Origin of the sequence: Dubosiella muris, assembly GCF_004793885.1 — a bacterium.
Lineage (GTDB): Bacteria > Bacillota_I > Bacilli_A > Erysipelotrichales > Erysipelotrichaceae > Dubosiella > Dubosiella muris.
In genome coordinates, this window is record NZ_SRYG01000011.1 from 1 (window position 1) to 57,671 (window position 57,671).

General features: G+C 49.2%; 51 protein-coding genes, 1 rRNA gene, 1 other RNA gene and 1 other annotated feature (1 of these 54 running past the window's edge). Of the genes, 17 read left to right on the forward strand and 36 right to left on the reverse strand.

Translation table 11 applies throughout. The annotated features are described in order from the left end of the window. Positions 1-120: 120 nt before the first annotated feature. From E5336_RS06220 to E5336_RS06235, 4 genes are all read right to left on the reverse strand, one after another. Positions 121-1,785: a SpaA isopeptide-forming pilin-related protein gene (locus E5336_RS06220; RefSeq protein WP_135980241.1), complete on the reverse strand. Its 1,665-nt coding sequence runs from the start codon at positions 1,783-1,785 to the stop codon at positions 121-123. Positions 1,786-1,953: 168 nt separating this feature from the next. Then, a complete protein-coding gene (locus E5336_RS06225) occupies positions 1,954-5,670 on the reverse strand; it encodes a DUF7604 domain-containing protein (protein ID WP_135980242.1) in 3,717 nt (1,238 codons plus the stop codon). Between the two features lie 13 nt (positions 5,671-5,683). Beyond that, a complete protein-coding gene (gene lepB / locus E5336_RS06230) occupies positions 5,684-6,277 on the reverse strand; it encodes a signal peptidase I (RefSeq protein WP_135980243.1) in 594 nt (197 codons plus the stop codon). Beyond that, the gene (locus tag E5336_RS06235) at positions 6,189-7,187 is read right to left on the reverse strand and encodes an AP2/ERF family transcription factor (RefSeq protein ID WP_135980245.1); all 999 of its coding nucleotides are present in this window, start codon (positions 7,185-7,187) and stop codon (positions 6,189-6,191) included. The genes lepB and E5336_RS06235 overlap by 89 nt, the downstream gene beginning before the upstream one ends. Positions 7,188-7,414: 227 nt before the next feature. On the opposite strand from E5336_RS06235, the gene E5336_RS06240 reads away from it, so the two are divergent. Continuing rightward, entirely contained in the window at positions 7,415-7,753 is a 339-nt protein-coding gene (locus E5336_RS06240; RefSeq protein ID WP_135980246.1) for a helix-turn-helix domain-containing protein, read from the forward strand. A gap of 125 nt (positions 7,754-7,878) precedes the next feature. On the opposite strand, the gene rrf is transcribed toward E5336_RS06240, so the two are convergent. Beyond that, positions 7,879-7,992, reverse strand: a 5S ribosomal RNA gene (rrf, locus tag E5336_RS06245). 146 nt (positions 7,993-8,138) lie between these two features. On the opposite strand from rrf, the gene E5336_RS06250 reads away from it, so the two are divergent. Both E5336_RS06250 and E5336_RS06255 read left to right on the forward strand, forming a co-directional pair. After that, a complete protein-coding gene (locus tag E5336_RS06250; RefSeq protein WP_135980247.1) occupies positions 8,139-8,906 on the forward strand; it encodes a DeoR/GlpR family DNA-binding transcription regulator in 768 nt (255 codons plus the stop codon). 1 nt (position 8,907) lies between these two features. Beyond that, positions 8,908-9,558: an HAD family hydrolase gene (locus E5336_RS06255; protein WP_135980248.1), complete on the forward strand. Its 651-nt coding sequence runs from the start codon at positions 8,908-8,910 to the stop codon at positions 9,556-9,558. A 1,610-nt stretch (positions 9,559-11,168) separates the two neighbouring features. Here E5336_RS06255 and E5336_RS06260 read toward each other — a convergent pair. The 11 genes from E5336_RS06260 to tmk form a co-directional block, all read right to left on the reverse strand. Beyond that, entirely contained in the window at positions 11,169-11,486 is a 318-nt protein-coding gene (locus tag E5336_RS06260) for a hypothetical protein (protein ID WP_135980249.1), read from the reverse strand. Positions 11,487-11,526: 40 nt separating this feature from the next. Next, positions 11,527-13,059 carry a bifunctional phosphoribosylaminoimidazolecarboxamide formyltransferase/IMP cyclohydrolase gene (purH, locus tag E5336_RS06265; RefSeq protein ID WP_135980251.1) on the reverse strand — a complete coding sequence of 511 codons (1,533 nt, stop codon included), beginning with the start codon at positions 13,057-13,059 and terminating at the stop codon, positions 11,527-11,529. Further along, on the reverse strand, positions 13,056-13,640 hold the full coding sequence (purN, locus tag E5336_RS06270; protein WP_135980252.1) for a phosphoribosylglycinamide formyltransferase: 585 nt from the start codon (positions 13,638-13,640) through the stop codon (positions 13,056-13,058). Before purN ends, purH begins: the two co-directional genes overlap by 4 nt. Next, positions 13,634-14,665 (reverse strand): phosphoribosylformylglycinamidine cyclo-ligase, encoded by a 1,032-nt coding sequence (purM, locus tag E5336_RS06275; RefSeq protein WP_135980257.1) that lies wholly within the window; start codon positions 14,663-14,665, stop codon positions 13,634-13,636. The genes purN and purM overlap by 7 nt, the downstream gene beginning before the upstream one ends. A gap of 2 nt (positions 14,666-14,667) precedes the next feature. Next, entirely contained in the window at positions 14,668-16,035 is a 1,368-nt protein-coding gene (gene purF / locus E5336_RS06280) for an amidophosphoribosyltransferase (RefSeq protein WP_135980258.1), read from the reverse strand. Further along, positions 16,032-19,733 carry a phosphoribosylformylglycinamidine synthase gene (locus E5336_RS06285; RefSeq protein WP_135980259.1) on the reverse strand — a complete coding sequence of 1,234 codons (3,702 nt, stop codon included), beginning with the start codon at positions 19,731-19,733 and terminating at the stop codon, positions 16,032-16,034. The genes purF and E5336_RS06285 overlap by 4 nt, the downstream gene beginning before the upstream one ends. Before the next feature lie 15 nt (positions 19,734-19,748). Then, a complete protein-coding gene (gene purE / locus E5336_RS06290) occupies positions 19,749-20,237 on the reverse strand; it encodes a 5-(carboxyamino)imidazole ribonucleotide mutase (RefSeq protein ID WP_135980260.1) in 489 nt (162 codons plus the stop codon). Between the two features lie 254 nt (positions 20,238-20,491). Next, the gene (gene rsmI, locus E5336_RS06295; protein WP_135980316.1) at positions 20,492-21,352 is read right to left on the reverse strand and encodes a 16S rRNA (cytidine(1402)-2'-O)-methyltransferase; all 861 of its coding nucleotides are present in this window, start codon (positions 21,350-21,352) and stop codon (positions 20,492-20,494) included. After that, positions 21,330-22,397, reverse strand: coding sequence for a regulatory iron-sulfur-containing complex subunit RicT (gene ricT, locus E5336_RS06300; protein WP_135980261.1), 1,068 nt, complete (start codon positions 22,395-22,397; stop codon positions 21,330-21,332). The genes rsmI and ricT overlap by 23 nt, the downstream gene beginning before the upstream one ends. After that, a complete protein-coding gene (locus E5336_RS06305) occupies positions 22,394-23,323 on the reverse strand; it encodes a DNA polymerase III subunit delta (protein WP_135980262.1) in 930 nt (309 codons plus the stop codon). The genes ricT and E5336_RS06305 overlap by 4 nt, the downstream gene beginning before the upstream one ends. Further along, a complete protein-coding gene (gene tmk / locus E5336_RS06310; RefSeq protein WP_135980263.1) occupies positions 23,316-23,942 on the reverse strand; it encodes a dTMP kinase in 627 nt (208 codons plus the stop codon). The genes E5336_RS06305 and tmk overlap by 8 nt, the downstream gene beginning before the upstream one ends. A gap of 112 nt (positions 23,943-24,054) precedes the next feature. Here tmk and E5336_RS06315 point away from each other — a divergent pair, with 112 nt between their 5' ends. The 5 genes from E5336_RS06315 (at position 24,055) to E5336_RS06335 (ending at position 27,332) form a co-directional block, all read left to right on the forward strand. Further along, entirely contained in the window at positions 24,055-24,624 is a 570-nt protein-coding gene (locus tag E5336_RS06315) for an SOS response-associated peptidase (protein WP_168353581.1), read from the forward strand. 18 nt (positions 24,625-24,642) lie between these two features. Further along, the gene (locus E5336_RS06320) at positions 24,643-25,269 is read left to right on the forward strand and encodes a YggS family pyridoxal phosphate-dependent enzyme (protein ID WP_135980265.1); all 627 of its coding nucleotides are present in this window, start codon (positions 24,643-24,645) and stop codon (positions 25,267-25,269) included. A 75-nt stretch (positions 25,270-25,344) separates the two neighbouring features. Then, the gene (locus E5336_RS06325; RefSeq protein ID WP_135980266.1) at positions 25,345-25,734 is read left to right on the forward strand and encodes a Fur family transcriptional regulator; all 390 of its coding nucleotides are present in this window, start codon (positions 25,345-25,347) and stop codon (positions 25,732-25,734) included. A 40-nt stretch (positions 25,735-25,774) separates the two neighbouring features. Continuing rightward, on the forward strand, positions 25,775-26,314 hold the full coding sequence (rbr, locus tag E5336_RS06330) for a rubrerythrin (protein ID WP_135980267.1): 540 nt from the start codon (positions 25,775-25,777) through the stop codon (positions 26,312-26,314). Positions 26,315-26,399: 85 nt separating this feature from the next. Further along, the gene (locus tag E5336_RS06335; protein ID WP_135980268.1) at positions 26,400-27,332 is read left to right on the forward strand and encodes an N-acetylmuramoyl-L-alanine amidase; all 933 of its coding nucleotides are present in this window, start codon (positions 26,400-26,402) and stop codon (positions 27,330-27,332) included. 39 nt (positions 27,333-27,371) lie between these two features. Here E5336_RS06335 and E5336_RS06340 read toward each other — a convergent pair whose 3' ends face one another. The 7 genes from E5336_RS06340 to mutS are packed head-to-tail and all read right to left on the reverse strand — an operon-like array spanning position 27,372 to position 36,002. Continuing rightward, a complete protein-coding gene (locus tag E5336_RS06340; protein WP_135980269.1) occupies positions 27,372-27,776 on the reverse strand; it encodes a GNAT family N-acetyltransferase in 405 nt (134 codons plus the stop codon). Then, on the reverse strand, positions 27,777-29,153 hold the full coding sequence (locus E5336_RS06345) for an HlyC/CorC family transporter (RefSeq protein ID WP_277820806.1): 1,377 nt from the start codon (positions 29,151-29,153) through the stop codon (positions 27,777-27,779). Beyond that, on the reverse strand, positions 29,081-29,986 hold the full coding sequence (locus tag E5336_RS06350) for a diacylglycerol/lipid kinase family protein (protein WP_135980271.1): 906 nt from the start codon (positions 29,984-29,986) through the stop codon (positions 29,081-29,083). Before E5336_RS06350 ends, E5336_RS06345 begins: the two co-directional genes overlap by 73 nt. Beyond that, positions 29,983-30,678 (reverse strand): tRNA threonylcarbamoyladenosine dehydratase, encoded by a 696-nt coding sequence (locus tag E5336_RS06355; RefSeq protein ID WP_135980272.1) that lies wholly within the window; start codon positions 30,676-30,678, stop codon positions 29,983-29,985. Before E5336_RS06355 ends, E5336_RS06350 begins: the two co-directional genes overlap by 4 nt. After that, a complete protein-coding gene (gene miaA, locus E5336_RS06360) occupies positions 30,662-31,576 on the reverse strand; it encodes a tRNA (adenosine(37)-N6)-dimethylallyltransferase MiaA (RefSeq protein WP_135980273.1) in 915 nt (304 codons plus the stop codon). Before miaA ends, E5336_RS06355 begins: the two co-directional genes overlap by 17 nt. After that, positions 31,569-33,464: a DNA mismatch repair endonuclease MutL gene (mutL, locus tag E5336_RS06365; RefSeq protein ID WP_135980274.1), complete on the reverse strand. Its 1,896-nt coding sequence runs from the start codon at positions 33,462-33,464 to the stop codon at positions 31,569-31,571. The genes miaA and mutL overlap by 8 nt, the downstream gene beginning before the upstream one ends. A 3-nt stretch (positions 33,465-33,467) precedes the next feature. After that, positions 33,468-36,002 carry a DNA mismatch repair protein MutS gene (gene mutS, locus E5336_RS06370; RefSeq protein ID WP_135980275.1) on the reverse strand — a complete coding sequence of 845 codons (2,535 nt, stop codon included), beginning with the start codon at positions 36,000-36,002 and terminating at the stop codon, positions 33,468-33,470. Positions 36,003-36,102: 100 nt separating this feature from the next. On the opposite strand from mutS, the gene E5336_RS06375 reads away from it, so the two are divergent. Next, positions 36,103-37,353: an FtsW/RodA/SpoVE family cell cycle protein gene (locus tag E5336_RS06375; RefSeq protein ID WP_135980276.1), complete on the forward strand. Its 1,251-nt coding sequence runs from the start codon at positions 36,103-36,105 to the stop codon at positions 37,351-37,353. On the opposite strand, the gene E5336_RS06380 is transcribed toward E5336_RS06375, so the two are convergent. Further along, positions 37,328-38,182, reverse strand: a complete 855-nt coding sequence (locus E5336_RS06380; RefSeq protein WP_135980277.1) for an NAD(+)/NADH kinase — start codon at positions 38,180-38,182, stop codon at positions 37,328-37,330. The genes E5336_RS06375 and E5336_RS06380 overlap by 26 nt on opposite strands. A 55-nt stretch (positions 38,183-38,237) precedes the next feature. Between E5336_RS06380 and E5336_RS06385 the strand changes: the two genes are divergently transcribed. After that, complete coding sequence (locus tag E5336_RS06385; protein WP_135980278.1) at positions 38,238-38,786, forward strand: CYTH domain-containing protein; 549 nt, start codon at positions 38,238-38,240, stop codon at positions 38,784-38,786. Positions 38,787-38,792: 6 nt separating this feature from the next. Here the strand turns inward: E5336_RS06385 and E5336_RS06390 are convergent, their stop codons facing one another. The 3 genes from E5336_RS06390 to dnaX all read right to left on the reverse strand — a co-directional run bounded on the left by E5336_RS06390 (position 38,793) and on the right by dnaX (position 42,061). Further along, complete coding sequence (locus E5336_RS06390) at positions 38,793-39,341, reverse strand: hypothetical protein (RefSeq protein ID WP_135980279.1); 549 nt, start codon at positions 39,339-39,341, stop codon at positions 38,793-38,795. 354 nt (positions 39,342-39,695) lie between these two features. Continuing rightward, positions 39,696-40,286, reverse strand: coding sequence for a recombination mediator RecR (gene recR / locus E5336_RS06395; RefSeq protein ID WP_135980280.1), 591 nt, complete (start codon positions 40,284-40,286; stop codon positions 39,696-39,698). Positions 40,287-40,300: 14 nt separating this feature from the next. Beyond that, on the reverse strand, positions 40,301-42,061 hold the full coding sequence (gene dnaX, locus E5336_RS06400; RefSeq protein ID WP_135980281.1) for a DNA polymerase III subunit gamma/tau: 1,761 nt from the start codon (positions 42,059-42,061) through the stop codon (positions 40,301-40,303). 127 nt (positions 42,062-42,188) lie between these two features. On the opposite strand from dnaX, the gene E5336_RS06405 reads away from it, so the two are divergent. Further along, a complete protein-coding gene (locus tag E5336_RS06405; protein ID WP_135980282.1) occupies positions 42,189-42,845 on the forward strand; it encodes an HAD family hydrolase in 657 nt (218 codons plus the stop codon). Between the two features lie 13 nt (positions 42,846-42,858). Here E5336_RS06405 and tadA read toward each other — a convergent pair whose 3' ends face one another. The 9 genes from tadA to dnaA all read right to left on the reverse strand — a co-directional run bounded on the left by tadA (position 42,859) and on the right by dnaA (position 53,663). Continuing rightward, positions 42,859-43,347 (reverse strand): tRNA adenosine(34) deaminase TadA, encoded by a 489-nt coding sequence (gene tadA, locus E5336_RS06410; protein ID WP_135980283.1) that lies wholly within the window; start codon positions 43,345-43,347, stop codon positions 42,859-42,861. An 18-nt stretch (positions 43,348-43,365) separates the two neighbouring features. After that, positions 43,366-43,463: signal recognition particle sRNA small type (gene ffs / locus E5336_RS06415), an RNA gene on the reverse strand. A gap of 49 nt (positions 43,464-43,512) precedes the next feature. Further along, positions 43,513-44,802 (reverse strand): serine--tRNA ligase, encoded by a 1,290-nt coding sequence (gene serS / locus E5336_RS06420; RefSeq protein WP_135980284.1) that lies wholly within the window; start codon positions 44,800-44,802, stop codon positions 43,513-43,515. A gap of 28 nt (positions 44,803-44,830) precedes the next feature. After that, positions 44,831-45,046: a binding site (T-box leader), on the reverse strand. Positions 45,047-45,088: 42 nt separating this feature from the next. Next, a complete protein-coding gene (gene gyrA / locus E5336_RS06425) occupies positions 45,089-47,668 on the reverse strand; it encodes a DNA gyrase subunit A (RefSeq protein ID WP_277820807.1) in 2,580 nt (859 codons plus the stop codon). 10 nt (positions 47,669-47,678) lie between these two features. Then, a complete protein-coding gene (gene gyrB / locus E5336_RS06430) occupies positions 47,679-49,604 on the reverse strand; it encodes a DNA topoisomerase (ATP-hydrolyzing) subunit B (protein WP_370278663.1) in 1,926 nt (641 codons plus the stop codon). A gap of 34 nt (positions 49,605-49,638) precedes the next feature. After that, a complete protein-coding gene (recF, locus tag E5336_RS06435) occupies positions 49,639-50,739 on the reverse strand; it encodes a DNA replication/repair protein RecF (protein ID WP_135980286.1) in 1,101 nt (366 codons plus the stop codon). Then, positions 50,736-50,939 carry a S4 domain-containing protein YaaA gene (yaaA, locus tag E5336_RS06440; protein ID WP_135980287.1) on the reverse strand — a complete coding sequence of 68 codons (204 nt, stop codon included), beginning with the start codon at positions 50,937-50,939 and terminating at the stop codon, positions 50,736-50,738. The genes recF and yaaA overlap by 4 nt, the downstream gene beginning before the upstream one ends. Before the next feature lie 102 nt (positions 50,940-51,041). Further along, positions 51,042-52,163: a DNA polymerase III subunit beta gene (gene dnaN / locus E5336_RS06445; protein ID WP_135980288.1), complete on the reverse strand. Its 1,122-nt coding sequence runs from the start codon at positions 52,161-52,163 to the stop codon at positions 51,042-51,044. Between the two features lie 153 nt (positions 52,164-52,316). Further along, a complete protein-coding gene (dnaA, locus tag E5336_RS06450) occupies positions 52,317-53,663 on the reverse strand; it encodes a chromosomal replication initiator protein DnaA (protein WP_277820808.1) in 1,347 nt (448 codons plus the stop codon). Positions 53,664-54,153: 490 nt separating this feature from the next. Between dnaA and rpmH the strand changes: the two genes are divergently transcribed. The 6 genes in view from rpmH to mfd are tightly spaced (at most 45 nt apart) and all read left to right on the forward strand, a layout consistent with a single transcriptional unit that may run on beyond the window. Further along, a complete protein-coding gene (gene rpmH, locus E5336_RS06455) occupies positions 54,154-54,288 on the forward strand; it encodes a 50S ribosomal protein L34 (RefSeq protein WP_016319755.1) in 135 nt (44 codons plus the stop codon). Between the two features lie 42 nt (positions 54,289-54,330). Then, on the forward strand, positions 54,331-54,681 hold the full coding sequence (gene rnpA / locus E5336_RS06460) for a ribonuclease P protein component (RefSeq protein ID WP_135980289.1): 351 nt from the start codon (positions 54,331-54,333) through the stop codon (positions 54,679-54,681). After that, the gene (locus E5336_RS06465; protein ID WP_135980290.1) at positions 54,678-55,700 is read left to right on the forward strand and encodes a YidC/Oxa1 family membrane protein insertase; all 1,023 of its coding nucleotides are present in this window, start codon (positions 54,678-54,680) and stop codon (positions 55,698-55,700) included. The genes rnpA and E5336_RS06465 overlap by 4 nt, the downstream gene beginning before the upstream one ends. 10 nt (positions 55,701-55,710) lie before the next feature. Beyond that, complete coding sequence (locus E5336_RS06470; protein WP_135980291.1) at positions 55,711-56,340, forward strand: R3H domain-containing nucleic acid-binding protein; 630 nt, start codon at positions 55,711-55,713, stop codon at positions 56,338-56,340. Between the two features lie 45 nt (positions 56,341-56,385). Further along, complete coding sequence (gene pth / locus E5336_RS06475; RefSeq protein ID WP_135980292.1) at positions 56,386-56,946, forward strand: aminoacyl-tRNA hydrolase; 561 nt, start codon at positions 56,386-56,388, stop codon at positions 56,944-56,946. Between the two features lie 9 nt (positions 56,947-56,955). Beyond that, on the forward strand, positions 56,956-57,671 hold the start of the coding sequence (mfd, locus tag E5336_RS06480) for a transcription-repair coupling factor (RefSeq protein WP_135980293.1). It continues 2,674 nt past the right edge of the window; 716 of the gene's 3,390 nt are visible here — the first part of the coding sequence; its start codon is at positions 56,956-56,958; its stop codon lies off the right edge, out of view.

The following is a 57,671-nucleotide window of genomic DNA, read 5'->3' on the forward strand; positions in this document are numbered from 1 at the left end:
GACCAATTCTTTTTCATAAATTTTTTCATGTAGAGCTCTCCCTGCCGCTGAATCAGTGATTCAGCAGCATTCTTTCTTTTTTCAATGAGCAAAGCTCAATCTAAGAGTTGTTTCTTTCTCTTATTCGTGTTTCATTCTCTTGTTCGTTACGAAGATGACTGCGGCACCAACCATGAGGATCGCACCAGCTACGTAGAGCATCGTCGTACCCATACCACCTGTGGATGGGAGTTGAGCACCCTTTGTGTTGACAATCACTTGACCGGCTACATTTACCTTAAAATCAGTAGTTTGCTCATTGGTCGTCGATTCGGTAGTAACATTTCCATCCTTATCTTTATACCATTTAATCGTCGTGGTAGAGCTTGACAGTTCAGTTGCGGTCACAGTTTTTGATCCTTGAAGCAGGTTATATCCATTTGGAGCAACCGTCTCTTTTACGTCATAATTCAAATCTTTAGAATCTGTACCTTCATTGGCAATTCCTTTGATGATAACAATTCCGGTTGCTGGTGTAGTAATAGTTGCGGTTCCATTTGGATCATAAAGATAGACGTTATTTCCATCGTCATCTTGCGTTGGACCACTTACTTTAATCGGTGTAGTCGATCCTTGTGGGGTTACAGTAAATTGTGCACCTTGCAGAGGATTACCCTTTTCATCTGTTTTCACAATTCCTAATCCATACGTTTTTACAGTGGTAGAGTTTTCTCCACCTGTTGGATAAATTGGAGTATCCTTGCCAAATTCTGTGTATCCAAATTTACCAGTATTCTTTGTGTTCGTGTCACTGTTCAAATCAGCCGTGTTTTGAACAGTCGCCTTATAAGTAACTTTTACAATACTATTAGTTTCATAATAAAAAATTGGATTTTCTGCAGTTCCCGTTGCCCATGGAAGAGTCAAAGTAAAACTTTGATTATCACTACCCATTTTAACTGTAGCTTGAGCTGTAACATCTACCGAAGTTCCATTCGGATTAGATTCTGTAATTGTCGACTTCGGAGTCACTGTAACTGTAACGTCAACCGTATTGTTGTTATTCATTACATACTTCAAACCATTTCCCAAAGTATCTTCAAACTGATAACTTTTGATAGGTTTGTCATGATTATAGTTTGTTGCTACAATACTCATTTGATAATCAATAGTATCTCCAAAATTTGCTGAAACTTCTGTTTTCTCACCATTTTTAACAATAGTTTTCAAATTACCATCAGTTGTCGGTCCACCTTGGTTCTTATCAATAACTGTTGCGCTTGGATTGGCTGCATTGATAGTCACTGTTGCGCCTAAACTGCTTGAGACAAAATAGTATCCAAATTGTAATTGAGTAAATTTCATGCTCGTTGCAATTGCTGCTGTAGGAGAAACTGTGCTTTCGATTCCAGATGGGGCTGTCCAACCTTCCGAAGTAGGATCTCCGATTTTCTCTTTCAAGAAATCAATAATTTCTGAGCCAGTCTTTCCGTCTTTAATTTCTACTTGCCATTCGTCTCCTACTTTATTTGTAAATGTAAATGGGGAATCATCTCCACTAAGCAAGTTTTTAACTGCCGTGGTTGCTGTATAAGCCGTTGCATTGGTTCCGTTTGTACCATTAAAGATCTTATAAACTCCATACGATTGACCAATCGTAGTATTAGAAACAGTAATTTCTCCCGTTCCATCTTTTCCTGAAGGAACAGTTTGTAAAGTCTCCGCCGCTTTCACATTCGCCGCCGTCAATCCGACAACCATCATGAACGCCGCAAAGATAGATAAAAGTTTCTTTAAAGATTTCATAATTTATGTTTTCCTTTCTTATCTTTAAATCTTTTTGTTCGTTATCGGCTGGAAAGAAAGACTGGTTTTCTTTTTCCTCTTTCTTCCCATACAAACCGTGAAAGAATCATATGTATCACGAATACAACCCCTTGAAAGAGGTCTAGGATCAGAGGCTCCCCTTACTTGTTACTTTCCTCCTTTCCCAGTCTTGTTTCTTTTCGACCTCTTTTTGTATCCGTACATTAAGCTGGATGCAGCAATGATCGCTCCTCCGCTGAATGTAAATAATTTGGTTCCGGTTCCTCCGGTGTTTGGCAGGGATTGACCTGGTTCATTCACAATATTTACAGAATCTTTGTTGTAGTATTTCCAACGATCATGGGATATGCTTCCGCTTTTATTCTTATCTGTAAAACCAAGAAGTTTTCCCTCTTCAATCACTTCATTTCCTGTGCTATTCAAATCTTTTAGCGAATAGTACAGTTGAACCTTTTTTCCTCTATCTTCTCTTGCCTCAATTACAAGTTCCCAAGGCTTTTGCGCTTTTGTATATCCATCCGGACTTACGATTTCCACTAAGTAGTAAGTTCCCACCGATAAATCAGTCAAAGCTATTTTCCCGTTTGAATCGGATGTAATCGGATTATTATCTAGATTGATGCGAATGCCTTTGTATACTTCCGCCAAACCAGAAATCGGTTGTCCTTGTTCATCTTTTTTGTACAAGTCAAATTTCGCACCACTTAATGGTGTTTTGCCATTACCTATTTTGGTAAGAGTTAAATCTGTTCGAATAATTTGAATAACCGGTTTGTTGTACAGGAGATTATAATTCTGGTTTTTAAAGGTAAAACTGAAAGCCCCTGAAGTATTCGAATACAGTCCCTTTTTATTTTCTGAGGTAGCTCCTGTTTCATCCTCTCCAATATTTTCATATCCTTTATTACCCTCGGTATTATAAGCATTTTTATTCGCATAAACATTGAACGAGAGTTCATACAAGAAACTAGCATCCATCTTCCAATTCGGGTTAAAGGAAAGCGTAATTGTTTTTCCTTCTATTTTCACAGATGGTTTAATCGTATCTCTGACTGAAATTTTTCCTCCGACTCCATCCAGCTCAACATCTTTTCCAGCTCCTCCCCACCAGTCTCCTGCTGAAACCAAAGAATTAGTAAATTCTCCAGAAGTATTTAAAGAATTTGATTTAAAAATTTCTACTCCAGTAGAATCTTGCTTTTTACCTCCTTTATAAGCTTTCAAAACAATTCCATAATCACTCGAATCAAAATCAACATAATCAGATAATGTATCCATCATTTTTCCATTAGTACAAGTAGGACCTTGAGAAAGAATAATTAAATCCTCTTTTAAAGACTCTGTATTTTGAGAACTAATGAATTTTCCAGAACTCGATAATGTATCTAAGAATTGATTGTTAGTATTCGATCCATAATAAATTGTATTGATAGTTACTAACTTTTCTTTAGCAAACTCCTTGAATGTATTGATTCCAGTCATAGTCGCTGTGGTTGGATATTTATATTCTTTATCCTTACGATCATAATAGTCCTCTGTTGTATTTCCATTCCCTTCTCTTCCCTTCCATGACGAGATCTGGCCTTCATAATTGTTCATATAATATGTTGGCTTGCCATCACTAATAAAAATCATCACTTGTTTATGAGTCGGGTCACTATTGTTTAAAATCATATAATAAGCTTGTTGTAAACCAGCCATATAATTGGTTCCCCCACCAGCACTCAAACTAAAATCTGATAAAGTATGAGTATATGAGAATTTTTGTTCTGCACTAGTGGCGAACGATACCATTGCCACTCGATTATTTGTATTGCAAGCCAAAAACTGATTAGAAATATTTTTTATTACCGTTTTTACTCCAGATATACTTCCGCTCATACTTCTAGAAGTGTCTACTACAAATAGAAGATCAACTGGATTTTCACCAGAAATTGGTCCTGATGATATCGAAATCCGATAATCATCTCTCTTTTGCTGTGCCTTTGTTCCCATATATTCAATAGATTTTGAATGTAGTACTTTATTAGGATCTTGATTGCTATCTAATTCTATGCCTTCTACCGTTTTGAGTTTCAAATTTGGCTTTTCATACTCAGAAACTATCAAACCATTAGAATCTTCCTCATTTTCACCATCTTTTTGATATAAATTGGTTAAACTAATATTAATCTTTCTCTTTTGCAAATCTCCAGAAGGTGCTATATTCGGTTTATTTTGCGTCTCAGCTTTAATCACATCTTTCTCACCGATGATTACTCGGTAAGAATAAAATCCATTAGTATAATTTACTTCAAATTCATATTCTGAATCGTTCGCATTAGGTAAATTAAACCAATACTCCTCGTTTTCAGGATCTTCTTCGTTGTATTGCCACTGGTAAGAAAGCTCATCTAAATTCGCAATATTTTTAGTTACCGCTTTTAAAGTGACTTCATCGCCAATTTCATATTCTTCATCCAAGCCTTCAATTTCGACTTTCTTTACCCCGACAATGATCTCCGCTTCAAATACGGAGAAAGAATCGGTTTTAAATGTGGTTTCAACCGAACCGTCTTCTAACGCTTTGACATCTGAACTGATCGTTTCCGTTGAGCCGTCTTTCTTATAGTGGATATAATCGACGATTTCAGAACCATCCAGCTTTTCATCCAAATATTTGATAGAAATTTCCACTTCGGCGTTTGGTTCCACTTCTTCCTGTCCTAAATAAAATCCAATATCAAATCGTGGATTTCCATTTTCGGCATCTTCCAGTTTGGTGACAGTCAACTGCGCGCCTTCCGGAATGTTCGCTTTTTCCGTATACGTAGCCGTCACTTCCACCGTTTCCGCTTCGTCTTTGGCAGTCTGGGTGATTTTATTTTCTTCTTTCTTTTCCAGTTCTTCACCTGCCAGTGGTGTATCCTCTTCTATGATCTCAATTTGGTCGTTTAGATAGGCGATCACCTTGTCCTTGTTGACTCGCTCCTCTTTTACTTCGCCTTCCACATCGCCTTCGATAACTCGGATTTCCTTTTTTAAGTCGTCGATACTGGTGACGATACCGGTTCTTAGTTCTCCTTTGTCATTTCTGAAGAATACAACGTTTCCTTCCTCGCCTTCTTCTTTCTGGTCGTGGATCGTTTTGTTTTGCCATTTGCTTGCGTCTTTGTCATAGCTCATTTGCACGTTGGCATATTTCAAAACGTAACCTGTAAAATAGTTGTTCCAGTCGCCGTATTTGTCTTCATAAAGATGGCCGTATCTTGTGTAGTAGTGCTCTTTTTCTTCTTCGTCGATTTCGAAGTTGTTTTTATTTTCCTTGGTTCCCAACTCGTTCTTAGCGACGGTCAGGATTCTTGTTTTGGCATCCTCTTCATTGTTGATGTCTTGATATGCCTTTTCCCAATCGGCTGGATCTTCCACGTCTTCTTTGTTGGACTCGCAAATTCTTGTGTGTTCATGCTCTTCCTTGCCGCATTGGAGTTCTTCGCTCTTGTAGCACTCGTCGCTATGTGTATGGCCTTCGGTCGGTTCGGATTCCTCCTTGCCGCATGTTTGGGTTGTTGTCGTTTCATAGCATTCGTCCGTGTGGACGTGGGTTTCGCTTTCTTCCAAACCGCAAATGAGGTTTCTTACTTCCTCGTAGCACGTTTCATCGTGTACATGGCCTTCGCTGGCTTCGGATTCCTCTTTGCCGCAAAGCGGGGTTTCGCTTACATAACAGTTTTCCGTATGGGTATGCTCTTCCTTGCCGCAATACGTTTCCTTGCTCATGGTTACGGCGGGCAAAATGAGGGCGTACGTTGTGCAGAAGACAACGATACAGCTTAAAATGGACACGATCTGTTTCCATGACCGTTTCTTGTTTGTTTTCTTCATAATCTTTTCCTTTCTAGATCTTTCCGATTTTATTCAACGGCCATATGCGGCCTTCCAGTTTTCCGACAATCATTTCTTCGGCAATCGGCCCGATGGCTCTCGTTCTGGAATCGAGCGATACGCTGCGATGGTCGCCCATGACGAACCAGCGCTTTTCAGGCACTTGATACGGGTATTCCAAATCGGTTTCGCCTAGCGCTTTTTCCTGCACGTATGGCTCGTCGATTTCTTCGCCGTTGACGAACACGTTGCCGTCGTCGTCGATATATACCCAATCGCCTGGCCCGGCGATAACACGTTTGACTAGAATCTTGTTATTGTAATAGAAGGCTATAACATCCCCCGTTTTGAAATCGCTTCCCTTGACGGATAAAACGATGTCGCCGGCTGTCAGGTTTGGCGTCATGCTGGTGCCGTAAATTCGAAGCACGGGCAGCCAGAGCGTGGCGGCCAAAATCGCGAGGGCGGCCACGACGACGAGCACGCCCATCGTGCTGCGCAACGTTTGGCGATACTGCCTATTGTGCCGGACTCGATCTCTTTCTTTCTCCAACTCGGCCCGGGTGGGCATGTCCAGCCGTTTGTTTTCTCTTTCTTTTTTTCTCATGGTTTCCCCTGTCACTTTCTTCAACTTCCAGTTCGAAGTCGTCGATATTCGTTCCTTTCACGACGATCTTTAATGGATGTTCTTGTTTCCACGTTTCATCTTTCTTGTTCCAGCTTTCATAGGCTTGCACGAATTGATCGTGGAGCAGCTGCTCGGCGCGTTGCCGGACAAACACGGCGTCTTCGAATCGTTCGTACGTTCCTAAGTAGTAGCGGTGCTTCTTTAAGGAAATGAGCGCGACCCATTTGCCTCGTTGTTTTTGAACTCCCGTATATCCGCTCGTGTTGTTTTTGTGGAGCGCCTTGCTTTTGAGGGACTCAATGCACGTCTGGTCGACGTACGACAAACCGGGACGGCCTTTTTCATGGATCAGACAGCCGCAGCTGCGCGTGTTGCCACTCACTAAATCGTTGTAGGACGCTTCGGTCGTCCGCCCGCAATCGCACAAGCACGTCCAGACGACGCTGCCTCCCTTTCTTTTGGTGGTTGGCCGCAATGCCGTCAGTTTTCCAAACCGTTGTTTTGCGATGTTTTTTATGGCGCCAGCGCGGACGCAGCCGCAACTGGAAACCGGCTTCTTTTTTGTCAAATCGTTCGTGGCCACTTTGATCGTGGTGCCGCAATCGCATTGACAAAGCCACAAGTAACACGACCCTTTCTTTTCTTCCAGCCGTTTTAAAACGGTCAGCCGGCCGATCTTCTTTCCTTTCAAATCTTTCGTGTTTTTTCCTTTTCTCGAACAGCCGCAGCTTTTTACAAGCTCGCGCCGGATCTTATAGCTTTCAAGCAAAATCGTCTGTCCGCATTCGCATTGACAAAGCCAAAGATAGCTGCCCTTTCTTTTTTTGTCCGTCTTTTGAATGACGGTCAGCTTTCCAAACTTTTTGCCACTCAAATCCACAGACTTCATGGTTGTATTCCTTTCTGCAGGACGCTCCACTTTCGTCGCGCCCTCGCTCTTTTTGAAAAACAAATGGTTCGCTTTTTTTCACGAATCGAGCTAAATCTTTCTTTTTTCTCCCTTTTATTTCCCAATAGCAAAACACTTAGAAAACTCTGAAAAATTAAATCGTTTAGCATTATAAGTAAAACTCGGGCTTGATTATTTCAGGAGGAGCGAGTTTATAAAATCAAATTATGAAAGAAAAGAAAAAAATAAACGTTGAAATTGGAAAGTGTATTAAAAAATCACGGGAAGGCAGAGGATTGACGCAGGAACGGCTGGCGGAAGAAATTGATGTTTCCATCCAGTACATTTCCGACTTGGAGCGGGGCGTTGTCGGCGCGTCGACTTCGACGTTGATCAACATTTGCCGCATTTTGGACGCGAGCGCCGATTACATTTTATTTGGCAAAGATCCAAACACCATTTCCGATGTTTCCGATCGTTTGAAAGAGTACACCCCAAAACAAGTCGAATCTATGTATCGCATTATGGACATTATCGACGACTTTTATAGAACCGATAATGAATGAAAAAGCATTGCCCAAAACGGCAATGTCTTTTTCGTTGTAAGAGAGAAAATATTTTAAGAAAAAAGAATGGAACAAGATAAAAAAAAAGATGCCCCAAGGCATCGGTTCCAAGTATAAAAAAAAAGACTTAGCAACGTCCTATTTTCGCAGGCGCAAAGCCAACTATCGTCGGCGCAGAAGAGCTTGACTTCTGTGTTCGGTACGAGAACAGGTATTTCCTCTTCGCTATCATCACTAAATCCTCTATTAATCTACACGAAGAAAAGACAAAACGCAAGCTTTTTTTGAAAAAAATAAAAATGTTCTCTATTTTTTGGAAATGTTCGTTTGTGTTGACGTTCCTACGCCACCATGCTATAACCGAAACGAAAGAAGAGGGTTTCGAATGCTTAAAAGAGAACGGCTTCAATATATTCGCCAAATGGTGAATCAAAAGGGAATTGTCACGGCGGCGGAAATCATGCGCGACTTGAACGTGTCGGATATGACGGTGCGTCGCGACTTGGACGAGCTTGAAAAAAGCGGAAAACTGATCCGCATCCATGGTGGCGCGCAATCTCTGGGCTACAACTTGGATTGCGAGCTGTCGCTTCAAGAAAAATCGGCAGTCAATATGGCTGAAAAACAGGAGATCGCGCGGGAAGCGGCAAAACTGATCAAGGAAAACGACACGGTTTTTCTTGGTCCGGGCACGACGATCGAGCAGCTTGCCAAAGAAATCGCGGGACGAAACGTGCACGTTGTCACGAACTCGCTGCCTGTCTTTGATATTATCCGGCAATACGATCCAAAACGCGTGCTTTTGATTGGCGGAACATTCCGCAACCATACGGGCGTTTTTGTCGGCCCGTTGTGTACCGACACGTTAAGCCGGCTTCGCTTTTCCGCCACGTTCATTTCCTGCAACGCCTTGGCGGAAGATCAAATTACCACTTCTTCGATCGAGGAGGGACAAACGCAGGAAATCGCTCTTAACAACGCGCGATACCGCTATTTGCTAGTCGACGAACACAAATTCAACCGGGAAGATTTTTACGCTTACTATAAGCTTTACAACATGGATGGCATGATCACAGATTCCAAAACGAGTCCGGATATCATTGCGCATTACAGTCAATACATTCAAATCATCCAAGCGGGAAAGGGGAAATAACATGGAAGGCGTGATTTTTGATTTTAACGGGACGTTGTTTCTCGACAACGACAAACACATCAAGGCGTGGAATAAAATTTCAAAAGAACTTCGCGGTTATGGCATTACCGAGGAAGAGCTGCATACGAAAATGAACGGGGTCAACAACAAATACATCCTTCGTTATTTAAACGGAGGAAAAGAAGACGACGACTTAGAGCTGGCCTATTCTTTGCGCAAGGAGCAATACTATCGCGAATTTTGTCAGGCGGATACGGCCAGCTTTCATTTGATCGCGGGAGCCGAAGCGCTCTTCGACAATTTGAAAAAACGAGGCATTCCTTTTACGATTGCTTCCGCGTCTATCAAGGAAAATATCGACTTTTTTGTCGAAAGCTTTCATTTAGACCGCTGGATCGACCCAAACACAATCGTTTTCGACAACGGGGACTATAAAGACAAAGAAGCGATGTTTGTACAAGCGGCCAAAAACATTCAAGTGCCGATTGAAAAAGTTTGCGTGATCGAAGATTCGCTGGCCGGGGTGCGTACGAGCGTAAAAGCCGGGGTACAGGATATTCGCATCATCAATTCCGGACATATCGCCAGCCAGGTCGAAAACTTAAAACAAGTGAAACAAATTTGCGATACGATGGAAGACATTCAAATATAAAAGCGAGGTTTTCGCCTCGCTTTTATATTTTCTCCAAATCGCTTCGTAGGTTGCCTATGATTTAAATCCGAGCCAGTCCCTTTGATCCTTCACTCTTCCAACTAAAAGTATAAGTATATCTAAGAAAAATCATGAAAAAAGAATGAGAAGTCCTATTTTCTCTGGTAAAATAAAGATGCCTGTCCTTTGAGCGTGGTCGGTTCGGTCGGTTTGTATGCCGGAGTTCCGAAAAAACTCCGTTTCGATAGATGGAAACTGGATTTGCCGTTTCCGGAAGCGGAGGTGAGAGTATGACACCCTATGAAATCATATCCATTGTTTTGGATTTTCTCGGAGTTCTTACTCCTGTTTTCATCGCCTTCATTTTGTTGGCGCATGAAAAAAGCAACCACGAAAAGTGAATCTTTGGACGGATGAGCATTTCGTAGGTTGCCTATGATTTGAATCCGAGCCAGCCGCTTTGACAAAGGGCAGGTTCTTTTTACATTCTCATTATAGCACACATTTCTTTCCTATCAATCGTTTGCCTTTTTTCTTTCCTGTTCGCCTATCCTCTATAAAAAAAAACAACCACGAAAAGTGAATCTTGCCGGATGAGCATTTCGTAAGTTGCTTATGAAATAATAAATCCGAGCCAGCCGCTTTGACAAAGGGCAGGTTCTTTTTACATTCTTATTATAGCACACATTTCTTTCCCTTCAATCGTTTTTACCCTTTGATCCTTCACGCTTCCAATCAAAAGTATAAGTATATCTAAGAAAAATCATGAAAAAAGAATGAGAAGTCCTATTTTCTCTGGTAAAATAGTTATGCCTGTCCTTTGAGCGTGGTCGGTTCGGTCGGTTTGTATGCCGGAGTTCCGAAAAAACTCCGTTTCGATAGATGGAAACTGGTTTTGCCGTTTCCAGAAGCGGAGGTGAGAGTATGACACCATTCGAAATTCTTTCGATTGTTCTAGATTTTCTAGGAATCATTACTCCTGTTTTCATCGCCTTCATTTTGTTGGCGCATGAAAAAAGCGACCACGAAAAGTGAATCTTGCCCGAGATTGCTTCGTAGATCGCTTATGAAGTAATAAATCCGAGCCGGCCGCTTTGACAAAGGGCAGGTTCTTTTTACATTTACAGTATAGCACACATTTCTTTCCTATCAATCGTTTGCCTTTTTTTCTTTCCTGTTCGCCTATCCTCTATAAAAAAAACAACCACGAAAAGTGATCTTTGGCAGGATTGTTTCGTAAGTTGCTTATGAAATAATAAATCCGAGCCAGCCGCTTTGACAAAGGGCAGGTTCTTTTTACATTTACAGTATAGCACACGTTTTTACACTTTGATTCTTTACTTTTCAACCAAAAATATAAGTATATCTAAGCGTGGTTGGTTCGGTCGGTTTGTATGCCGGAGTTCTGAAAAAACTCCGTTTCGATAGATGGAAACTGGATTTGCCGTTTCCGGAAACGGAGGTGAGAGTATGACACCCTATGAAATCATATCCATTGTTTTGGATTTTCTCGGAGTTCTTACTCCTGTTTTCATCGCCTTTATTTTGTTGGCGCATGAAAAAAGTGACCACGAGAAGTGAATCTTGGCAGAGATTTGCTCGTAGGTCACCTATGAAGTAAATAAATCCGAGCCGGCCACTTTGACAAAGGGCAGGTTCTTTTTACATTTACAGTATAGCACACTTTTTTTATCCTTCAATCCCTTGCGCTTTTCTTTTCTTCCAGTCTTCATAGTACGAAAATCATAAAATCTCTTTATATAAATTTCTCTTCGAACTGTGCTCTTGTTTTCATCGCCTTTATTTTGCTGGCGCATGAAAAAAGCGACCACGAGAAGTGAATCTTGGCGGAGATTTGCTCGTAGGTCACCTATGAAGTAAATAAATCCGAGCCAGCCGTTTTGATCTGGCCGGTTCTTCTTTTCCATTATAACGCAAAAAAGAAGGAGCAGAACTCCTTCGTGGTTGTTAGTGTTTAAAATGACGCACGCCCGTGAATACCATCGCGATGCCATGTTCGTTGCACTCGTCAATCGACAACTGGTCTTTAATGGATCCACCTGGCTGAATGATCGCCGTCACGCCGGCCTTGATGGCTTCCTGCACCGTATCCGGCATCGGGAAGAAGGCGTCGCTGGCCATGACCGAGCCTTGCGCTTTTTCGCCAGCTTGCTCGATCGCGATTTTCGCCGCGCCGACCCGGTTCATTTGTCCGGCGCCCACGCCAATCGTCATGTTGTCTTTGACTAAAACGATCGCGTTCGATTTCACGTGCTTCACGACGTTCCATCCAAACAGCAGCTGCTTCATTTCCTCGTCCGTCGGCTTGCGGTTCGTCACGCAGCGCAAGTCGTCCTCGCTGACATGATGCGTGTCCATTTCCTGCACAAGCAAGCCGTCGTTGACGTTCGTGTATTTCAACGCCGTGTTCGTGTTCAACGTCGTATCCAGTTCCATGAGCCGGATGTTCTTTTTCCGCGTCAGGATTTCCAGCGCGTCCTCGTCGAATTTCGGAGCGATGACGATCTCCAAAAAGATCTTCGACAATTTCTCCGCCAGCTCCACGTCCACCGGCGCGTTCAACGCCACGATGCCGCCAAAAATCGAAACCGGATCCGCCTCGTACGCCTTGTCCCACGCCTCATTGATCGACGCGCCAATGCCTACGCCGCACGGATTCATATGTTTCAATCCAACCGCCGCGAACTGGCCTTCGAAATCTTTCAAAATCTCGATCGCCGCGTTGCCATCCTGAATGTTGTTGTAGGAAAGCTCCTTGCCATGCAGCTGCTTCGCGTTCGCCAGCGAGTATAACGGCCGCATGCCTTTGTAAAACGCTGCCTTTTGATGCGGGTTCTCGCCATAACGCAAGTCCTGCACCTTGTCGAACGTGATCGTCAGGCTTTCCGGGAACTGCTCGTCGGTCTTCTTCGTCAAGTAATCCGCGATCATCGCGTCGTAACGCGCCGTGTGGCGGAACACTTTTGCCGCCAGCTTCTCACGCGTTTCCAGCGTCGTGCCGCCCAGCTCTTTGATCTCGTTTAAAACGAGGTCATAGTCGGCCGGATCGCACAAAACCGGAATAAACTTGTAGTTTTTCGACGCCGAACGCAGCATGCTCGGTCCGCCAATGTCGATGTTCTCGATGATTTCCTCGTGACTGACGCCTTCTTTTTGCACCGTCTCCTTGAACGGGTACAAGTTGACGCACACCAGGTCGATCATGTCGATGCCAAGCTCTTCTACCTGCGCCACGTGATCCGGGTTGTCCCGCACGCAAAGCAAGGCGCCATGGACATTGGGATGTAGCGTCTTCACACGACCATCCATGATTTCCGGAAAGTTCGTGATCTCGCTAATACCAATAACCGAAAGACCCGCGTCCTCCAGCGCTTTCTTCGTTCCCCCCGTGGAAATGATTTCATAGCCTTCGTCGATCAGTCCTTTGACAAAATCGACAAGACCGGTTTTATTCGATACGCTCACCAAAGCTCTTTTCATTTTTCTTCCTCCTTGATCGTTTCACTTACCTGCCGGATGACTTGCCAAAACAAGTCGTATTCCAGCGCGTGCACATGCGATTCCAGCGTTTCCAAATCCCAGGCCGGGTCGATCGCCAGCCGCTCCTGCCGGATGATCGGGCCGCTATCCACGCCCTCGTCCACGAAATGCACCGTCACGCCCGTTTGCGGCACGCCCGCCTCGAATGCGTCCTGAATGCTGTGGGCGCCTGGAAATTCCGGCAAATACGCCGGATGCAAATTCATGATCCGGTTCGGATACGCCTCCAGCAGCACCTTCCCGATAAAGCGCATATAGCCGCTCAACACGATCAAATCGACATCATGCTGGTTCAAGACATCCAAAATCGCCGTTTCGTACGCCTCTTTTCCCGAAAACGCCTTCGGATTGAAATAGTATTCCGGCACGCCATGATTGCGCGCCCGGACCCTTGCGAACGCCTGTTCCTTGTCCACGATCACGCATGCCGCCTCGACCGGAAGCGATCCATCCTCCACATGGCGAAGGATCTCCTCCAGATTCGTTCCCGAACCGCTGGCGAATACCGCGATTTTTACCATTGCACGTCAACCTCGCCGCGATCCGTCACGCGGCCAATCACATACGAATCCTGGCCCGCTTCGCGCAGCAGCGCCTGCGTCTTTTCGACATCGGCCGGATCGACCGCCACAATGAATCCGATTCCCATGTTGAACACATTGTACATTTCCTTTAGATCAATGTTGCCTTTTTCCTGAATGAAATCAAAGATCTTTGGCCGCGGGAACGCCTTCGTGTCGATTTCGACCCCCATGCCTTCCTTTAGCATCCGCGGCACGTTTTCATAAAAGCCACCGCCGGTAATGTGCGACATCGCGTGAATGTCGACCTGGTCAAAAAGCGCCTCGATCGGACGGACATAGATTTTTGTCGGCGTCAACAGCACGTTCCCCAGCTTTTCGCCATCCAGCTCCTCGTACGCCGCGTGCGGGTCGAGCTGGTTGTCTTTGAACAGCACTTTCCGCACCAGCGAAAAGCCATTCGAATGCACACCCGTGCTCGGCAAGCCAATCAAAACATCCCCCACATGCAAATTCGACGAGTCTTTCAGCTTCGCCTTGTCGACCGCGCCGACGCAAAAGCCAGCCAAATCGTAATGATCCACGTCGTACATGTCCGGCATTTCGGCCGTTTCGCCGCCAATCAGCGCGCAGTTGGCATCCACGCAGCCATCCGCGACCCCCTTGACGATTTGCTCGATGACTTCCGGTTTGTTTTTGCCGACCGCGATATAATCGAGGAAGAAAATCGGCGCCGCGCCTTGCACAAGCACATCGTTGACGCACATCGCGACCGCGTCGATCCCGATCGTGTCGTGCTTGTCCATCTCGAACGCCAGCATGAGCTTCGTTCCGACTCCATCCGTTCCCGAAACGAGAACCGGCTCTTTCATTCCATACGCGCTCAAGTCAAACATGCCGCCAAACGCGCCAATCGAGTCGATCGCCCCTTTGACTTTCGTTCTCGCCACATGCGACTTGATGCGACGAACCGATTCGTAACCGGCTTCGAGATCGACACCGGCTTCTTTATATTTTTCTGCCATTTTTATTTCCTCCCATTTTTTGGATCGACATCGACATATCGACCATTCATGCAAGCCATACAGCTCGCAGGCCCTACACACAACCGAAACGCGTCCTCGTCCAAAAACCGAATCGAATCCGCGCCAAACAACTGGCACATTTCCTCGTCTGTGTACCGGGCCGCCGCCAGCTGCCCGGCTCGCGCCTCTTCATAGCCATACACGCAAGGATGGGCAATCCGCGGCGAGGCGATCCGCAAATGCACCTCGGAAGCGCCCGCCTCCTTCATCAGCTGGCAAAGCCGTTTCGCCGTGAACCCTTTGACAAGCGAATCGTCCACCAAATACACCCGCTTTCCACGCACGATGGAAGAAATCGCGTTCAGCCGCGTGCGAATGCCTTGTTCGCGCTGCTGCGCGGAAGGGCGAATGTACGTCGAGCCAATGTAGCGGTTTTTAATCAACCCGATCTCGTACGGCTTGTTCAAAGCGCGCGCGAACGCCGCCGCCGCGCTCATCGCCGTATCGGGCACCCCAACCACGATATCCGCATCCACCGTTTCTTCTTCCGCCAGCAAAATGCCGCAATCTTCCCGCACGGCGTGCACGTTCCGGTTTTCAAGCATGCTGTCCGGTCTGGCGTAGTACACGTACTCCATCGCGCAAGGGCGCGCCGGCTCTCCGTCCCCGGTTTCAAAGCTTTGCGCCCCTTCCAGGCCCAGCCGGATCAGCTCGCCCGGCCGCACTTCCCGCATCGAGTCGATATCGAGCATCGTAAACGCCGCGCTTTCGCTGGCGACCACCGTGGACGCGCCGCTTTGGGCGATCCAAAGCGGATGGATACCGTCGGGCGAGCGCATCGCGTACATCGTGTTTTTCGTCATGACGACAAACGTGTACGAGCCTTCCAGCTTCGAGCACGCTTGCATGATCTTCTCAAACAAATGACCCGGATAAAACTGGATCAAATGCGCGATCAGCTCCGCGTCGCTTACGCCTTGGAAAATCAATCCATCCGCTTCCATCGCGTCCCGCAGCGCCGCCGCGTTTTGAATCGTGCCCGTTGTCGCGATCGCGAAATGCCCCTGGTGGGCCCGCACGACGATTGGCTGCACATTTTCCAAATCCCGATCCTGCGCCGACGCAAGACGCACATGCCCCAGCGCGCTGCATCCATTCAGTTCCGCCAAAACGCCCTCTTGGAAAATCTCGCTCAGCATCCCGTTGTTTTTTTCGCACACGACCCGCTCGCCATCCGTGCACGCCATGCCTGCCGCGTCCTGGCCGCGATGCTGCAAGGAATGAAGCACGTAATACAAGGCGCGCGCCGCGTCGTTCATGTGGTAAATCGCGCCCAGCGCGGACAGGCTTTGCGGTTCAAACCGGTTCATCCGTTTTTCTTGTGCGTGAAGAACCGCACGCCGTTCGCGAAAATATTTTGGTCTTTGTCGCCGGAAATGTTTTGGAACAAGCCCGGCTCGTACCGCTCGCTATGCCCCATCTTTCCGAAAATATGTCCATCTTCGCTGACGATGCCTTCGATCGCCCACGAAGAACCATTTAAATTATCCAAGCCATCCATCGTCGGCGCGCCTTCCTCGTTGACATACTGCGTCGCGATTTGTCCATGACGCGCCAGCTTGCGCAGCACGGCTTCGTCCGCCACGAATTTTCCCTCGCCATGCGATACGGCCACGCTATGCACGGCGCCTGGAACAAAGCTGGACAGCCAAGGCGAGTGCACGGACGTCACGCGGGTTCTGGCGATATGGGAAATATGCCGGTTGATGTCATTTCGGAACAACGTCGGCGATTTTTGATCGAGCGCCTCAATGTCGCCATAAGGAAGCAAACCCGATTTAATCAAAGCCTGGAATCCGTTGCAGATGCCAAGAATGAGTCCCTCGTTTTCCCGCATCGTCTGGATGGCGCGCCAGATTTTTGGATTGCGCAGCACGCTGGCGATAAATTTTCCGGATCCGTCCGGCTCGTCGCCGCTGCTGAATCCACCCACGATCATCAGGATTTGCGCCGATTCGATCGCCCTGGCCAGCTTGTCGATGCTTTCCTCGATATCGGCAACCGTCAAGTTGTTGAAAACGACCATCTCTACCTCGGCGCCGGCCCGCTCAAACTGCTGCGCCGTGTCGAATTCACAGTTTTGTCCCGGGAACACCGGAATGACGACTTTCGGCACATCGACCACTTTCCGCGACAACGGACACGTTTTTTCGTAAAGCGGCGTGTCGATGACCGCCTCGCTTCGCTCGTTGACGATGCGCGGATACAAATCGCGGTAGCGTCGTTCCCACGCTTCGATGGCCTTGTCGATCGAAATCGTCTCGTCGTTGATCGTAATCTCGTTCGTATCGTTGACAATGCCCATAAGCGAGAACGCCGGATCCTGAATCGTTTCCGTCGTTTCGACAAGCAGCGAGCCGATCTTTGGTGCGAACACGTCTTCGGATGTGCGCAGTGCAACGCCAAGCTTGTTGCCAAACGCCATTTCGCATACCGTCGCGGCGATGCCGCCATCCTTGATCGACTTGGCCGCCACGATTTGGCCTTTTTTCATTCGATTCAGCACATTGTCGAAGTTTCTTTTCAGCTGCTCGTAGTTCGGAACGTGTCCCGCTTTCGGCTCGTGCCGCACCAGATACACGTAATTTCCCGCTTTTTTCAAAGGCGCGGACACGATATCCTGGGTTTTGGCGGTTTTCACCGCGAACGTGATCAACGTCGGCGGCACATGCAAGTCGTTGAACGTGCCCGACATGCTGTCCTTGCCGCCAATGGCCGGCGTCTCGAACGCGAGCTGGGCGTCAATCAGTCCCAGCAGAGCCTGGAACGGATTCCCCCATTTCTTCGGATCCGCGCCAAGCCGCTCAAAGTATTCCTGATTGGACAGACGCGCCCCTTTGTAGTCGACTCCCATCGCGACCAGACGGGCGAGCGCCTCGACAACCGAGTAGCTCGCGCCCAAATAAGGCGAATACTTCGAAAGCGCCGGATCGTATCCGTACGTCATCGCGGAGCACGTGTCGGTCCATCCCAGCACCGGAAGCTTTTGAACGGATCCTTCTTCCGGCGTGAGCTGGTACTTGCCGCCAAACGGCATGAGAACCGTCGACTTTCCAATCGTGGCGTCGAACATTTCCGCCAAACCGATTTGGGAAGCGACATTCGGCAATCCGAGCACTTCGGCAATCGAAGCCGCCTGCGGGCCAAATGGATCGCTTTCGTATTCCGATGGCGCCACGTCAACGTCCTGATGCTGGCGCACGCCATTCGTGTCAAGAAACGCGCGCGACATGTCGACAATCGTCTTTCCTCTCCATGTCATGACGAGGCGGTTCGTGTCGGTCACCGTCGCCACCTGCACGCCGCCTAGGTTTTCCTTGTGGCACTCTTCCAAAAACCGGTCGAGATCCGCGGCCCGGATGCACACCGCCATCCGCTCCTGGCTTTCGGAAATCGCCAGCTCGGTTCCATCGAGCCCCTCGTATTTCACCGGCACGACATCCAGGTCGATATCGAGTCCGTCGGCCAGTTCCCCGACCGCGACGCTGACGCCGCCGGCGCCAAAGTCGTTCGCTTTTTTAATGAGCGTCGTCGCTTTGGGATTGCGGAACAAGCGCTGAAGTTTGCGCTCGATGAGCGCATTGCCTTTTTGCACTTCGCTGCTGCATTTTTCCAGCGACGTGTCGTTGTGTTCCTTGCTCGAACCGGTCGCCCCGCCAATGCCATCCCGGCCCGTCGCCCCGCCAATGAGCACGATGATGTCGCCTGGTTCCGGTTTTTCGCGCTTGACGTGGCTTTTTGGAGCGGCGCCTACGACGCCGCCGACTTCCATGCGTTTGGCAACATAGCCGTCGTCGTAAATTTCCTCGACGAACGTCGTCGCCAGTCCAATTTGATTTCCATACGAGGAATACCCATGGGCGGCCTGCTTCGAAATCTTGGATTGCGGCAGCTTGTGGGCGAGCGTTTCGGCAATCGGTTTGGTGATGTCGCCCGCGCCCGTGATACGCATCGCCTGGTAGACGTAGCTTCGTCCGGAGAGCGGATCGCGGATGGCGCCGCCGATGCACGTGCTCGCGCCGCCAAACGGCTCGATTTCGGTTGGATGGTTGTGCGTCTCGTTTTTGAACATGAGCAGCCAGTCTTCGTCTTTTCCGTCGACGTCGACTTTGATTTCAATGGAGCAGGCGTTGATCTCGTCGCTAACTTCCATGTCGTCGAGCTTGCCTTCCTGGCGCAAGTGCTTGCCCGCGATCGTCGCCATATCCATCAGCGTGGACGGTTTTTTGTTTTGGTGCACCTTTTCGCGCAAGGCGACGTAGTTGTCGTACGATTTTTGCAGTTCCTCCTGCAGTTTGTTTTCGTGGAACGTCACGTTTTCCAAAACGGTTTCAAACGTCGTGTGGCGGCAGTGATCGGACCAGTACGTGTCCAGCACGCGGATCTCGGTCATGGTCGGATCGCGTCGTTCCTCGTTTTTAAAGTAGTTTTGCACGAAGGCGATGTCTTCGTGGGACATGGCCAAACCAAGCGTCTGGCGCAATTTTTCGAGCGCGTCGTCGTCCATCGCCGTAAAGCCCTCGATGACCGGCACATCCTCGATTGCCACATCCTGGTCGTCTTCCAAAACGGAAAGGTCCTTTTCGCGCGCTTCCACCGGGTTGATCATGTACGTTTTGATCGCTTCGACTTGCTCGTCGTCCACGTTGTCGAACACAAGCAGCGTTCCGGAATGTATCGTGACCGCCGGCTTGCTGTTGAGGAGCATCAGACACTGGGTCGCGGAATCGGCCCGCTGGTCGTACTGGCCCGGCAAAAATTCGTACGCCAGAAACTTGCGTCCATCCAGATCGACATGGTCGAGCACTTTGTCGGTGACGATTTCCGAGCAAACCTGCGACTTGAGCAGCTCGATATCTTCCGGATCGGCGCCGAACACATCGTAAATGTTGTAGCGTTCCACCTTGAAGTCGTCGCGTAAGCCAAACGACTGCTTCAACTCCGCGGTCAGCGACTCGCTTTCCACTTGAAACCGGTCTTTTTTACAAACAAATATTCTTTGATCCATTTTTTTCTCCTCGTTTTACTCCACAATCGAATCGGCAAGCACCTTTTTTGCCTGCGCCTCTTTAAACGCCTCGACTTCTTTTTGCACGGCCGGATCCGCCAGCCCAATCATCTGACAAGCCAGAATCGCCGCGTTTTTCGCGCCCGCTTTTCCGATCGCGACTGTCGCCACCGGCACGCCGGCTGGCATTTGCACGGTCGACAGCAGCGAATCCATGCCGCCCAGCGCGCTGGTCTGGATCGGGATCCCGATCACCGGCAATGGCGTGGAGCTGGCCAAAACGCCGGCCAGATGGGCGGCGCCGCCCGCCGCGGCGATGATCACCTGGATTCCGCGTTCTTTCGCGTTTCTCGACAACTCCAACACCGCGTCCGGCGTCCGGTGGGCGCTCAGCACCCGCACTTCATAGCCGACATGCATTTCGTCAAGCTGCGCCATGCATCCTTCCATGGCTGGCATATCCGAACGCGATCCCATCACAATTAGAACTCTTGGTTTTTCCATACACTCTACCTTTCCTTCCGCAAAAAAAGCGCACCTATATTAGGCACGCTTCAAATGACCAGTTCATCTTCACTTGTTGCTTTAATCTTGTTAAGACCATAATCAAGACCCTCCAACAACTTTCTGCGAAATCATTCTACATGATTTTTGCACTTTTGACAATTTTTTTCCGCGATTTCTCCATTTTTCGAAATACGAAACCGCTTTCTCTTCCGCCTTCAAAAAAACCTGGAAAACAAATCCAGGCTCTTCTTCTATTCTTCTTCCTTTTTCGCGCGCATCACGCGCTGGTACAATTCGTTTTTCGAAAGATTCAAATCCTTGGCGGTTTGCTGGATCGCTTTTTTCGTCGTCATTCCCTCGCTTTGATAGCGCGCCACGACGTCCAGCGCCTCGTCCATCGACACACTCGTGTCCTGTTTTGGCGCCCCTTCGACGACGACGACCATCTCGCCCTTCAACCCGTCGCAGCTCTGGCGGATCTCGTCCACACGACCTCGCAAAAACTCCTCATGAAGCTTCGTGATTTCGCGTCCCAGGCACATCGCCCGATTGCCAAACACGGCATACAAATCGTCCAGCATCGCCTGAATGCGGTGCGGCGCCTCGTAAAAGACGATCGTGTACGGAAAGTCACGCAGCGCTTCGAGCTGCTTCACCCGTTTTGTCGTCTTGGCGTCCAGAAAGCCGTAAAACAAGTAGTGGCGCGCGTCCAGTCCGCTGGCGACTAGCGCGTCCAACGCCGCGTTGGGCCCGGAAACCGGAATCACGGCGATGTCGTGCTCAACGCAGGTGCGCACAAGTTTTTGCCCGGGATCCGATACGAGCGGATAGCCGGCGTCCGAAATGACCGCCACGCTTTCGCCCGCCTCCAGACGGTCCAGGATTTTCGGAATGCTGACGTCCTGGTTGTGCTCGTGGTGGGAAAGAAGCGGCTTTGAAATTTCAAAGTGCTTGAGCAGCTTTCCGGAATTGCGCGTGTCTTCGCAGGCGATCCAGTCAACGGCTTTCAATGTCTCGATGGCGCGCGGGCTCATTTCGGAAAGGTTGCCAATCGGCGTCGGCACTAAATAAAGGGCGCTTTTTTGTTCGCTAAAGCTTTTTTGCTTGTTCATGCCGTTGTCGTTTTTCATGTTTCGCCTGTCTTTCTTTGCCGGCAGCCCGGTTTGGCTTGTCGCCTTTTCCGCCACGTTCGGTTCGTCCGGCTTTCGCGGATCGGTTTGGTCGCTCGTGTTTTGCCGGTTTTTCCCTAACGGATTCCGGTTCCCTTTCCTTTCGAGCTTCCTTTTTCGGCTCTTTTTTTGGTTCCTTTTTGACCGGCTTTTCCGCTACGCCTTCCATATCCGGCCAAAGCTCGGCGAAGGAAACGAATTTCACTTCCTCCTTGTTTTCGAGTTTCGCCTGTTTTTGGAGCACGTTCATGCTGGAAATGCGGTACTTGTTCCCTTCGTATGTGATGTGGGAGTTTATTTTTGGCAGTCCTTTGCGCAATTCCGTGTACTCGTCGTTTTCATAGCGCAAGCAGCACATAAGCTTGCCGCACTGTCCCGACAACTTGGAAATGTTCAGCGCGAGCAGCTGGTTTTTCGCCATGTTAATTGACACCGTGTCGAAATCGGAGAGGAACCGGCTGCAGCAGCATTCCATGCCGCAGTTGCCGATGCCGCCGACCATTTTCGCCTTGTTGCGCGGACCGACTTGCCGCAATTCGATGCGGCAATGCAGCTGGTGCGCCAAATCTTTGAGCAGCTGGCGGAAATCGACGCGCTCGTCGGAAATGTACGTGAAAATGACTTTCGCGCAGTCCAGCGTGTACTCGCAGCTGATCAGGTGCATGTCCAAATCGAGTTTGCGAATGCATTCGTGGCAGACGACCATCGCCTTTTTCGCTTTCTCTTTGTTGCGTTCCTTTTGATCGAGATCGTCTTGCGTCGCCTTGCGCAAGATGGGCTTGCATTCGCCTTTGACTTTTTTCTCGTCGTACGCCAAGGTCGGCACGCAAACTTTCCCGATTTCCTGTCCCCGTACCGTTTCCACGATGACGTAGTCGTTCACATGGTATTTTTCATGCGAGCCGAACGAATACGGTTTTTTGCTTTCTTCAAATTGTATATAAACCAAATAAGGGAATTTCGATTCCACCTTTTCGTTTTCTTTCATTTCCTCACAACCTTTCTGACGCGCGCGTACACTTTGTCCAGACACAAAGCCAGATCCACCGGCCGGTTCAGCACGTCGAGCGTTTCGATCAAAATCGCCGTCACGCCGATTTTTTGCTCAAAATCGAGCGGCGCGATGTCGGCGCGCTTTATATAATAGAGCAGCCACAGTAGCCAGAGCCGAACCCACTCCTTTGTCGTGTTCGGCCCCTTTGCCGGAAACACTTCTTTTTGCATATGATAAACGGCGACGACGGAATGGATGTTTTCCAAAAACTCGCGCGCGCCTTCATGAATCGTTTCAAACGCTTCCTGCTCGAGCCACGTTTTCGCGTCCTCCAGCGAATAGCCGGCCGAAGCGAGCATCTTCGCGTTCTCCTCGGATGTGATCGCAAGCAAGCCTTCCTTGACGTAGCGCGCCGCGCCGGGACGAAATTGAATGAGCTGGCAGCGGGACTGAATCGTCGTCAACGTGTTGCCGGGATTTTCAACGAGCAAAATGCCGAACAAATTGTCGCCGGGTTCTTCAAGAAACTTGAGCAGCGCGTTGGAGGCGTCCGGCGTCGCCTTGTCGAATCCGTCGAGCACGTACACCCGTTTTCCGCCTTTTTCCATGGCGGTGACGGAAAATTTTTGCTGCAGGGCCAAAATGTCCTTTTTCTTGATTCGATCCAGCTCGACCCATTCCACGTCGATGGATTCCCGCGCGGCGTATCGGCGGCACGACGGACATGTCATGCACGCGAATCCGTCCTCGTCGGGGTGCGGGCAAAACAAGCTTTGCACAAACAGCAGGGCCGTTTCTTTCGTTTCCGCGCTTTTCGGCCCGGCAAACATGTACGCGTGGGCGATGCGCGCCTGCTTCAACGCCCGGGACAACGTGCGGTATACGACGGGCTGGTTTTTTTTGAACGTGGCTTTATCCATAAATGACCGACTCGATGACTTTCATGGCCGCGTCCGTCACTTCCTCGATCGAACCGGAGGCGTCAATTTTGACAATGCGGTCCGGATCGCGTAAAACAAGCTTCTCATACCCTTCCCGCACACGTTGATGAAACGCGTCATCTTCCCGATCAAGACGGTTTTTTTCTCCTCGCCGGCCCATCCGCGCCATGGCGGTTTCATTGTCGATGGCTAAAAAAATCGTCCGGTCCGGCATAAAATCGTCGATCGCGAACCGGTTGAGTCGTTCGACTTCTTCGATTCCCAATCCGCGCCCGATGCCCTGGTACGCCAGCGAGGAATCGAGAAAACGGTCGCACAACACGATTTTTCCTTGTTCGAGCGCCGGCGCGACGATATCGACAAGATGCTGCCGGCGCGCCGCCGCGTACAAGATGGCTTCGGTGCGCGCGTCCATATCGGTGTTGCCGGGATCCAGAAGCAAGTCGCGAATGCGCTCGGCGATCCGGCTTCCGCCTGGTTCGCGCGTGTAGACGACTTCGTGTCCAAGCGCCTTCAACCGCTCGACGCACGCTTGGGCGATTGTCGTTTTTCCGGCGCCGTCGTTGCCTTCCAATGTAATAAAAAAACCTTGCTTCATGCTCTCATCTCCTTCGTTTTACTGTATCATATTTTTTCTTTTTGTGTCATCTTTTGTGTGTTCCAATTCAAAAACAACTATAATAGAAAAAGAGAGGAGAAACGAACCAGCAATGTGTGGACAATTTTCAATTTTACCGGACGCGCTGCGTGCCTTGGAGACGTACGCTCCGCTTCCTTTCCCGCTTGTTGACGAGCGAAAAAACGAAACGATTTTTCCAGGTTCCTCGGTGCCTTGTCTTATCGGGCAGGACGGCCGTTTCCAAATCGTCGCGATGCGTTTTGGGATCGACTATCCGGGTTTCAAACGGCGGATGATCAACGCCCGCGCGGAAACCGTGCTGGACAAACCGATGTTTCGCGACGATTTTTTGCATCGCCGGCTGTGCGTGCCGGCCAGCTCGTTTTACGAATGGACGGCCAGCAAGGAAAAAGTCGCCTTTTTCGATCCGGACGAGCAAACGATGTTTTTAGCCGGTTTCTTCCAAAACGGGCAGTTTATTTTGCTGACGCATCCGGCCAACGCGTCGATGCGCCCGTTCCATCACCGCATGCCGCTGCTTTTGCGCGCCGATCAAGTCAAAGACTGGCTGTTTGACACGCAAAAGGCGATTGCTTTGCTTGAGCAGGAAAACGGGGATTTGCGTCATTGGATGAGCCATCAGCAAGGCACTTTATTTTAGAAAGGATTTGATTTTCATATGAACAAGCCATTAATTGACCAACTGCTTGCCAAGCCGAACGTGACTTTGGTGGGCGTGACGAAAAAACATACAAAAGCCGAGGTGGACGAACTGGCCGCCCTGGGCGTCCAGGTGTTTGGCGAAAACCGCGTGCAGGAGTTTTTAGAAAAATACGATCCGGCGTACACCTGGCATTTGATTGGCCATCTGCAAACGAACAAGGTGAAATACGTCGTCGGCAAAGTCGACGTCATTGAGAGTGTGGACTCGCTCAAGCTGGCGCAGGAAATCGACAAGCAGGCGCGCAAGCTGGGCATTCGCCAAAAAATTTTGATTGAGGTCAAAATCAGCGACGATCCAAACAAAACCGGTTTGCCGCTTTCGCAGCTTGAGGATCTCGTTCAAGCTGTGCAGACGATGGACCATTTGGTGTGGAAAGGATTGATGTGCATCGCTTCCCATACCGACGATGAGCAAAAAGTCGCCCAGGAATTTGACGAAATGAAAAAGCTATTCGACGCGTACCAAAAACAATATCCGCAAATCGACACGTTGTCTATGGGGATGTCGCAGGATTACGCGCTGGCCATCGAGCATGGTTCCAATATGGTACGCATTGGCACGGCGCTGTTTGAAAAAAAATAATCTTTTTGATTGAATTTTTAGAAAAGTTTGTTAAAATACAATTAAGAATGATTCTCATTTTAAGGAGGTAGCCATATGTCGAAACAGAAGGATACTCTCCTGCGCTTGATTGCGGCGAATAAAGGCCATCCAAGCGCCGAAGAATTGTTTCTTGAGTGCAAAGAGAAAAATGTAAAAATTTCGATCGCGACGATTTATCGAAATTTGAATCTTCTCGTTCAGGAAGGAAAGATCGCCAAGATCAGTCTTCCCAACGAGCCGGACCGGTACGATTCCAGAACGGATACCCATATCCATGGCGTCTGCGACCGGTGCCACGCGATCGAGGATTTTGAAATCGCGGAACTGGACGCGTTTTTAGCCAAACAAACCGGTCTTGCGATTCATTCTTATGATTTGACGCTTCATTACACGTGCGCGAAATGCCGTAAAAAAGAGGCGTTGAACATTTATTCTTGGTTATGATCCACGGATCTAACATAAATAAAAAAAATAGGAGGCTACAATGGAAAAATCACTAAAAGGTACAAAAACTGAAAAGAACTTGTGGGAAGCGTTTGCCGGTGAAAGCCAGGCACGTAATAAATATACGTATTTCGCAAGTGTTGCGAAAAAAGCCGGTTACGAGCAAATCGCCGCTTTGTTCCTGAAAACAGCGGACAATGAAAAAGAACACGCGAAAATGTGGTTCAAGGCGCTCGGCGAACTGGGAAACACGGAAGAAAACTTGCTAGCTGCCGCAAAAGGCGAAAACGGCGAGTGGACAGACATGTACAAGAGAATGGCTGAGGAAGCCGACGAGGAAGGATTCCCTGAACTCGCCCGCAAATTCCGCGGCGTTGCGATGATTGAAAAAGCGCACGAAGAGCGCTACATCGCCCTGCTGAACAACTTGAAAGAAGAAAAAGTCTTCAACAAAGACGAAAAAACGATGTGGGAATGCCGCAACTGCGGATTCATCGTATTCGCTGAAAAAGCGCCGGAAGTATGCCCGGTATGCGATCATCCACGTTCTTTCTTCGAAGTTCGCGCTGAAAACTACTAAAATATTAAAAGTCCGCAAATGCGGACTTTTATTTTTTGGATTGTTTCCCATAATCCCCCGATATATCGTGTGCTATAATCTTCCCATGAATCAAAAAAAGAGAAAGAAAAGAAAACTGCGGACGTGGGTCAAAGTCGTTTTGACGCTGCTTGGCATCACGATCGCATGGAGTGTCCTGCGTCCTCTTCTTTCCAAAGAGGAACATGAAGCGAATCGAAACGATCCGGATCAGACGGCTTACAAAGTCGACACCAACGCCGTTGTCCTGATCGACCCCGGACATGGCGGGATGGATGGTGGCGCCATCTCGACTTCAAACAAAGCCGAAAAGCAATACAGCCTCGAATACGCGCTGAAAATCGGCGAGTACATCCAGCAGTACAATCCGAACATCGAAGTCATTTACACGCACAACAGCGACGAGATCCCGTGGGAAAACGTCAATTCCTACAATTACGCGCTGGACGATCTCAATGGCCGAACTAATTTAATTTACGAAAAGGATCCGGATTACGTCTTATCCGTCCACTTCAACTCGCGGGAAGACAACAGCGAATACGGCTATGAATCGTATGTACGTAAAGACGACGTCGCCAGCGATACGATTTACTCGTACATCGTGAAAAATCTGGAGGCGATTCCCTGGAGCAAAAACAACGGTGGCTGGTCGACCGAGGGTTATCCGCTTCAAATCGTCGACATGGTCAAATCCCCTTCCATGCTCATCGAGCTTGGCTACTTGACCAACGCCAACGAAGTCAACGAGCTCAACACCGAAGCCACCAAGGACAAAATCTGCAAGGCGATCGCCAAGGCGTATTGCCAATACATCGCCGACAATCCAGGGCCGACCGAACGGCAGGATCTGGCGAAAAATCCGAACGTGATCGCGGAAAACCTGCCGGAAGAAGAACGAAAAAAAGTGGAGGAAGCCCGAGCGAAAGAAAAGGCCGAACAGGAAGCCGCGCAAGCCGCCGCCAATTCATCCTCGGCTGAGCAAGTTCCGAACACGAACTGATCCTACAAAAAAATCTGAATTCGATAGGAATTCAGATTTTTATTTTGTAAAGGCGCAGCCGTTCCAGTCCCGGTCTTTAACCAAACCGTTTTTTTGATAAAAACGAATCATTTTTCTGTTATGGTCCGTCACCAGATGAATTTGATAGACATCCTGATAATCCTGAAGGATCGTTTGCAGCAAAGCGCTGCCAATCCCTTTGCCTTGCGCTGCCGGATCGACGAGCAAGTCTTGAATGAAGACGACCGAAACGCCATCTCCAACGACCCGGATCAGGCCTGCCAGTTTCTTTTTCTGGTATGCGCCGTAAATTTTCAGAGAACGGGAAAACGCCCGTTTCAGACGTTCCGGCTCTTTCGTGTATGCCCGCCATCCGACTCGCTCGTATAGCGATACGATTTCCTGCTCGTCGTACGTCGTATATTCCCGAATCACGAACTCCATTTATTTTTTCGCTTTCTCGGTTTCTACGATTTCCGCGTCTTCCGCGCACACCGGCAAAATAAGCCGGACTTCCTCGATGCGGTTTTTGTCGATTTTTTTCACTTGCAGGATAATGCCGTTTTCCAGCGTCACCTGGTCGTTGAGCTGCGGCAGACGACCAAGCCGGTCGATAATCAAACCGCCAATCGAATCAAAGTCCTCGCTGTCCAAATGAAGATGAAGCTCGTCGTTCAAATCATGCAAATTGATAAAGCCTTTTATATCGTAGGTGTGATCGTCGATTTTTTGAATGTTCTCCATTTCATGCGCGTCGTATTCGTCCTGCACTTCCCCGACGATTTCCTCTACGATATCTTCCACCGTGACGATGCCGGCCACTTCGCCGTATTCATCGAGCACAATCGCCAAATTGAATGTCGATTGCTTCATTTCCATCAGCAAGTCCGAAACGTTTTTGTTTTCAACCGTAAAATACGGTTTTCGCAAAATCTTGCGAATGTCGAAGTGCTCCAGATCTTCATACAAAAGCAAATCTTTCATATTGATCAAGCCGATAATATTGTCCACATTGCCTTCGTAAATCGGGATCCGGGTAAACTGCTCTTCCCGGAAAAGACGGATCAAATCGTCGTAGCTGCTTTCCACATCCGCCATCACGACGTACACCCGCGGCACCATGACGTCTTTGGCCACCGCGTCGCCCAAATCGAACACGTTGTTGATCATTTCCTTCTCGTCTTCCTCAATCACGCCCTCCTCGTGGGACACGTCGACGATCGTGCGCAGTTCCGACTCGGTCATGCTCGGTCTGGAATCTTTGCCAACGCCAAGAATCTTTAAGATGCAGGCGCTAAACAAGTTGATGAACCAAATGACCGGCGTCAGGATGCGCATCAAAAACAAAATGACCGGACCGTACGCCAGCGCCAGCTTTTCGGCGTTTTGGGTGGCGATCGTCTTTGGCGTGATTTCACCAAAGACCAAAATCAAAAACGTGATAATGAACGTCGCGACGCTGACCGCCGCGCTGCCGCCAAACGACAACGCGATCATCGAAGCGATACTAGCCGCGTACGTATTGACCAGGTTGTTTCCAATCAAAATAGCGCTTAGCATTTTCGCGTCGTTTTCAAAAATCTTCATCAACGTCTGCGCGCGTTTCACCCCGGATTCCGCCATGCTGCGAATCTTGATTTTGCTCACGGCGACCAGCGACGTTTCGGCTGAAGAGAAAAAGCCCGACAACAGCAATAAAATCAGCAGTACAACGATTTGTTTCCATATGTCTTCATTCATGAATTGTTTCACTCCTTTGTCCTTGCGGGTAAAGCCAGCCGCACCGCGCCGGGAACGATCCCGATCCATGGATCCCGGCATTTGCGCACTTCCCCATCCATATTCGCATAAACGACGCGGCCATTCGTATCGACATGCACCAAAGACGCGGTTTTCATCGTCACGATTTTCTCAAACGCCACATGCTCGCCGCGCGCGTACGCTTTGGAAAACCGGACGATTTGATATTTTTGAATGTCGTGAATCAAACACACATCCATTTTTCCGTCGTCGACTTGTCCATCCGGACAAGGCTGGTATCCGCCACCATAAAACCTTCCGTTGCCCAGCACGACAAACGCGTAGTCCTTTTTTAGACTGTCCACGCCGTCGATTGCCAGCGACAACGACACGTTCAGCGGCTTGAGCAAGCTTTTCGCCATGCCAAACGTGTAGGGAACGATCCCGGTTCCCGGAAATTTTTTCCGGCATTCGTTGACCGCCTTCGCCACATGGACATCGAAACCAAACGAAATCGTGTTGATCGCGTACTCGCCATGCATACACAACACGTCGCACTCCATATGCCGGGGCCGCTCGTAACGGGTCAAATCCAAAAAATCCGTCAGCTCGTATTCCGGAAACGACTTGACGAAATCGTTTCCCGTTCCAATCGGGCAAATCGAAAGCAGCACATGCCCGGCGTGCACGATTCCGTTCACGATTTCATGCAGCAAGCCGTCCCCGCCACACGAAAACAAGTGAACCGGCTTTTTTTGCAAGGCGTAATGACGGGCGATATGGGTCGCGTGTTCCGGATAGCGGGTCCATTCCACTTTGACATCTCGCCCGATCCGCCATTGCTCGACTTGCGCCAGAAGCGCGGCCCGACGCGACGCGTCCGCCAGGCCATTGACAATCAAAACGGTTTTCATTGACCGGATCCTTTCAGCTGCTCGACGCAATAGTGCGCAAGCGCGAGTCCGGCCGCCGCCGGAACGAACATCATGCTTGGCAGCGGCTCGCCCGCCTCGACTTTGACTGGAATCTCGCTGGAAGCCGCCACCATGATTTTTTTCCGGATCCGCTCTTTCCGCTTCCAGACGCGCAGCCGTTTCGCCATCGGATCGTAACTCGTCTTTTCTAGCTCCATCACTTGAATTTTACACGGGTCCTTTCGGCGCGCCATCCCCATGCTGCAAATAAACGGAATGTTTCGATCCAGGGCGTAGCGAATCAAATCCTGCTTGGAAGAAATCGAGTCGATGCAGTCGACCACAAAGTCGATCGGGTATTGATCCAGTACCTCGTTCATATGACCATCATACGTTCCATGAATGGCGACGACTTGCGTTTTTGGCGCGAGCGAAGCGATTCGCTCTTTCCATACCTCTACCTTTTTCCGGCCCACGCTTTCAAACGTCGCGACAAGCTGGCGGTTGATATTGGACGCTTCGACAATGTCCCGATCCACCAAAACAAGATGGCCGATTCCGCTGCGTGCCAACGCTTCGATGCACATGCCGCCCACACCGCCGACGCCCACGACCAAAACCCATTTCGTTTGCAGGTTTTGGATCGAGTCGCGCCCCAGCAGCAACTCGCTGCGTTCATTCGCCTTTGTCATCGTACCACTCCTTCACCGTTTTCAAGATCGAATCCTGATCCGTTTTTTCAAACCAGCGCACCGGGATCTGGTGATTGAACCACGTCATTTGCCGTTTCGCGTACTGGCGGGTGTGGATCTTGATTTTTTCCTTCACCATTTCCTCGGACCATTCCTTTAAAAAATATGGTTTGAACTCCTTGTAGCCAATGCCTTGAAAACTCGTGTATTCCCACGTCTTGGGATCCGAAAACAAACGGCTCGCCTCCTCGACCAGTCCCTGGGCGAACATTTGCTCGACCCGCTCGTCGATTCGCTCCATGAGCCGGCTTCGCTCCAAATCCAGGCCAATCCATAAAATGTCGTACAGCGGCTCGTGCCGCTGCGCCGCCTCGCGTTCGCTCTTCGTCGTTCCCGAACGGGCGATTTGCAGCGCCCGGATAATTCGCTTCCGGTTGTTTGGATGGATTGTCTTAGTCGAAGCGGGATCTTCTTGTTTCAAACGCTCGTACAGCGCGCTCGTTTCCATCCCCTCTAGCTCCTTTTCGTACGCCTTGTCACCAGGCTGCTCTTCAAACTCGTAATCATACAGCGCCGCTTTCAAATACAGCCCGGTCCCGCCGCACACGATAGGCAGCTTGTGGTGGCTGGCGGCCGACTCGATCGCCGCCCGGCATTTTTCCTGAAACGCCATCACATGAAACGGCTGATCATACGATTGGATATCCAGCAAATAATGCCGGATGCCTTGTTTTTCCTCGTCTTTGATTTTCGCGGTCCCGATATCCATTCCCCGATACACCTGCATGCTGTCGCCGGAAATGACTTCCCCGTCAAACAGCCGGGCACACGTGATGGACAAACTCGTTTTGCCGACACCCGTTGGACCGACGATTGCCAGCACTTTTTGTTTAGCCACGTTCAAATTCCTTTCTAAGGTCGCCGTCGCTTAAAGTGATGACGGTCGGCCTGCCATGCGGACAATGATACGGCTGTTCGCATTTTTGCAAGTCGGCGATGACTTGCCGCATCTCGTCCATCGAAAGATTCCGGTTGAATCGAATCGAGGAGTGACACGCCATCGTCGCGATCATATGCTTTTGGATTTTCGCCAGGTCGACGTGCAAATCCCGCATAAAGAACGCGATCAAGTCGTCCAAAAACGCCTGCTCGTCCACCTGTTTGAGCCAAACCGGCACTTCCCGGACGAGAAGCCGGTCCTGCCCGAACGGTTCGAACCGCAGTCCGAAGTACGCGATCTTTTCATTGATCGTTTCCACATGGGCCATCACCGACGCGCTCACATGCACCTGCATCGGCAGCATAAGGGTTTGCGTTTTCGTCGTTGGCGTCAAAAACCGCGCGCGCAGCTGCTCATAGTGGTAACGCTCCTGCGCCGCGTGCTGGTCGATAATGACGAGCCCTTCTTCGTTTTCACACAAAATATACGACGACTTCAACTGGCCGATAATGCGAAGATGGCCAAAGAAATCGTGACCGAGCGCGTGGTTCTCGACGTGTTTTTCCTTCGTCGAGGCAATCGACGCCATCACGGTTTCCGTGGATTCCGACACGACCGGCGGCTCTTGTGCGGGCGCAGCCGGAGGAACCGGCTCCTCCTCCACCATGCTCATAAAGTTTTTCTTATGATATTCATACGATTGAGCCGATGGCGCCGGCGTGTCGTTGAAAACAGGTTCCCTCTTGACTTTTTCCAGTCGGGGCGATTCCGGATCCAGGGCGAGCGCCGGCTGTTCCACCACGGGCTCGTCCTGCGACGTGCGCGACACGACGACCCGTTTCGGATCGACTTCCACCGTTTTCAGTTTTTCTTCAAACAAGCCGGCAATCGTTTGTCGAATTAATTCGACGAGATCGTTTTGTTTCGTGAGCCGGATTTCCCATTTGTTGGGATGCACGTTGACGTCGACGAGCTGCGGATCGACTTCGATGTCGATCAAAAAAATCGGGTAACGGTTGGGCGGCATGAATTCATGGTACGCGTCGATGATCGCGTTTTGCAGCGGAAGACTGCGAACGAGCCGGTGGTTGACGCTAATAAACATGAAATATTTCGTCGCGCGGTTGATTTTGGGCTGGATCGCGTACCCGTGGATATGAAAATCCAAAGTCCGGGAATCGAAGGCTTCGGCGGCGGACGCCACCTCTTTCCCGTACATTTGGTAAATGATTTCCAAAATGTTGCCTTTTCCGCTCGTTTGAAAAACAAGCCGTCCATTGTGGGAAAGCGAAAAACGAATGTGAGGGTACGACAGCGCGAGCTTGTTGACGAGTTCCGCGATAACCGAAAACTCGTAATTCGACTTTCGCAAGTATTTGAATCGGGCCGGCGTCTTGTAAAAAAGACCCGTCACCTCGATTCGCGTACCCGCCGGACAGCTTGTCGCCTCTTCTTTGATTTTCTCGCCATAATCGTAGACGACTTCCGTCGCCTCCTGGCCGTTGTTCGTTTTCAATTCCACATGCGCGACCGCCGCGATGGAAGGAAGCGCCTCCCCGCGAAAGCCCATCGTCTGGATGTTGAACAAGTCGTCTTCGTCCAAAATCTTGCTCGTGGCGTGCCGCACAAATGCCAGCGCCGTGTCTTCGGCCGCCATGCCCAGCCCGTCGTCCGTGATGACGAGCTTGTCGATGCCGCCTTCCCACGCCTCGATCGAAATCGAAGTCGCCTGAGCGTCGATGCTGTTTTCAACGCATTCTTTGACAATGTTGGCGGGCCGCTCCACGACTTCGCCCGCCGCAATCATGTTGGATAAATGTTCACTCAATACGTGTATTTTCGCCATGGTTTATTCCTCGATTTCCTCTTGCAGCTTTTTCAGCTCGTACAAGCAAGCCAGCGCCTCCCGGGGAGTCAGCTCGTCGACGTCGATCGTTTGCAATTTTTGGATCAGCTTCGATTTTTCCGGCTTGACTTCGTCCATGATAAACAAATTAGGCTGGTATCCGCTTGTGTTGTCTTGCGACTCGAATCCTTTCAGCAAGCTGGAAGCGCGCTCCAGCACGACTTTGGGCAGTTTAGCGAGCCGGGCCACGTTGATGCCATACGACTTGTCCGCCTTGCCTTTGACGATGCGGTAGCGAAACTCGATTTCGCCTTTCTTTTCCTGCACGTCGACGTGGACGTTTTTCATCGTGGCGTGCTCTTCTTCCAAATTCGTCAGTTCGTGGTAATGAGTGGAAAACAGTGTCTTGGCTTGGAGGGCCGCGTCAATGTATTCAAGCATCGCCTGGGCGATCGCCATACCGTCGTATGTCGCCGTTCCGCGGCCAATTTCGTCAAAAATAATGAGCGAGTCGGCCGTGGCGTACTGGAGGGCCGCGTTGGCTTCCATCATTTCCATCATAAAAGTCGATTTGCCCGTCAGCAAATCGTCGCTCGCCCCGATCCGGGTAAAGATCCGGTCGAACAACGGCAGGTTCGCGCTGCGCGCCGGGATGAAACTTCCCATTTGCGCCATAATAACGAGCAGCGCGTTTTGACGCATATACGTCGACTTTCCGCCCATGTTCGGTCCGGTAATGAGTTCGATGTGCTCCTGCTCGTCCATGATCCAGTCGTTAGAAATGTACGCGCTCATGCGCGCATCCAAAATCGGATGCTTGCCTTCGAGCACTTCCACGCGGTGGCTGGCGTTGAATCGGGGCCGCACATAGCCTTCCTTGCCCGCCAGTTCGGCCAGCGCCACGAGCACGTCGACAGTCGCCAAAGCGTGGGCGCACGTATGCAAATCGAAAAGATTCGCCTTGATGGTCGCCAGCAGCTGCTGGAACAGCTCCATTTCCAGCTTCACTTTCCGTTCCTGGGCGTGGAGGATCTTTTCCTCCTCCTCTTTCAATTCCTGGGTTATAAAACGGGTGGCGTTGGCCAGTGTCTGCTTGGCCACATAGCCGAATTCCGGCTTGATTCGTTCAAGATTTCCGTTCCGCACTTCGATATAGTATCCAAACACGCGGTTGTAGCCGATTTTCAACGACCGCACTTCGGTCCGTTCCCGTTCTTTTTGTTCCAGAGCGATGATGTAGTTTTGCCCCTCATCCGCGATTTTTTTCACTTCGTCCAGCTCTTCGGAGTAGCCGGCCCGAAACACGCCGCCCTCTTTTAGCGTCAAAGGCGGCTCGTCCACGATCGCGCCCTGAATCGTTTCATACAAGCTCTGGCATGTGGGAACCGATTGAAACTGCGGATACGCTTCCAGCCGGCCGGCCATCTCGAGAATCGGCGCGGCGTGCTCGAGCGAGGCGACAAGCTGGATGATGTCGCGCGGGCTGGCGTTGCCGTACGCGATCCGGGAAGCCAGGCGTTCCATGTCGTAAATAAACCCCAAATGATCTTTCAGCTGTTCCCGCAGCATGAAGTCGTCCATCAGCTGCTCGATCGCGTCCTGGCGCTGTTCGATCGGGCCTTGTTCGATGAGCGGAGCGACGATCCACTGTTTGAGAAGCCTTGCGCCCATGGCGCTTTGCGTCCGATCCATGAACTCCCAAAGGGAGATGGCTTTGGCGGCGTTGGAACGGCTTTCGGTCAGCTCGAGATGCTGTTTCGTGTCGTAATCCATTTGAAGGATATGGTCCTGGTCCATTTTCTCGATTTGGAAAAAATGGTCGATGTGCTGCTTCTGGGTCTTTTTCAAATACCCCATCAGCAAGCCCAGCGTTTCGCGCATCGACTCGTCGTTTTCGGTCAGCAGCTTTTCATCGTCGGGCTCCAGCGGGCTTTTTTTATGGGTCGAAATCAAAAAGCGGTCCAGTTCCTCAAACGCCGCTTTCCATCGTTTATCCATTGTGGAATCCACGACGATTTCGCTCACATTCATTTCCAGCAGCGCTTTTTGCAGCCGGACGAGCGAGCGCTCCAGCTTTTGGCTTCGAAGCTCGCCTGTACTCAGCTCGCAATACAAAACGCACACTTCATAGCCATTCATATGAATGGCGGCTAAATAGTTGCTTGCTTTGGATTCAGACGTTTCCTCCATGTACGTGCCGGGCGTCACGATTTTGATAATGTCCCGATCCACGAGCCCTTTGGATTGGGATGGATCGGACAGCTGCTCGCAAATCGCCACCTTGTAGCCTTTTTTGATGAGACGCTGAATGTAAGCCTGCGCGGCGTGGAACGGGATGCCGCACATCGGCACTTTTTCTTCGACGCCCGCCGAGCGGCCGGTCAGGACAAGGTCGAGTTCCCTGGAGGCCGTTTTGGCGTCTTCGAAAAACATTTCGTAAAAATCGCCGAGCCTGTAAAAGAGGATCGAGTCCTGGTTTTCTTCTTTCAGCTTTAAATAATGCTGCATCATCGGAGTGTATTGCTGTTTTTTTGGCACGTTTCTTCGTCCTTTCTATCCATCTTCAAGAAATCCTTGTTTTTCATTATACCAAATCTTTTCGCCTTAGTGATATACTATGAAAACAAGGGGGTCATTTGTGAAACATAAAATCAAAATCGGAAAACACACTTTGCGAATCGACATCGGCTTTATTCTCATTTTGCTTTGGATGTGCGCGCTCAGCTGTCTTGCTTTATATACATCGTTTAATTTGATCAGTATCGGATCGGGTACCCGCTATCTTGTGATGCAGGTCATCTGGTACATCGTCGGCTTCACGACGATGGGGATCATCGGCTATTTTCACAACCGGGTCTTGTACCGCTACATGCGGCCGGCCTACAACTTTTTGATGGGATGTCTGGTGTACTTGTTTTTGTCGATGGTCTGTTCCCGGCTGCTTCACTTCAACCTCCCGCTCGCTCCGACGCTCAACGGCGCGGTTTCCTGGTTTCAGATCCCGTTCATATCGAGTTTTCAGCCTTCGGAGTTTTTGAAGATCGTCCTGATTGTCATGACGGCGCAAACGATTACGAGCTTTCAGAAAAAGCATAAAAACCCGACCATGCATGACGATTTGCACATGCTGTGGGAAATCGGAAAAGTCGTGCTGCCGCCGCTGGTGCTCATTTTTCTTCAACCGGACACGGGCGTTTGCATCATTATCTTCGTCACGATTCTCGTCATGCTTATGTGCTCGGGGATCCGGAAGCAGTATATTTGGATTTTGCTCAGTTTGGCGGTTCTCGCCATTGGCGGCTTTTTCTACTTGTATTTTTTCCAGGAGGATTTCCTGCACTCGTTTGTTTCCAGCTACCGCTTGCAGCGCATCGACGCCTGGCTGGATCCCGAAAGCAACATTCGGGGCAGCTCCAACCAGTTGTACACCGCCCTGCTTTCTTTAGGCAGCTCGGGGCTGACCGGCTATGGCTTGCAGCCTAACATCATCGCGATTCCCGAGGCCCATACGGACTTTATTTTCGCGGCGTTTGGTCAAAGCTTTGGTTTGATTGGCACGACGGTGATCGTGCTTTCGTGTTTTGGACTCGACTTGTATTTGTGCAAGATCGCCTACAATATGCGCAACCGGACCGACCGCTTGATCGTCATCGGCGTTATCGGCATGCTGTTTTACCAGCAAATCCAAAACCTGGGCATGATCGTCGGCTTGCTGCCGATCACGGGTATCACCTTGCCGCTTATCTCGTATGGCGGCAGTAGTATCCTTTCCTATTTTATCGCCTTTGGATTCATTTCGAATTCCAGTCCGCAGGCGCGGAAAAAAGGCATTCGAATTGGAAAGTTGAAGAAAAGAACCTCGGCTAATAAAGGTTCTTCAAACGTTTAAGATAGGAATACGTGCGATATCGGGCGAATCGCACTTTTTTTTCGGATGTCCAGATTTCCACTCGTTCGTTGCCGGCCAGCGATCGCTCGAGATGGTCGTAGCATACATGCGCCTCTCCAAGCTCTTTCGATAAAATCGTAATGACCCGGTTAGTGTTCATAATGTACGGATTGCGCAAAGAGTGGTGGTTTTTATGGGAAATAGGCATGATTTCACATAACTGCATCACTTCCAGTCCGCTGTCGATCACGGCTCCGTTAAGGGCGCGGTTCACAGCGGTCGAACCGGCTTGCGAAGAAACGCAAATGCCGGAACCGGTCGCGCGTTCGAAAAACTCATGATCCAAATAAATATCGAGAATCAACGTTTTGGAAAACGATTCGATGCGCATTTCGTTCAAAGAGTAAATCGTTTCCCCGTTTTCCAGTTTCATTGCCAGAAGCGGAGACTGCTCGATGTCCGGCTCGCCTTTTTCAATGTCCTCTAAAAACATTTCAACTTCCTGCTGGGTGTAATCGGTAAAAAAACCAAGCGTTCCCGTATGGATACCGATAAAGGCGATGCGATCCAGCTGCTCCAAATACTGGTGGATGGCCCGCAACAGCGTTCCGTCGCCGCCAATGCATAAAATGATTTCCGGTTGGTCCGGATCGTAAATCCACCCTCGTTTTTCACATTGCGACCGGATGTAGGCCGCGATTTGAACCGAATTGGGATCGGAACGATCGACGATATTGAATTTCATCGGATTGCGAAGTGGATACGTGCAGGAAACTTCGCTCCCCCCTTCCTCGTGCGTATCCTTTGATTCCTTGGTGATTTGGCTCATCGTGCTTTTGTTTGTTTCCTGTTCATTGTATCATGAAAACAGAAGGTGATAGACAATGTACGAAAATAAAGAACGTGAGTTGAAACTTCTGCTTTCCAGGCAAAAGTACGATGAGATTTTATCTTCCTGTGATTTTCCGGTTTGCCGCACGCAAACCAATGTGTATTTCGACACGCCCGATTCGCAAGTGCGCGACGCGGGTTGCGCGCTGCGGATCCGAACTACGAAAGACACACGGATTTTCACATTGAAAAAACGGATCGACCCGATCACGCTCATCGAGCTGGAACGTCCGGTCGACGCCGACACGATTGCGACCATCCGCGATCCGCAAGTACTTTCGTGGCTGACGGAGTATCATATTCCTGTTCATAAACTTCAGCCAGTCGCTTCGTTTACGACAACAAGGCGTCTTTTAAAACTCGACCACGCCGAGCTTTGTCTGGATCAGACGACATTCGCGCACCATACGGATTATGAAATCGAATATGAATATTTTGAAGACCACGACGGAGTGCGGGCGTTTAACGAGTTTCTCGCCCCGTTTGGATTGCGGTATGAAAAAAATTGCTCCAGCAAAATTGCCAGAGCAATGAAAGATTGAGCCAAATTAGATTTTGTGCATCAAGCGGTAGAAGAAGGATTTCGAATTGTATTCTTCTTCTTTTCTTTTATAGTCCTCGTTTTTGCGTTTGAGCTCTTCCGCCTCGGACAGTTCTTTTTTTAATTTCTGATTTTCAGATTCCAATTCGGAAATTTTAGACTCTTTTGTTTGGTTTTCCAGCAAAAACGTCTGCCGGTTTTTTTCCAGTTCCAGCAGCAGTCTTTCTTTATACAGTTGCTCGATTTGATTCGCCGCTTTTTCCTTCTCTTCAATGATCGCTTTCAGCTTCTCATTTTCATAGCGAAGTTCCATTTCCACAGCCGACACTTCGTGTTTTTCCTTCCGGAAATACGTCGACAGTTTTTCCACGCCTTCCGCTTTGATCGTGATCCGCTTCGTTTCCGGGTTTTTATATTTCCAATCTTTATCCGGATTGTCTTTGACAAGTTTGGCGATGGCTTTATCGACTGTATTCCGGGATTTGTTGAAATGCTGACAAATCTGCGCAATATCCATATCATAGTAAACGTCGATCGTTTTTTCGACTTCAGGCATTCCAATCATCCTCTCTTTTTCATAAATAAAAATCAGCGAATGCATTATAGCATACTTTATATTGAATAGCTATTCCGATTGGTCCGGATGCGAAAAGCGAAAAAAGAACGTCATTTTTGCCTTCTAGTTCCCACTGGCTTTTTATTATATGATTTATATATGATTTTCATATATTTTCAACTTTTTTTGATTTTCTCTTGATTCAGAAATCTGATTTTTACGATTTTAATCATATGATTGGTAAGGTTTGTGTTTTCCACCCTTTCTCCCTGTTTTTCACCTCCTTTTTTTATCCCTTTTCGCTGATAAAAAAGCGAAGGATACAAACGTCCTTCGCTCAAAAAAGGAAATGGTCTACTTTTCGTTCGAACTGCGTCCTTCGAACGCTTTCGCCAAGGTTCGGGCATCCGCGTAATCCAAATGGCCCCCTACCGGAATCCCATGCGCCAGCTTTGATACTTTGACATGGCCTTGCAGCAGCTTTTCCAAATACAACGCGGTCGTCTCGCCTTCAATCGTCGGGTCCACCGCAAGAATCACTTCCTCTGTTTCTTCATTGATCCGTTTCAGCAGCGCGTTGATGTTCAACATATCCGGCAGGATGCCTTTGGATGTGTTAATCAACCCGTTCAACACATGATACACCCCTTCATACGATTGCATATTCTCAATCGCCACAATGTCTTTCGGATAGGAAACGACGCAGATGATGTTCTGATTTCGGTTGTGATTTTCACATATCGAGCAGATTTTGCCGCTGCTCAAGTTCCCGCAAATTTCGCAGTGCTGAATTTGATCTATGCCATTCAGAGACGCGATCAGATCTTTTCGTTTTTCCGCGTCCCAATCCAAAATGGTAAACGCGTATCGTTCGGCGGTTTTCGCCCCGACGCCAGGCAGACGCTGCAAGGCGAAAATCAGATTTTCTAACTGGTTTGGATACATACAGACTCCTCTCTTTAATCTTCAAAAATTTGAATGGTTGGAAACACTTTTGTCATTAAGTCTCCCTCGTTGTTTTTCGTATTTTCCGTTTTTTGTTCCTTTTTCAGTTCCACGACAACCGGCTCCGGCAAATCATGGCTGGCCATGCGTTCCCGAAACTGCCGGACGACGCGCTCGTATTGCGCTTTGGGAACCGCGAACAGTTTTTTCGGTGTTCCAAGAAGGCCTTCGAAATAATCCAGGAAACCGATGTTGAATTCCATTTCGTTCAGCTCATCCGCTTCGAGCGGATGCTGGGTTTCCACGAGCACATAATTGGAGCCACTGGCGACCAGCTGGCTATTTTTAAGCAAACTGATACTGCGAATCCATCTCAAATCTGTCATTAGCTGATCTTGAATATTGAATTTCATCGCGTCTTTTTGGCGCTCCGATTTCGTCGCGCCAACGAGTAAACCAAGCACATATTCGTCTTCAAACCGAATGCGCTCGGACTGAAAATTAGCATTTTTTGTGTCAATAATTGTTTCACGTGAAACATCAGAAATGGGAATAGGATGTGAAAAGCCCTGTTTTTGGGGGATTTTCACTGTTTTTTGGCCGATTTCTGACTGTTCAGATGGCTCATTCTTCGAAAAATCGTACTTTTTCACCTCTGAAACCGGAATGTTTTCAGAATTCGAAGCCGAAGCATCTGAATACGAATTTGACAGAAACTGCAAAAACGCGCCCTCGATATAATCCAAAATCCGACTGGCATATGAAAACTTGCTGTAGGTGTCCATCAACAAATTCATCAAAGCGATCCGTCCGCTCAAGGGAATGTTTTTCATCGACTCATGGACGACTTCCTTCGTGCTCTCGTCCACAAGCGTCGAATTCGCCGAGTACTCCAAAATCACGCTGTCTTTCAATAAGCGAATCGCGTCCGCCGTGAATCGTTTCAAATCGAAACCGTCCTCGTCAATGCCATGGAGAAACTCAATCACATCTTCCACTTTGCGCTCGCTTAAATCCATCAACAGCCGCCCAATGTCCTGCTTCGTGACGACACCATATACCTCCCGCACGTCGTCCAGCTCGATATGCTTGTCGCAATACGCCACGCATTGATCCAAAATCGACAGCGAGTCGCGCATGCCGCCATCGCTCAATTCCGCAATGAGCGACAAAGCCGGCAGCGAGGCGTCGATGCCTTCCTCCTGGCAAACCGTCGTCAAACGGGAAACGATGTCCTTGATCGCGACTTTGGAAAAATCGAAACGCTGACAGCGGGAAATGATGGTTGGAATCACTTTGTTTGGCTCCGTCGTCGCAAAAATGAAAATCACATGTTCCGGAGGCTCCTCGATCGTTTTGAGCAACGCGTTGAACGCGCCGGTCGTCATCATATGCACCTCGTCAATAATATAGACTTTGTATTTGCCTTCCATCGGCGCGTATTTCACCCGCTCGATCAAGTTCCGAACCTCGTCCACGCCATTGTTGCTGGCGGCGTCGATTTCTATAATATCCGGATGGGAATTGGACAGCGCCATCTTGCAGTTGGGACATTGATTGCATGGCGCGTTTTGAGGATCGGTGCAGTTGAGCATGCGCGCGAAAATCTTCGCGATCGAAGTCTTTCCCGTTCCCCGCGGTCCGCAAAACAAATACGCGTGCGAGATCCGGTTGTGCAGCACGGCGTTTTTCAACGTTTGAATGATTTGCCGTTGGCCAACGACTTCCTCGAAATTCGATGGCCGGTATTTGCGATAAAGCGCCTGATACGCCATACGTCATCGCTCCTTTCCGATATACTTTCCCATTATAGCATGAGAAGCCGCCGCTGTTGGACATCGGATTTCGAATTGCTTCCCGAAACGGAACCCGATACAATGAAAGAGAGAAAGGAGAAAGACGATGAAAGGGATCATCTTTGATATGGACGGCCTGATGATTGACTCGGAAAGAGTCACCTACGAAGGCTATGTGGAACTTTGTGAAAAGCTCGGAAAGACATTGACCGTCGATATGTATGTCCAATGCCTCGGAAAGCCGGTCCCGCAAATTTGGGATGTGTTTTACAAAGGGTTTGGCAGCGACTTCCCGGCACCGGAAATCATGAAGGCGAACCACGACCGGATGGCCGCCCAGTTCGAACAAGAAGGCGTACCCGTCAAACCCGGGTTGCGCCCGCTTCTCGACTATTTAAAAGCGCAGGGATATAAAACGTGCGTGGCGACCAGCAGCACGCGGGAGCGCGTCGACAAAATTTTAGCCAAAGCGGATTTAGCCAACGCGTTTGACGAGACGATTTGCGGCGATGAAGTGGAAAGAGGAAAGCCGGATCCGGAAATCTTTTTGAAAGCGTGCCAAAAGCTCCAGCTTCCACCGGAAGCGTGTCTAGTTTTGGAAGACAGCGAAATGGGAATTCTAGCCGCCAGCCGGGCCGGCATCCGGGTGGTCTGCGTTCCGGATATGAAATACCCGGAACCGGAATACGCCAAAAAAACGTGGAAAATCGTGGAACGACTTGATCAAGTCATTCCGCTTTTACGCGAATCGGAGCAATCATAGGAAAAGGAGCGCCTCAATCCGATGGCGCTCCTTGTTTTTTTTGTTCTTTTCGCAATTTCCGTTTTTTTCTGAAAAAATCCGACAGCAAAGCCGAACACTCCGGCTGCAAAATTCCTCCTTCATAGGAAGGGTAGTGATTGAAACCGGGAACGGCGAATAAATTCGTACACGATCCCACGCAGCCTCCTTTGGGATCGTACGCCCCAAAGACGACCCGGCGAATACGGGACTGGATGATGGCTCCCGCGCACATCGGACATGGTTCAAGCGTCACATACAAATCGCAGTCGTCCAGCCGCCAGGAACCAAGTTTCCGGCACGCTTTTTCAATAGCGATGATTTCCGCATGCGCGATGGAACGTTGCTTTGTTTCGCGTCGGTTCGATCCTCTCGCGATGATTTGGTTGTCTTTGACGATCACGCAGCCAATCGGCACCTCGTCGTATTTCAGCGCTTTCTTCGCTTCCACAATGGCTTTCTTCATCCAGTATTGCTCGTCCATTTCTGCTTCCTCGACTTTTCCATAAAAAAAACTACTACACATACGGGAGCTTCCTTAAGGCTGCTTCATTCCTGACCTGACCTGATTCGTAAGATCGTATTGTAGTAGCTCATTCATAATAGCAAACTTCCAAATTCCTGTCAATTCAAAACAGAAAGGTTTGGATTAGCGAACCGGAACGAGTTTTTCTTTCATTCCCATATACGGCCGCAGCACCTCCGGAATGCGAACCGATCCATCCGCCTCCAGATTGTTTTCCAGGAAGGCGATCAGCATTCTGGGCGGCGCCACGCACGTGTTGTTGAGCGTGTGGGCGAAATACTTCTTGCCGTTCTCGTCCTTGACCCGGATTTTCAGTCGGCGCGCCTGCGCGTCTGTCAAATTGGAACAGCTTCCCACTTCAAAGTATTTTTGCTGTCGAGGGGACCATGCTTCGACGTCGACCGATTTGCATTTGAGATCCGCCAAATCGCCCGAGCAGCATTCCAGCGTTCGGACCGGCACATCCATCGAGCGGAAAAACTCTACCGTGTTCATATACATCTTCTTGAACCAGTCCATGGAATCTTCCGGTTTGCAGACGACGATCATTTCCTGCTTCTCAAACTGGTGGATCCGGTACACGCCCCGCTCTTCGATTCCGTGGGCGCCCTTTTCCTTCCGGAAACAAGGCGAGTACGAAGTGTACGTGTATGGAAGGTCTTTTTCGTCGAGAATCGTGTCAATGAATTTTCCAATCATCGAATGCTCGCTCGTTCCAATTAAATACAGATCCTCGCTGTCGATCTTATACATCATGCCTTCCATTTCCGCAAACGACATGACGCCGGTCACGACATTGGAGCGAATCATGTAAGGCGGGATGACGTACGTGAATCCCTTGTCGATCATGAAGTCGCGCGCGTAAGACAAAATAGCCGAATGCAGTCTGGCGATATCGCCCATTAAATAATAAAAGCCGTTTCCCGCCACTTTGCGGGCGCTGTCCAAGTCGATTCCATGAAACGACTCCATAATCTCGGTATGGTAAGGAATCTCGAAATCCGGAACAAACGGTTCGCCAAAGCGCTCCAGCTCCACGTTTTCCGAATCGTCTTTTCCAATCGGAACGCTGGCGTCGATCATATTCGGAATTTGCATCATCTTTTCCTGCACCGCAGCCCGCAGCGCGTCTTCTTTATTCGAAAGCGCGTTCAAATCCTCGGCAATCGCGGCCACCTTTTGTTTGGTTTGCTCGGCTTCCTCTTTTTTTCCTTGTCCCATCAGTTTTCCGATTTCTTTGGAAATCGACTTGCGCTGACTGCGCAGATCGTCCGCCTGCCGCTGCGTTTGCCGTAAATCCAGATCGTCCTGGATCACTTCATCCACGAGATGCAGCTTATGATCCTGGAATTTCTTTTTCATATTCTCTTTCACAAGATCTGGGTTCTCTCGAACAAATTTGATATCTAGCATGTTCTCCTCCTATAAAAAAGAGACCTTCAAAAAGGACGAAGGTCTCGTGGTGCCACCTTTTTTCTTTTCACGTGAAACATTTTCCGGAAAAGTCTTCCACAAAATAACGGTGTGGGCCGAAACCGGATACTGGATTCCCCGGTTCACTCGAAGGGGCTCGACACGCGGATCCAAGGGACATTCGCACCACCCATGTCCTCTCTGCGCTCTTTGCCGCGTATACTGTCCTTCTCGATGTTTTCGGTTTTAATATATCATATTTGTCTTTGATTTCAACTCCGGTTTTTTATTCCGTCAAGTTTTCTTCAAAGACATTCATTTCCTGCTCGTCGTTGGATTCCACATCCAGCCGCTCAACCATGCCTTCGCCGTCTTTGACAATGTCGATCTCTTCGACTTCTTCCTCGTCGCCATTCACCAGCGTCACCTTCGTCACTTTCGCCCCGTCGTTCAAACTAATGAGCTTCAGTCCCTGGGTGTTGCGGCCATAGACGCCGATATCGGCTAACCGCAAACGAATCATGATGCCTGTGCTCGACACGATCAACGCGTCCTCGTCGCCTTTGACCGCCTGAAGCGAAACCAGGCTGCCGGTCTTCTCCGTAATGTGGAGCGCTCGGACGCCTTTTTTGCCACGCGACGTCAAACGGAAATCGTCGAACTGGCTGCGTTTGCCATATCCGTTTTCCGATACGACAAGAACCGTGTCGCCTTCATGGGAGAGGGCCACGCCAATCACCGTTCCGCCATCCGTGTTGAATCCTTGCACGCCCGACGCGGTTCGTCCCATCATCCGGATTTCCTTTTCGTCGAAGCGTACCGCTTTGCCGTTGTCGCCCGCGATGATGACTTCGTCATCGCCTCGTGTCGCTTTCACATACCGCAGCTCGTCGCCTTCGCGCAGCGTGATCGAGATCTTGCCGTTTTTATTGATGTTGTCGAACTCCGACACCGGCGTGCGTTTCGCCAATCCGTTTTTCGTGACAAACAACAACGACTCGACGCCTTCCTTGTCTTCCGGGATCGGCAGCAGCGTCTGCACTTTTTCATCCGGCAGCAGCTCGATAATATTGACGATTGGCAATCCTTTCGCCGTGCGGGAAGCGTTTGGAATGTTGTAGCCCTTCAAACGATACACCCGTCCTTTGTTCGTAAACAGCAAAATGTGGTTATGCGTCGTCATCGCCACCATCGTATCCACCGAATCCTCTTCGTTGAGCGTCACGGATTTGATTCCGCGTCCGCCGCGGTTTTGGGCGTGGTACGTATCGACCGGCTGCCTTTTAATATAGCCTGACTCCGTCAATGTGATAATGATATCCTCGCGAGGAATCAAATCCTCGTCCTCCATGTCGACATAGGAATCGGCGATCTCGGTTCGCCGCTCGTCGCCAAACCGGTTGACCATTTCGTCCAAATCGTCGCGAATGATTTGAAGAACCCGGGAATGGTTGGCTAAAATGTCTTTCAAGTCGGCAATCGTTTTCAAAAGAGCCTGGTACTCGTTTTCGATTTTTTCCCGTTCCAATCCCGACAGCCGCCGCAGCTGCATCGCCAAAATGGCTTTCGCCTGCACCGGCGAGAATCCGAACGCCGCGCACAGATCAGCGTTCAATCCGTTTTCATCTTTATGGGAGGAGCGAATCATATGAATGACTTCATCCAAATGATCCAGCGCGATCCGCAATCCTTCCAAAATATGCGCCCGTTCTTCCGCTTTACGCAATTCATATCTCGTTTTTCGGATAATCACATCCGTTTGATGATCAATGTAGTCGACGATGATTTCCTTCAGCGTCAGCTGTTTTGGCTTTCCGTGCTCCAAGGCGAGCATGTTGATGCCAAACGAGCTTTGAAGCGGCGTCAATCGGAACAGCTGATTCAAAATCACATCTTCCTGCGCGTCTTTTTTCAGCTCCATGACGATGCGCACGCCTTCGCGGTTGCTTTCGTCGTTCAAATACGTGACGCCTTGCAGCGCCTTATCCCGAATGAGAGCCGCCATCTTCGTCATCAAGTTGGCTTTGTTGATGGCGTAAGGAATTTCATAAAAGATGATTCGCTTACGGCCCTGGCTCAATTCCTCGACCCGGTACTTCGAACGAATCGAGATGGAACCTCTTCCTGTTTCATATGCCTGGCGGATTCCCTTGCGGCCCAAAATAATGCCGCCCGTCGGAAAATCCGGTCCTTTAATGTGTTCCATGAGCTCGGGCACCGTGATATCCGGATCGTCCATGACCGCCTTGATGCCATCCACCGTTTCATTCAAATTGTGCGGCGGAATGTTGGTCGCCATACCAACCGCGATCCCGACCGCCCCGTTGAGCAGCAAGTTCGGAATGCGGCTAGGCAAAACGACTGGCTCCTCGCCTTCCGAGTCGTACGTCGGCGTGAAGTCGACCGTTTCCTTGTTGATGTCGGCCACCATCTCCATCGAGATCTTCGACATCCGCGCCTCGGTATAACGCATCGCCGCCGCACCATCGCCATCCAGGGAGCCAAAGTTGCCGTGGCCGTCCACGAGCGGATACCGGTAGGAAAAGTCCTGCGCCATGCGCACCATCGCGTCGTATACGGCCGTATCGCCATGCGGATGGTACTTGCCGATGACATCGCCGACGATCCGGGCGCTTTTTTTGTGCGCCACCGTGGCCGTCATATTCAAACTGTTCATCGCATACAAAATCCGGCGGTGAACCGGTTTCAAACCGTCCCGCACATCCGGCAGCGCGCGCTGCACGATGACCGACATCGAATAGTCGAGAAACGACTCCTTCATTTCTTTCGAGATCTCAACGTTTTCGACCTGGTCGTGCTGAGACTCTAATATTTCGAATTCTTCCATGTTTTCATGTTCTGGCATGCCGGACCTCCTAGTAATCTAATGTTGCGTATGTCGCGTTCGTTTGAATGAAATCGCGTCTTGGCTCGACGTCTTCTCCCATCAACATGTCGAACACCGCGTCGGCCTCCATCGCGTCCTCAACTGTGACCCGCTTCAGGATCCGGTGCTTTGGATCCATCGTCGTTTCCCACAGCTGTTCCGCGTCCATCTCGCCAAGACCTTTGTAGCGCTGCACTTTGTAGCCTTCTTTAAATTCGGCGCGCAGCGTATCCATTTCCTGTTCCTTGTAGGCGTAGGCGATCTTTTTTCCTTTTTGCACTTTGTACAGCGGCGGCTGGGCGATGTACACATAGCCCCCGTCGATAACCGGCTTCATGAACCGGTACAGGAACGTGAGCATCAGCGTGCAAATGTGCGAGCCATCGACATCGGCATCGGTCATGATGACGATTTTGTGGTAGCGCAGCTTGGACACGTCCACTTCGTCCTGAATGCCGCATCCAAACGCCGTGATCATGCTGCGGATTTCCGCGTTTTCAAAAATACGGTTCGGCCGCGCCTTTTGCACGTTCAAAATCTTTCCTCGCAGCGGCAGGATGGCTTGCGTTTTCGCGTCGCGTCCCTGCTTAGCCGAACCACCGGCGGAATTTCCCTCGACGATGTAAATCTCGCACTCGCTCGCGTCTTTGCTCGAGCAGTCCGTCAATTTACCCGGCAGCGAGGAAATCCCGTCCAGCGCCGACTTGCGCCGCGTTAGCTCGCGGGCTTTTTTCGCCGCAATGCGCGCCTTGGAGGCGACCATCGCTTTTTCAACAATCGACTTGGCGATTGTCGGATTTTCCAAAAAGAAGCGCTGCATCTTCTCGCCCACGATGTTGGAAACGATTTTTCGAACTTCCGAATTGCCAAGCTTCGTTTTCGTCTGTCCTTCGTATTGCGGATCCGGATGCTTGATGGAAATGATCGCCACCAGCCCTTCCTTCACGTCGTCTTGCGAAAGCGTTTCGTCTTTCTTCAGCAAATTGTTGTCTTTTCCGTATTTGTTGATGACACGCGTCAGCGCCAGCCGGAAACCGTCTTCGTGAAAACCGCCTTCGTGCGTGTTGATGTTGTTGCAAAAAGAGTAAATGTTGGACTGGTACCCCTCGTTGTACTGGAGCGCCACTTCCGCGAAAATGTTGTCCTGCAGGCCGTCCACGTAAATGACCCGGTCCGAAATCGTCTGTTTTCCTTTGTTAAGATATTCCACGTACTCGATGATTCCGCCCTCGTAGTGGTAGTCGCTTTGACGCGCTTCTTCCGGATCGCGCTCGTCCTTCAACGTCAGACGGATATCCCGGTTCAAAAAAGCGAGCTGACGAAGTCTTGTGTTCAAAATATCGTAGTCGTACTCTGTCGTTTCCTTAAAAATGCGCGGATCGGCTTTGAACCGGACGAGCGAGCCGGTTTGAGTCGTCTCGCCAATGACTTTCAATGGCTCGACCGTATGCCCGCCATCCTCGAAGCGGATAAAGTACACTTTTCCATCCTGGAAAACGGTGACTTCCATCCATTCGCTCAACGCGTTGACGACGCTGGCGCCCACGCCATGCAAACCGCCCGACACCTTGTACGCGCCGCCGCCGAATTTACCGCCCGCGTGCAGGACGGTCATAATCGTTTCCACCGCGCTGATGCCTGTCTTTTCGTGAATGCCTACCGGCATGCCTCGACCGTTGTCGCGCACCGCGATGACGTTGCCCGCTTCGATGACGACGTCGATTTGGTTCGCGAAGCCCGCAAGCGCCTCGTCGATGCCGTTGTCCACGATTTCCCAGACGAGATGATGCAAGCCGCGAGAACTTGTCGAGCCAATGTACATCCCGGGACGAAGCCGAACCGCTTCGAGTCCCTCGAGCACCTGAATGTCGTCGGCGGTGTAGGAATGGTCGACAAACGTCGCTTCGTTTTCCATCTCCTCAAATTTTAAAAATTCTTCGTTTTTATGTTCACTCATGCAAGTCCTCCTTTATCTTCCCGTTCTCAATCTCGTAAAATTTCACCGGCCGCTCGAACCACGATTTCGGGATTGGCTCGGCGCTGGTGATAAATATTTGCATCGTTTCCGGCAGCATCGCGATCAGCTTGCGGCGTCGGCTTTCATCCAGCTCGCTGAACACGTCGTCCAGCAAAAGAATCGGATACTGGCCGCCTTTTTCATAGACGATTTGCGCCAGACCGAGCTTGAGCGCGAGCAGCACGCTGCGCTTTTGTCCCTGGCTGGCCGCCTCCACCAGCGGCACTCCGTCCAGCAAAAAGACGAAGTCGTCCTTATGCACGCCGATTTGCGTGTTCTTGTATTGAAGATCGCGTTCCAGCGTCTTCTCGTAGCAGGCGCGCATCGCCTGCTGCAAATCGTCTTCCTCGATGGACACAAACGTTTCGTAACGCGCCTCCATCCGTTCCTGCCCGTCGCTAAAAAAAGGATACAAAGTTCTTACTTTTTCCATCAGCTCGTCAAGAAAGCGATGACGCTGGGAAATGATGATTTTTTGATCCTGAATCATCTGTCGCGTATACACATCCAGCAGGGAACGGTCGACGTATGGCTGCTTCAGCGCCTGGTTTCTTTCTTTGAGCAGCTTCTGATAGTGCGACAAAGTCGCCGTATACGACTTTGACAGTTTGATCAGCTCCATGTCGATAAACTTGCGCCGCGCCGCCGGCGCGTCCGAAAACAGCGTCATATCGTCCGGACAAAACAAAATCGCGTTCACCATGCCGACAAACGAAGAATACTTCGCGACCGGATCGTTGAATCGAAACAGTTGTTTTTTTGAATCCGAAACCGCGACTTTCAGCTCCTCGATCCGACCTTTGGATTCCACGTCGGCTTCGATCACAAAAGACGCTTCGCCATGCTTGACAAGATGCGCCAGCTTGTTCGTTCGAAACGAGCGCAGCAGCGACAAAAAATAAATGCCTTCGACGATGTTCGTCTTGCCTTGCGCGTTTTTCCCTTGCAGCACGTGAATCGTATTTTCGTCAAAAGAAAAAGAAGCCTTGTCATAATTTCGAAAATGATAGAACTTCAATTTCCTGATATTCATTCGACTTCGATCCTGACTCCGTTGGTTTCCACTACGTCGCCGGGACGTATTTTGCGTCCCCGCCTTTGATCCTTCTCGCCATTAACAAGAACTTCGACAGAATTTAAATATCCTTTCGCTTCGCCGCCGCTTTGAATAAGATCGCCTTTCTTCAAAAGCTGGCCTAACGTGATGTAGTCCGTATGTATTTTCAATTTCATAAATGAATAGCTCCTATCGTTCCTAATTATAGCATAAATTTATTGATTTTACCATATAATTCCGGTATACACAAGAAAAAAAGAAGTATCTTCACAATACTTCTAATCAAAGCTACGAACCGGGACAACGATCATCAAAACGGACTGGTCCTCCGGGTTCGTTAAGCGAAACGGCTTGAGCACACCTGTAAAGTCGATTTCCACCCGTTCACCATTCAACGCCTTGATCGCGTCCAGCATATAGGTTCCGTTGCATGTGATTGTCAGATCCTCGCCATTGTAAATCGCCGACATCAAGATCTCGTTGGAATCGCCAATCTCGCTCGAGCGCGTCTTCAAATGCACTTCCTTGGCGGCGCATTCCAGCCGAATCAAATGGACTTTGTCCTTGCGGATAAAGTTTGTTCGATCAATCGCCCGCGCCAGCTCCGTCGAATCCGACTGGTAAAAGCTGATAAATTCTTTCGGAATGATCCGTTCGACATCCGGAAAGGCGCCATCCAGCAAATTGGTTTGATACAACGTGTCGTCGAAAACGAATTGCACTTTTTTATTGTCGACAAAAATGTCAACATCGTTTTCTTCCCCTTCCAGCGACTTCACGACATCGCCAAGCGATTTTTGGGAAATCGTGATATTGAAGTCCATCGGCTGCTCTAATTGTACAATTTTTCGAGCCAGCCGATACGTGTCGGTTGCGGAACAAAACAACTGCGTGTCGATGGCTTTGAAATTGATCCCGGTCAGCACCGGCCGGCTGTCTTTATCCGAGCAGGCGAACGCGGTTTGTGTCACGATCGTACGCAGCTGGTTTTTCGAAAGCTTGAATTCGGTTTTTGGCTGGTAAAAATCAAGTTCCGGATACGCGTTGCTTTCGATACCGTTTAAATGGAACACACCCTGCTTGTTCGAAATGCGCAGCAACGTCGTATCCATCAATTCAAATTCAATGGTATCAAAATCCATTTTTCGAACGATTTCCTGCAAATATTTGGATTCGACAATAATCGAACCGGTTTGCTCGATGTGCAAATGGTTGATTTCATCCGGATAAATCGTGGATTGGATACTAATGGTCGAATCGCTGCCGGTTAATTGAATTTTGTCTTTCATGACTTCGATCCAGATCCCGGACAAAGCGGGAAGTGGTGAGTACATGGAAATCGCCCGCGACACGATCGTGAGCTTGTCGGAGAGGTATTTTCGATTGATTGTGAATTTCATAAAGACTCCTTTTTTGATGTGTGTTTTTCTTTTATTTATATAAAGTAACAACAATAAGGGCGTGGATAACTGGGGAAAACTTCGTTTCGCGCGATAACGACGCCGAAATTGTTAGATTTTCGCTGTTGAAAGACTGTGGAAAAATGGGGAAAACTACATGAGCTTCTCTTTTATTTTGTCGACGGCCATTCGAAACGCGTTGTCTTTTTTCATGAGCTCGCACGCGCGGTTGTACGACGACTGAATGGTTGTATGGTCGCGGTTTCCCAGGTCTTTTCCAATTTGCATATACGGTTTATGCAGCATTTCCCGTGATAAATACACGCAAATGTGCCGGGCGTTCATAATTTGTTTGAGTCTTGACTTCCCTTCCAGATCCGCGTACGACAAGCCGTAAAACTGTGAAACGGCTTTTTTTATTTCCCGGATCGTCAGCTCGCTTCGTTTTTCGATCACGGGTTCTTTTCCCAAATGCTCCATCGCGAATTTCATGTCGATGATATCGGGATTGAACAGTGTGGACTGGAAAATGAGCTGGTTGAGGCTGCCTTCCAAATTGCGGACGTCGTTGGAAAACGTGAGCGCCAAATAGTCCAGCACGTCGTCGCTAATGATGTCCTCCCTTCCTTCCAGCTTTTTTTTCAGGATGGCTTTGCTCGTTTCGAAGCCCGGTTTGGAAATATTGATCGCCAGACCGGAGGAGAATCGGGAAACGAGCCGGTTTTGCAGGCCGCTAAGCTCTCTTGGATGGATGTCGGACGTAATGATGATTTGCGAGTTTTTTTGGATCAGCTGATTATAAACCGTAAAAAAAACTTCCTGACTTGAAGTGTGCTGAAGGTTCTGAATATCGTCAATCAGAAAATAGTCACAGTCAAGAAGCTGTTCTTTGACCCGGTCGACCGTGTTTCCATGGATGCTTTTGGCTTTCATGGCGTCGATAAGCAAAGTGACAAAGTCACCACTATACATATAGATGACTTTTGCTTCGGGGCGTTCGGCGGACAAGTAGTTGCCGACGGCGTGGAGAAGATGCGTCTTTCCCAGACCGGAGTTTCCATAAAGCATGAGCGGGTTGAATGCGGGAAAAGAAATTTGATTGCAGGCCGCAAAGCACGCCGCGTAGGCTTCCTGATTGCTGTTTCCTTCGATAAAATTTTCGAACGTGTACGTCGGATTGAACTTGTTTTCCAGAAGCGTGTTCGTTCGTTGCTGCACGATGACTTCCGGCATCATTTGTTCCATTTCCTTGTATTCGATTAAATGGATCCGGACTGGCGAAGACCATTCCTCGCTTAGCGTCGATTCGAAAATCGCCAGCTGCCGTTCCATGATGGCTTTGGTGATCGAAGATCGGTATGCGATGTACGCGATGTCGTTTTCAATTTTAAATAATGTCGTTTTATAGATCCACGCCTGAAAATCCTGGTCGTTGAAATAGTGCGAACTATGGATCTTTTTTAGGACATTTTCCCACATCCGGTCAAAATTCGCGGGCATACGATCCCTCCTTTTAGGTTTTCATTATACATGAAAGGGGAAAAACGGGCAATCAAATCTTGAGTTTTCCACAATATCCCCAATGTAGAATGTGGATAAACTTTTCCTTATTGGGAGTATTGGGGAAAACTGGCGAAAAAGAGTGGGGAAAACTTTGGTTGTCCCCAATGGAAAAATGAGAAAAAACGGATAGGTAAAACGTAAAAGTGATTTTCCCCAGTTTTCCCCATCCCCAAAATCCCCGAGCGGTTTTTAAGGGGGATAAAAGGGGAAAACCTGTGGAAATTATCCCCTTTTATCCCCGCACGTGGAAAAACAAGAAAAAGTTATCCCCTCTTTTGTGGGAAAAACCGAGGGTTTTCCGCTCTTTTCCTTTTATATTTATTGGTGGAATCGGAAAAAACATGTGTTGACGGGGTGTAGGGGATTTGCTATAATGAGTCAGCAATCTTATTTGAAAATTAATAGAAGACTGAGGGGTGTGAATGACATGAAAAGAACATATCAGCCAAGTAAGAGAAAACACAAAACAGTTCATGGTTTCCGTGCTCGTATGGCTACCGTCGGTGGTCGTAAAGTTCTAGCTCGCAGAAGAGCAAAAGGTAGAAAGGTATTATCCGCATAGAAATCACCAGTTTAGGTGATTTTTTTGTCTGGATAAAGATGTATGAAAAAGAAGTGCAGAGTTTGTAAAAACTACGAGTTTTCTTCGATTATCCAGAAAAGGAAATATATCAAGTCTAGTGCGTTTGTTTTTTATTATCAACCGAAGAAAGAAGAACACGCGCGTGTCGGGATCAGTGTCGGAAAAAAACTCGGAAACGCTGTCGCGCGCAACAAGGTAAAGCGGCAGATCCGCGGAATGATCGACGCGCTATATACGTTTGATGAAGCGTATGACACGATCCTGATCGTTCGTCCGGTTTATCAAAAACAAACGTTCGAGCAAAACTTCAAAGAACTTGAAACAAGCAAGAGAAAGCTTGACCGAAGACGACAAGGAAAGGAACAAAGATGACTCATTTTTTACAAAGCAAGTTTAAGATTTTCATGCTTTGCGCATTTGTCCTGCTTGGTTTGACCGGCTGTTCCAATCCGCGAGGAACGGATGGAAAAACAAAAGTCGATCAAATCATCGCCAGCGAGCAAATGGTCGTTGAAAAAGGCCGGATCAACGTGTCGGATATCAGCGACGAGGCATTGAAAAAGAAATATGAAAAGCTTGGTGACAAGGATACGATCACAATCGAGCCGACTTCATTTAGCGAAGCGTTATCCGCGAGCTGGTTCGACGGATTGATCGTATGGCCGATTGCGCAGCTAATCAACGTGTTTGCATCGTGGACGGATGCGGGAATCGGAATTATTTTAGCGACGTTGCTCATTCAGATTCTCGTCTTCGCGTTTACGTACAAATCCCAGCTTTCGATGCAGCGGATGCAGGAGGCGCAGCCGGAAATCGAGCGCCTTCAAAGCAAATACAAAGGAAAAGACGACGAGCGTTCCCGCATGATGATGGCGCAGGAAATGCAGAAAGTGTACACGAAATACGATATCCATCCATTTGGATCCATTTTGGTCACCTTCATTCAGCTGCCAATCATGATGGGCGTGTACTACGCGACGATGCGGGCGGCCGCGGTCGTGTACGGAACCTTCTTTGGCATGCCGCTGTCGGAAACGCCAATCGCGGCGTTCACGAGCTTTGGTTCGGGCGACGTGCAATGGGGACCAATGATCGTTTATGTTTTGATGATCATATTCCAAATCATTTCTTTGCAGCTGCCAAAATGGCTGAAGAAATACGATGACAAGAAAAACAATGTAAAACAAAAGAAGTATTTGAAACAGGAAAACGGAATGGCCAACACGATGAATACGACGATGTATTTCTCGACCGCTTTGATCGCGGTGATGTATTTAAGCTGGCCAATCGCCATGTCGTTTTACTGGCTCGTATCGTCGGTGATTCGTTCGATTCAGTCCCTGTTCCTTCATTTTGTGATTATGGACAAAGATAAAACAAAGAAAAAGTAGGTGAGAAATCATGGAGTTTGAAAAATTTACCGGAAAAACACTTGAAGAGGCGCTGAAAAAAGCGGCGCAGGCCAAAGAGGTAACTGTGGAGGAATTGACCTACACGGTTCTCGAAGAAAAGGCTGGATTTCTAGGTATCGGAAAAACCGTGGAAATCGAAGTGTATTGTGATAAAGACATTCAACAATTTATTCATGATTATATCCAGACTTACTTTGACAACGCGCAGCTGGATGGCGAAACGGAAGTCAAAAAAGACGGCGACGATTTTTACCGCGTCATGGTGAACACTAACAATAACGCGATCCTGATCGGAAAAAACGGAAAGTCGCTGCAAGCTTTCAACCGGCTTGTAAAAGCCGCCGCGAGCGCCGCGTTTAAAAGAAGAGTTCGCTTGCTCATTGATGTCAACGGATATAAAAAAGATCGGTATGAGAAGATTTGCCGTATGGCGATTCGGGTGGCCAAAGATGTCCGCCGGACGAAAGTCGATGCCGAACTGGATCCGATGCCGGCCGATGAACGCAAAGCGATCCACAATTCTTTAGCGAAGATGGCCGATATCTCCACCCGTTCGGAAGGAGAGGGTGTCAATCGCCATTTGTGTATCTTGTATACACCAGGAAAAGAAATCGAATAAGCGGGAATTGGACATTCCCGTTTTTTTGTTAGGAGGAGAAAGACGATGAAAATTATAGCAGGATTGGGAAATCCAGGATTAAAATATGAAAATACGCGCCATAACGCCGGATTTATGACGATGGATAAAATCGCAAGGGAGCTTGGTGAAACGTGGAACCAGGAAAAGTTTTCATCCCAGTGGATCAAGACGAAAGTCCATGGAGAAGACGTGGTTTTGTTAAAGCCGCTCACGTATATGAATGAAAGCGGCATCGCCTTGCGGCAATGTCTTGATTTTTACAAAGCAGCGCCAGAAGACGTACTCGTCTTATATGACGATGTCGATTTGCCGGTAGGAAAGATCCGCCTGCGTCAAAAAGGAAGCGCCGGTGGTCACAACGGGATCAAAAGCGTGATTCAATGCATTTTTACGCAGGAGTTCGACCGCATCCGGATTGGCGTAGGAAAAGATCCTCGCATTCCGATGATCAACTGGGTGCTTGGGAAATTCCGTCCCGCGGAAAAAGAAGACATCGAAGCGGCGACGGATTTGGCCGCGCAGGCCGCAATTTATGCGATCGACCATCCGTACAGCGACACCATGAACCATTTTAATAAGAAGTAGGGAATTCATATGATTGATCCAATTTTAAAAAAACTGGAAACCAATCCGGTGACGCAAGCCATTTTGCGCAAAGAAAACCGGATCGGGCATTTGTATCCAATGGAGGAGGCGCTGCTTTTGACAGCGGCGTTCCAGGTGGACCGGAAAACGCGCATCATCGTCAAGCGAAACCGGTACGAAGCCAATCAGCTTTATGAACGGATTGCCGCGATGGAAGAAGATTGTCTGCTGTTCACGATGGAAGAATCGCTGCGCGTCCAGGCAATCGCCGCTTCGCCCGAAGACCGGGAAGCGGCGCTCGGCACGTTGACGCAGCTTGTTAAAAATCCAAAACCGCGGTTGATCGTCTGCAATACGGCGGGCTTTTTGCGTTTCCTCCCTTCCTATGAATTGATGAAAGAAAACATCCTCACGTTCCATGTCGGACAGGAACTGGAAATGGCGGCTCTGAAAAAAAAGCTGAACCGGATTGGCTACGGCAAGGTCAACTATGTCGACCGGCCCTGCACTTTCGCGGCCCGGGGCGGCATTGTGGACGTGTATCCGCTCGGGTACGAGCATCCGGTACGCATTGAGTTTTTCGATACCGAAATCGACTCGATTCGTTTGATCAATGAAACGACCCAGCGCACGATTGCCTCCCAAACCGAATGCACGATTGGACCAGCCACTGATATTTTATTCCAGGACGAGCAAATTGAGGAAATCAAAGCGCTTGTCAGCCA

Bases quoted from the DNA above. Each gene is read 5' to 3' on its own strand.
- E5336_RS06340 (WP_135980269.1), bottom strand. From the start codon at position 27,776: ATGGAGTTCGTGATTCGGGAATATACGACGTACGACGAGCAGGAAATC.
- E5336_RS06335 (WP_135980268.1), top strand. From the start codon at position 26,400: ATGAATCAAAAAAAGAGAAAGAAAAGAAAACTGCGGACGTGGGTCAAA.
- E5336_RS06390 (WP_135980279.1), bottom strand. From the start codon at position 39,341: ATGCCTGAAGTCGAAAAAACGATCGACGTTTACTATGATATGGATATT.
- lepB (WP_135980243.1), bottom strand. From the start codon at position 6,277: ATGAGAAAAAAAGAAAGAGAAAACAAACGGCTGGACATGCCCACCCGG.
- E5336_RS06325 (WP_135980266.1), top strand. From the start codon at position 25,345: ATGTCGAAACAGAAGGATACTCTCCTGCGCTTGATTGCGGCGAATAAA.
- gyrB (WP_370278663.1), bottom strand. From the start codon at position 49,604: ATGGAAAACGAAGCGACGTTTGTCGACCATTCCTACACCGCCGACGAC.
- pth (WP_135980292.1), top strand. From the start codon at position 56,386: ATGAAAATTATAGCAGGATTGGGAAATCCAGGATTAAAATATGAAAAT.
- E5336_RS06470 (WP_135980291.1), top strand. From the start codon at position 55,711: ATGGAGTTTGAAAAATTTACCGGAAAAACACTTGAAGAGGCGCTGAAA.
- rsmI (WP_135980316.1), bottom strand. From the start codon at position 21,352: ATGAACAAGCAAAAAAGCTTTAGCGAACAAAAAAGCGCCCTTTATTTA.
- dnaA (WP_277820808.1), bottom strand. From the start codon at position 53,663: ATGCCCGCGAATTTTGACCGGATGTGGGAAAATGTCCTAAAAAAGATC.
- E5336_RS06465 (WP_135980290.1), top strand. From the start codon at position 54,678: ATGACTCATTTTTTACAAAGCAAGTTTAAGATTTTCATGCTTTGCGCA.
- purN (WP_135980252.1), bottom strand. From the start codon at position 13,640: ATGGTAAAAATCGCGGTATTCGCCAGCGGTTCGGGAACGAATCTGGAG.
- tmk (WP_135980263.1), bottom strand. From the start codon at position 23,942: ATGAAGCAAGGTTTTTTTATTACATTGGAAGGCAACGACGGCGCCGGA.
- E5336_RS06380 (WP_135980277.1), bottom strand. From the start codon at position 38,182: ATGAGCCAAATCACCAAGGAATCAAAGGATACGCACGAGGAAGGGGGG.
- E5336_RS06250 (WP_135980247.1), top strand. From the start codon at position 8,139: ATGCTTAAAAGAGAACGGCTTCAATATATTCGCCAAATGGTGAATCAA.
- tadA (WP_135980283.1), bottom strand. From the start codon at position 43,347: ATGGACGAGCAATACTGGATGAAGAAAGCCATTGTGGAAGCGAAGAAA.
- purH (WP_135980251.1), bottom strand. From the start codon at position 13,059: ATGAAAAGAGCTTTGGTGAGCGTATCGAATAAAACCGGTCTTGTCGAT.
- E5336_RS06405 (WP_135980282.1), top strand. From the start codon at position 42,189: ATGAAAGGGATCATCTTTGATATGGACGGCCTGATGATTGACTCGGAA.
- rpmH (WP_016319755.1), top strand. From the start codon at position 54,154: ATGAAAAGAACATATCAGCCAAGTAAGAGAAAACACAAAACAGTTCAT.
- ricT (WP_135980261.1), bottom strand. From the start codon at position 22,397: ATGAAAGAAAACGAAAAGGTGGAATCGAAATTCCCTTATTTGGTTTAT.
- E5336_RS06285 (WP_135980259.1), bottom strand. From the start codon at position 19,733: ATGGATCAAAGAATATTTGTTTGTAAAAAAGACCGGTTTCAAGTGGAA.
- serS (WP_135980284.1), bottom strand. From the start codon at position 44,802: ATGCTAGATATCAAATTTGTTCGAGAGAACCCAGATCTTGTGAAAGAG.
- recF (WP_135980286.1), bottom strand. From the start codon at position 50,739: ATGAATATCAGGAAATTGAAGTTCTATCATTTTCGAAATTATGACAAG.
- E5336_RS06260 (WP_135980249.1), bottom strand. From the start codon at position 11,486: ATGGAAAAGAAGAACCGGCCAGATCAAAACGGCTGGCTCGGATTTATT.
- E5336_RS06235 (WP_135980245.1), bottom strand. From the start codon at position 7,187: ATGAAGTCTGTGGATTTGAGTGGCAAAAAGTTTGGAAAGCTGACCGTC.
- purF (WP_135980258.1), bottom strand. From the start codon at position 16,035: ATGAACCGGTTTGAACCGCAAAGCCTGTCCGCGCTGGGCGCGATTTAC.
- yaaA (WP_135980287.1), bottom strand. From the start codon at position 50,939: ATGAAATTGAAAATACATACGGACTACATCACGTTAGGCCAGCTTTTG.
- E5336_RS06315 (WP_168353581.1), top strand. From the start codon at position 24,055: ATGTGTGGACAATTTTCAATTTTACCGGACGCGCTGCGTGCCTTGGAG.
- E5336_RS06355 (WP_135980272.1), bottom strand. From the start codon at position 30,678: ATGACAAAGGCGAATGAACGCAGCGAGTTGCTGCTGGGGCGCGACTCG.
- E5336_RS06240 (WP_135980246.1), top strand. From the start codon at position 7,415: ATGAAAGAAAAGAAAAAAATAAACGTTGAAATTGGAAAGTGTATTAAA.
- E5336_RS06345 (WP_277820806.1), bottom strand. From the start codon at position 29,153: ATGCCGGGATCCATGGATCGGGATCGTTCCCGGCGCGGTGCGGCTGGC.
- E5336_RS06350 (WP_135980271.1), bottom strand. From the start codon at position 29,986: ATGAAAACCGTTTTGATTGTCAATGGCCTGGCGGACGCGTCGCGTCGG.
- rnpA (WP_135980289.1), top strand. From the start codon at position 54,331: ATGAAAAAGAAGTGCAGAGTTTGTAAAAACTACGAGTTTTCTTCGATT.
- E5336_RS06385 (WP_135980278.1), top strand. From the start codon at position 38,238: ATGTACGAAAATAAAGAACGTGAGTTGAAACTTCTGCTTTCCAGGCAA.
- recR (WP_135980280.1), bottom strand. From the start codon at position 40,286: ATGTATCCAAACCAGTTAGAAAATCTGATTTTCGCCTTGCAGCGTCTG.
- purM (WP_135980257.1), bottom strand. From the start codon at position 14,665: ATGGCAGAAAAATATAAAGAAGCCGGTGTCGATCTCGAAGCCGGTTAC.
- mutL (WP_135980274.1), bottom strand. From the start codon at position 33,464: ATGGCGAAAATACACGTATTGAGTGAACATTTATCCAACATGATTGCG.
- gyrA (WP_277820807.1), bottom strand. From the start codon at position 47,668: ATGCCAGAACATGAAAACATGGAAGAATTCGAAATATTAGAGTCTCAG.
- E5336_RS06305 (WP_135980262.1), bottom strand. From the start codon at position 23,323: ATGGATAAAGCCACGTTCAAAAAAAACCAGCCCGTCGTATACCGCACG.
- E5336_RS06220 (WP_135980241.1), bottom strand. From the start codon at position 1,785: ATGAAATCTTTAAAGAAACTTTTATCTATCTTTGCGGCGTTCATGATG.
- E5336_RS06255 (WP_135980248.1), top strand. From the start codon at position 8,908: ATGGAAGGCGTGATTTTTGATTTTAACGGGACGTTGTTTCTCGACAAC.
- dnaN (WP_135980288.1), bottom strand. From the start codon at position 52,163: ATGAAATTCACAATCAATCGAAAATACCTCTCCGACAAGCTCACGATC.
- E5336_RS06225 (WP_135980242.1), bottom strand. From the start codon at position 5,670: ATGAAGAAAACAAACAAGAAACGGTCATGGAAACAGATCGTGTCCATT.
- purE (WP_135980260.1), bottom strand. From the start codon at position 20,237: ATGGAAAAACCAAGAGTTCTAATTGTGATGGGATCGCGTTCGGATATG.
- dnaX (WP_135980281.1), bottom strand. From the start codon at position 42,061: ATGGCGTATCAGGCGCTTTATCGCAAATACCGGCCATCGAATTTCGAG.
- E5336_RS06320 (WP_135980265.1), top strand. From the start codon at position 24,643: ATGAACAAGCCATTAATTGACCAACTGCTTGCCAAGCCGAACGTGACT.
- rbr (WP_135980267.1), top strand. From the start codon at position 25,775: ATGGAAAAATCACTAAAAGGTACAAAAACTGAAAAGAACTTGTGGGAA.